Source organism: Flavobacterium algoris (assembly GCF_048158525.1).
In the GTDB taxonomy this organism is placed as follows: domain Bacteria; phylum Bacteroidota; class Bacteroidia; order Flavobacteriales; family Flavobacteriaceae; genus Flavobacterium; species Flavobacterium algoris.
In genome coordinates, this window is sequence record NZ_JBLNKT010000013.1 from 1 (window position 1) to 57,671 (window position 57,671).

Annotated in this window: 52 protein-coding genes (1 of these 52 running past the window's edge); 20 read left to right on the plus strand and 32 right to left on the minus strand. The window is 33.1% G+C overall.

From position 1 onward, the window contains the following. Positions 1–182: 182 nt before the first annotated feature. The gene (gene bcp, locus ACM55I_RS08580) at positions 183–635 is read right to left on the minus strand and encodes a thioredoxin-dependent thiol peroxidase (RefSeq protein WP_416846355.1); all 453 of its coding nucleotides are present in this window, start codon (positions 633–635) and stop codon (positions 183–185) included. 89 nt (positions 636–724) lie between these two features. Here bcp and ACM55I_RS08585 point away from each other — a divergent pair, with 89 nt between their 5' ends. Then, positions 725–1,390: an endonuclease III domain-containing protein gene (locus tag ACM55I_RS08585; RefSeq protein WP_416846356.1), complete on the plus strand. Its 666-nt coding sequence runs from the start codon at positions 725–727 to the stop codon at positions 1,388–1,390. 110 nt (positions 1,391–1,500) lie between these two features. Here ACM55I_RS08585 and ACM55I_RS08590 read toward each other — a convergent pair whose 3' ends face one another. Beyond that, on the minus strand, positions 1,501–1,644 hold the full coding sequence (locus ACM55I_RS08590) for a hypothetical protein (RefSeq protein ID WP_416846357.1): 144 nt from the start codon (positions 1,642–1,644) through the stop codon (positions 1,501–1,503). Between the two features lie 51 nt (positions 1,645–1,695). Next, positions 1,696–2,280, minus strand: a complete 585-nt coding sequence (locus tag ACM55I_RS08595; RefSeq protein WP_039107547.1) for an RNA polymerase sigma factor — start codon at positions 2,278–2,280, stop codon at positions 1,696–1,698. Between the two features lie 430 nt (positions 2,281–2,710). Between ACM55I_RS08595 and uvrA the strand changes: the two genes are divergently transcribed. Continuing rightward, complete coding sequence (gene uvrA, locus ACM55I_RS08600) at positions 2,711–5,509, plus strand: excinuclease ABC subunit UvrA (protein ID WP_416846358.1); 2,799 nt, start codon at positions 2,711–2,713, stop codon at positions 5,507–5,509. 4 nt (positions 5,510–5,513) lie between these two features. Here uvrA and ACM55I_RS08605 read toward each other — a convergent pair whose 3' ends face one another. From ACM55I_RS08605 to ACM55I_RS08635, 7 genes are all read right to left on the minus strand, one after another. Beyond that, positions 5,514–5,813 (minus strand): hypothetical protein, encoded by a 300-nt coding sequence (locus ACM55I_RS08605; RefSeq protein WP_039107543.1) that lies wholly within the window; start codon positions 5,811–5,813, stop codon positions 5,514–5,516. Between the two features lie 493 nt (positions 5,814–6,306). Next, positions 6,307–7,776 (minus strand): lipopolysaccharide biosynthesis protein, encoded by a 1,470-nt coding sequence (locus tag ACM55I_RS08610; protein ID WP_416846359.1) that lies wholly within the window; start codon positions 7,774–7,776, stop codon positions 6,307–6,309. 42 nt (positions 7,777–7,818) lie between these two features. After that, a complete protein-coding gene (locus ACM55I_RS08615; RefSeq protein WP_416846360.1) occupies positions 7,819–9,102 on the minus strand; it encodes a glycosyltransferase family 4 protein in 1,284 nt (427 codons plus the stop codon). A gap of 76 nt (positions 9,103–9,178) precedes the next feature. Further along, entirely contained in the window at positions 9,179–9,643 is a 465-nt protein-coding gene (locus ACM55I_RS08620) for a hypothetical protein (RefSeq protein ID WP_416846361.1), read from the minus strand. Beyond that, positions 9,643–9,801 (minus strand): hypothetical protein, encoded by a 159-nt coding sequence (locus tag ACM55I_RS08625; protein ID WP_416846362.1) that lies wholly within the window; start codon positions 9,799–9,801, stop codon positions 9,643–9,645. The genes ACM55I_RS08620 and ACM55I_RS08625 overlap by 1 nt, the downstream gene beginning before the upstream one ends. A 52-nt stretch (positions 9,802–9,853) precedes the next feature. Then, complete coding sequence (locus tag ACM55I_RS08630) at positions 9,854–12,271, minus strand: YfhO family protein (RefSeq protein ID WP_416846363.1); 2,418 nt, start codon at positions 12,269–12,271, stop codon at positions 9,854–9,856. A 49-nt stretch (positions 12,272–12,320) separates the two neighbouring features. Continuing rightward, the gene (locus ACM55I_RS08635; RefSeq protein ID WP_035670903.1) at positions 12,321–12,602 is read right to left on the minus strand and encodes a DUF4834 family protein; all 282 of its coding nucleotides are present in this window, start codon (positions 12,600–12,602) and stop codon (positions 12,321–12,323) included. Positions 12,603–12,724: 122 nt separating this feature from the next. On the opposite strand from ACM55I_RS08635, the gene ACM55I_RS08640 reads away from it, so the two are divergent. Next, entirely contained in the window at positions 12,725–13,690 is a 966-nt protein-coding gene (locus ACM55I_RS08640; RefSeq protein ID WP_416846364.1) for a transporter, read from the plus strand. A gap of 8 nt (positions 13,691–13,698) precedes the next feature. Next, complete coding sequence (locus ACM55I_RS08645; RefSeq protein ID WP_416846365.1) at positions 13,699–14,817, plus strand: GTP cyclohydrolase; 1,119 nt, start codon at positions 13,699–13,701, stop codon at positions 14,815–14,817. Positions 14,818–14,907: 90 nt separating this feature from the next. Here ACM55I_RS08645 and ACM55I_RS08650 read toward each other — a convergent pair whose 3' ends face one another. Beyond that, positions 14,908–15,381 carry a hypothetical protein gene (locus ACM55I_RS08650; protein ID WP_416846366.1) on the minus strand — a complete coding sequence of 158 codons (474 nt, stop codon included), beginning with the start codon at positions 15,379–15,381 and terminating at the stop codon, positions 14,908–14,910. A gap of 120 nt (positions 15,382–15,501) precedes the next feature. Next, positions 15,502–16,764 carry an aminotransferase class I/II-fold pyridoxal phosphate-dependent enzyme gene (locus tag ACM55I_RS08655; RefSeq protein WP_416846367.1) on the minus strand — a complete coding sequence of 421 codons (1,263 nt, stop codon included), beginning with the start codon at positions 16,762–16,764 and terminating at the stop codon, positions 15,502–15,504. Between the two features lie 229 nt (positions 16,765–16,993). Between ACM55I_RS08655 and ACM55I_RS08660 the strand changes: the two genes are divergently transcribed. Beyond that, positions 16,994–17,779 (plus strand): NYN domain-containing protein, encoded by a 786-nt coding sequence (locus ACM55I_RS08660; RefSeq protein ID WP_039107524.1) that lies wholly within the window; start codon positions 16,994–16,996, stop codon positions 17,777–17,779. Here ACM55I_RS08660 and ACM55I_RS08665 read toward each other — a convergent pair. Next, positions 17,776–20,157: a hybrid sensor histidine kinase/response regulator gene (locus tag ACM55I_RS08665; RefSeq protein WP_416846368.1), complete on the minus strand. Its 2,382-nt coding sequence runs from the start codon at positions 20,155–20,157 to the stop codon at positions 17,776–17,778. The two genes, ACM55I_RS08660 and ACM55I_RS08665, sit on opposite strands and share 4 nt — an antisense overlap. Positions 20,158–20,341: 184 nt before the next feature. Here ACM55I_RS08665 and ACM55I_RS08670 point away from each other — a divergent pair, with 184 nt between their 5' ends. The 5 genes from ACM55I_RS08670 (at position 20,342) to ACM55I_RS08690 (ending at position 26,930) form a co-directional block, all read left to right on the plus strand. Then, entirely contained in the window at positions 20,342–21,850 is a 1,509-nt protein-coding gene (locus tag ACM55I_RS08670) for an FMN-binding glutamate synthase family protein (RefSeq protein ID WP_416846369.1), read from the plus strand. Between the two features lie 1,044 nt (positions 21,851–22,894). Further along, positions 22,895–23,473 carry a non-canonical purine NTP diphosphatase gene (locus ACM55I_RS08675; RefSeq protein ID WP_416846370.1) on the plus strand — a complete coding sequence of 193 codons (579 nt, stop codon included), beginning with the start codon at positions 22,895–22,897 and terminating at the stop codon, positions 23,471–23,473. A gap of 204 nt (positions 23,474–23,677) precedes the next feature. After that, positions 23,678–25,609 (plus strand): DEAD/DEAH box helicase, encoded by a 1,932-nt coding sequence (locus ACM55I_RS08680; RefSeq protein ID WP_416846371.1) that lies wholly within the window; start codon positions 23,678–23,680, stop codon positions 25,607–25,609. Positions 25,610–25,697: 88 nt separating this feature from the next. Then, positions 25,698–26,465: a carboxypeptidase-like regulatory domain-containing protein gene (locus tag ACM55I_RS08685; RefSeq protein WP_039107515.1), complete on the plus strand. Its 768-nt coding sequence runs from the start codon at positions 25,698–25,700 to the stop codon at positions 26,463–26,465. 126 nt (positions 26,466–26,591) lie between these two features. Further along, positions 26,592–26,930 carry a DHCW motif cupin fold protein gene (locus ACM55I_RS08690; protein WP_416846372.1) on the plus strand — a complete coding sequence of 113 codons (339 nt, stop codon included), beginning with the start codon at positions 26,592–26,594 and terminating at the stop codon, positions 26,928–26,930. 273 nt (positions 26,931–27,203) lie between these two features. Here ACM55I_RS08690 and ACM55I_RS08695 read toward each other — a convergent pair whose 3' ends face one another. Further along, on the minus strand, positions 27,204–28,664 hold the full coding sequence (locus ACM55I_RS08695; protein ID WP_416846373.1) for an aminoacyl-histidine dipeptidase: 1,461 nt from the start codon (positions 28,662–28,664) through the stop codon (positions 27,204–27,206). A 110-nt stretch (positions 28,665–28,774) separates the two neighbouring features. Between ACM55I_RS08695 and ACM55I_RS08700 the strand changes: the two genes are divergently transcribed. After that, positions 28,775–29,839 carry a DUF3810 domain-containing protein gene (locus ACM55I_RS08700; RefSeq protein WP_416846374.1) on the plus strand — a complete coding sequence of 355 codons (1,065 nt, stop codon included), beginning with the start codon at positions 28,775–28,777 and terminating at the stop codon, positions 29,837–29,839. Between the two features lie 44 nt (positions 29,840–29,883). On the opposite strand, the gene ACM55I_RS08705 is transcribed toward ACM55I_RS08700, so the two are convergent. From ACM55I_RS08705 to ACM55I_RS08715, 3 genes are all read right to left on the minus strand, one after another. Further along, positions 29,884–31,098, minus strand: coding sequence for a 3-oxoacyl-[acyl-carrier-protein] synthase III C-terminal domain-containing protein (locus ACM55I_RS08705; RefSeq protein WP_416846375.1), 1,215 nt, complete (start codon positions 31,096–31,098; stop codon positions 29,884–29,886). A gap of 405 nt (positions 31,099–31,503) precedes the next feature. Then, positions 31,504–32,631, minus strand: coding sequence for a lactonase family protein (locus ACM55I_RS08710; protein ID WP_416846376.1), 1,128 nt, complete (start codon positions 32,629–32,631; stop codon positions 31,504–31,506). A gap of 51 nt (positions 32,632–32,682) precedes the next feature. Continuing rightward, a complete protein-coding gene (locus ACM55I_RS08715; protein ID WP_416846377.1) occupies positions 32,683–33,987 on the minus strand; it encodes an NAD(P)/FAD-dependent oxidoreductase in 1,305 nt (434 codons plus the stop codon). Positions 33,988–34,274: 287 nt separating this feature from the next. Here ACM55I_RS08715 and ACM55I_RS08720 point away from each other — a divergent pair, with 287 nt between their 5' ends. Together ACM55I_RS08720 and ACM55I_RS08725 are read left to right on the plus strand one after the other, a co-directional pair. After that, a complete protein-coding gene (locus ACM55I_RS08720; protein WP_416846378.1) occupies positions 34,275–34,778 on the plus strand; it encodes an RNA polymerase sigma factor in 504 nt (167 codons plus the stop codon). Continuing rightward, positions 34,775–35,407 (plus strand): hypothetical protein, encoded by a 633-nt coding sequence (locus ACM55I_RS08725; RefSeq protein WP_416846379.1) that lies wholly within the window; start codon positions 34,775–34,777, stop codon positions 35,405–35,407. Before ACM55I_RS08720 ends, ACM55I_RS08725 begins: the two co-directional genes overlap by 4 nt. 8 nt (positions 35,408–35,415) lie before the next feature. Here ACM55I_RS08725 and ACM55I_RS08730 read toward each other — a convergent pair whose 3' ends face one another. Then, positions 35,416–36,225 (minus strand): lysophospholipid acyltransferase family protein, encoded by an 810-nt coding sequence (locus ACM55I_RS08730; RefSeq protein WP_416846380.1) that lies wholly within the window; start codon positions 36,223–36,225, stop codon positions 35,416–35,418. A 136-nt stretch (positions 36,226–36,361) separates the two neighbouring features. Then, on the minus strand, positions 36,362–37,003 hold the full coding sequence (locus ACM55I_RS08735; RefSeq protein WP_416846381.1) for an NUDIX hydrolase: 642 nt from the start codon (positions 37,001–37,003) through the stop codon (positions 36,362–36,364). 99 nt (positions 37,004–37,102) lie between these two features. Between ACM55I_RS08735 and ACM55I_RS08740 the strand changes: the two genes are divergently transcribed. Then, positions 37,103–37,537 (plus strand): DUF4268 domain-containing protein, encoded by a 435-nt coding sequence (locus tag ACM55I_RS08740; RefSeq protein WP_416846382.1) that lies wholly within the window; start codon positions 37,103–37,105, stop codon positions 37,535–37,537. A 98-nt stretch (positions 37,538–37,635) separates the two neighbouring features. Here ACM55I_RS08740 and ACM55I_RS08745 read toward each other — a convergent pair whose 3' ends face one another. The 11 genes from ACM55I_RS08745 to guaA all read right to left on the minus strand — a co-directional run bounded on the left by ACM55I_RS08745 (position 37,636) and on the right by guaA (position 50,961). Beyond that, on the minus strand, positions 37,636–38,046 hold the full coding sequence (locus ACM55I_RS08745) for a hypothetical protein (RefSeq protein ID WP_416846383.1): 411 nt from the start codon (positions 38,044–38,046) through the stop codon (positions 37,636–37,638). 9 nt (positions 38,047–38,055) lie between these two features. Then, a complete protein-coding gene (locus ACM55I_RS08750) occupies positions 38,056–39,000 on the minus strand; it encodes an NAD(P)H-dependent flavin oxidoreductase (protein WP_416846384.1) in 945 nt (314 codons plus the stop codon). A 15-nt stretch (positions 39,001–39,015) separates the two neighbouring features. Next, positions 39,016–40,629, minus strand: coding sequence for a S8 family peptidase (locus ACM55I_RS08755; protein ID WP_416846385.1), 1,614 nt, complete (start codon positions 40,627–40,629; stop codon positions 39,016–39,018). Positions 40,630–40,760: 131 nt separating this feature from the next. Further along, positions 40,761–41,948, minus strand: coding sequence for a tRNA 2-thiouridine(34) synthase MnmA (gene mnmA / locus ACM55I_RS08760; protein ID WP_416846386.1), 1,188 nt, complete (start codon positions 41,946–41,948; stop codon positions 40,761–40,763). Between the two features lie 77 nt (positions 41,949–42,025). After that, positions 42,026–42,736, minus strand: coding sequence for a toxin-antitoxin system YwqK family antitoxin (locus tag ACM55I_RS08765; protein WP_416846387.1), 711 nt, complete (start codon positions 42,734–42,736; stop codon positions 42,026–42,028). A gap of 91 nt (positions 42,737–42,827) precedes the next feature. Beyond that, positions 42,828–44,732 (minus strand): membrane protein insertase YidC, encoded by a 1,905-nt coding sequence (gene yidC, locus ACM55I_RS08770; RefSeq protein WP_416846388.1) that lies wholly within the window; start codon positions 44,730–44,732, stop codon positions 42,828–42,830. A gap of 65 nt (positions 44,733–44,797) precedes the next feature. Then, the gene (locus ACM55I_RS08775; RefSeq protein ID WP_416846389.1) at positions 44,798–46,411 is read right to left on the minus strand and encodes a CTP synthase; all 1,614 of its coding nucleotides are present in this window, start codon (positions 46,409–46,411) and stop codon (positions 44,798–44,800) included. Between the two features lie 161 nt (positions 46,412–46,572). Continuing rightward, the gene (locus ACM55I_RS08780; protein WP_132112187.1) at positions 46,573–46,803 is read right to left on the minus strand and encodes a DUF3820 family protein; all 231 of its coding nucleotides are present in this window, start codon (positions 46,801–46,803) and stop codon (positions 46,573–46,575) included. 86 nt (positions 46,804–46,889) lie between these two features. Beyond that, positions 46,890–47,291 (minus strand): OsmC family protein, encoded by a 402-nt coding sequence (locus tag ACM55I_RS08785; protein WP_416846390.1) that lies wholly within the window; start codon positions 47,289–47,291, stop codon positions 46,890–46,892. Positions 47,292–47,345: 54 nt separating this feature from the next. After that, positions 47,346–49,304 (minus strand): amino acid ABC transporter substrate-binding protein, encoded by a 1,959-nt coding sequence (locus ACM55I_RS08790; RefSeq protein WP_416846391.1) that lies wholly within the window; start codon positions 49,302–49,304, stop codon positions 47,346–47,348. 127 nt (positions 49,305–49,431) lie between these two features. Continuing rightward, positions 49,432–50,961 (minus strand): glutamine-hydrolyzing GMP synthase, encoded by a 1,530-nt coding sequence (gene guaA / locus ACM55I_RS08795; protein WP_416846392.1) that lies wholly within the window; start codon positions 50,959–50,961, stop codon positions 49,432–49,434. 228 nt (positions 50,962–51,189) lie between these two features. Between guaA and ACM55I_RS08800 the strand changes: the two genes are divergently transcribed. Continuing rightward, a complete protein-coding gene (locus tag ACM55I_RS08800; protein WP_416846393.1) occupies positions 51,190–51,717 on the plus strand; it encodes a hypothetical protein in 528 nt (175 codons plus the stop codon). A gap of 25 nt (positions 51,718–51,742) precedes the next feature. Here ACM55I_RS08800 and ACM55I_RS08805 read toward each other — a convergent pair whose 3' ends face one another. Then, on the minus strand, positions 51,743–52,462 hold the full coding sequence (locus tag ACM55I_RS08805) for a hypothetical protein (protein ID WP_416846394.1): 720 nt from the start codon (positions 52,460–52,462) through the stop codon (positions 51,743–51,745). 95 nt (positions 52,463–52,557) lie between these two features. Continuing rightward, positions 52,558–53,163 carry a hypothetical protein gene (locus tag ACM55I_RS08810; protein WP_416846395.1) on the minus strand — a complete coding sequence of 202 codons (606 nt, stop codon included), beginning with the start codon at positions 53,161–53,163 and terminating at the stop codon, positions 52,558–52,560. A 264-nt stretch (positions 53,164–53,427) separates the two neighbouring features. Between ACM55I_RS08810 and ACM55I_RS08815 the strand changes: the two genes are divergently transcribed. From ACM55I_RS08815 to ACM55I_RS08835, 5 genes are all read left to right on the plus strand, one after another. Beyond that, positions 53,428–53,838 (plus strand): RidA family protein, encoded by a 411-nt coding sequence (locus ACM55I_RS08815; protein ID WP_416846396.1) that lies wholly within the window; start codon positions 53,428–53,430, stop codon positions 53,836–53,838. A gap of 31 nt (positions 53,839–53,869) precedes the next feature. Beyond that, a complete protein-coding gene (locus ACM55I_RS08820; protein WP_416846397.1) occupies positions 53,870–55,126 on the plus strand; it encodes a voltage-gated chloride channel family protein in 1,257 nt (418 codons plus the stop codon). 69 nt (positions 55,127–55,195) lie between these two features. Further along, positions 55,196–56,200, plus strand: a complete 1,005-nt coding sequence (locus ACM55I_RS08825) for a DHH family phosphoesterase (RefSeq protein ID WP_416846398.1) — start codon at positions 55,196–55,198, stop codon at positions 56,198–56,200. A 3-nt stretch (positions 56,201–56,203) separates the two neighbouring features. Further along, positions 56,204–56,851 (plus strand): gliding motility-associated peptidyl-prolyl isomerase GldI, encoded by a 648-nt coding sequence (gldI, locus tag ACM55I_RS08830; RefSeq protein WP_416846399.1) that lies wholly within the window; start codon positions 56,204–56,206, stop codon positions 56,849–56,851. 84 nt (positions 56,852–56,935) lie between these two features. Further along, positions 56,936–57,671, plus strand: the 5' portion of a protein-coding gene (locus ACM55I_RS08835) for a peptidylprolyl isomerase (protein ID WP_416846400.1). Its footprint extends 380 nt past the window's final position; only the first 736 of its 1,116 coding nucleotides appear in the window; it begins with the start codon at positions 56,936–56,938; the stop codon falls past the right edge of the window.

Here is a 57,671-nt window from a genome sequence, read left to right on the forward strand (position 1 = left end):
TCTCTAACAATTTGAAGCTTTAAAGACATACTGTAATCGCGTTGGGTGCGTTTTACATAATTTATGTTTTCTTCCATAACGATCTTTTTTGTGTATCGCTATTTCAGGACGGGACATCTTAATAAATAAAAAAGCCGAGGAAGTATTAAACTTCCTCGGCTTTTTTTATGAAATATGAAAGCTTATTTTAATATCTGAGCAGCATGTGCTTTGGTTTTAACATCAGAGATTACCTCATCGATAATGCCGTTTTCATCAATGACAAAAGTTGTTCTATGAATTCCGTCATATTCTTTTCCCATGAATTTTTTAGGTCCCCAAACTCCAAACGCCTGAATTACAGATTTATTTTCATCCGCCAATAATGGAAAAGGGAAATCATATTTCTCCTTGAACTTTGCTTGAGCTTTTTGCGGATCAGCACTTACGCCAAGTAGTTCATAATTATTCGCTTTGAAACGTTCAAAATTATCTCTTAAATCACAGGCTTCAGCGGTGCATCCTGGTGTATTCGCTTTTGGATAAAAGAAAACAACTAGTTTTTTCCCTTTATAATCAGCTAATTGATGTGATTTTCCATCTTGATCAAGAGCAGAAAAATCAGGTGCTTTATCTCCTTTTTTTAATGTAGTCATTATTTATATTTTTTATTTGTTTGAATTGAAATTGAATTTTGTTATTAAGATTGAAATTGTTTTTCTTTACAAATCAAATTTAATGAATAATGAATAAACAAGAACGTGTAACGTTTGTTATAAATACGTTAAAAGAATTATATCCAACGATTCCTATTCCGTTAGACCATAAGGATCCTTATACTTTACTGATTGCTGTTTTACTTTCGGCACAATGTACTGATGTTCGCGTGAATCAAATTACGCCTTTGCTTTTTGCGAAAGCTGATAATCCGTATGATATGATTAAAATGTCAGTGGAAGAAATTAAGGAAATCATACGACCTTGTGGCTTGTCACCAATGAAATCAAAGGGAATTCATGGTTTATCTCATATTTTAATTGACAAACACGGCGGGAAAGTACCTCAAAGTTTTGAATTTTTAGAAGAATTACCGGCTGTGGGACATAAAACGGCAAGTGTAGTCATGTCTCAGGCTTTTGGTGTTCCAGCTTTTCCTGTAGACACCCATATTCATCGATTAATGTATCGATGGAATTTGACTAATGGAAAAAATGTGGTTCAAACAGAAAAAGATGCTAAACGTATTTTTCCAGAGGAATTATGGAATGATCTGCATTTAGAAATCATTTGGTATGGTCGGGAATATTCGCCAGCACGAGGTTGGGATTTAGATAAAGATATTATCACCAAAACGATTGGAAGAAAATCAGTTTTAGATGATTATTATAAAAAGCATCCCGTTTCTAAATAAAAAATTGCACTAATTTTAAATAAAATTAGTGCAATTTAATAATTCAAGTACTAAAATTGTAGCTTAAATTTTTTCAATACAATAACATCCAATACCTAAATTGACTGTTTTTAATTCGCTATAATTTCGAAATTTTTATCTTCTATTTTTATTATGCTTAACGCTTTTGAATAATTCAATAAAAAAGAAACGATTTCTTTCTCGGGCTTCATCTTCTTAGTAACTAATGATTTTTTAGAGTAAATTTTTGCCATATTGTAATAAGTTTGTTTTTATATTACAACGGAGCAAGTTTCAATTTATTGTTAATTAGTCAAAACAATTTGATGTTTATCAATAACTTTCCTCATATTCATTAATGCATAACGCATTCTGCCCAAAGCAGTATTTATACTTACACCTGTTACCTCAGAAATTTCTTTAAAACTCATATCCTGATACATTCGCATGACCAAGACTTCTTTTTGGTCAATTGGAAGTTCTTCGATAAGTTTCTTCAAATCCATTTCGACTTGCTCTGCGATTAGCTTATTTTCTATTGTAAGAGAATCATCAGACATTATTGAAAAAATAGAAAATTCCTCTGTTTCTCTGAACATGGGCATTTTTTTTGTTTTTCGATAATGATCTACAATAAGATTATGAGAAATTCTCATTACCCACGGTAAAAACTTTCCTTCTTCATTATAAGAATTTGATTTTAAGGTTCTTATTACCTTAATAAAGGTATCTTGAAAAATATCATTCGAAATATCTCTATCGGAGATTTTTGAATATATAAAACCATAAATTTTTGATTCGTGTCTTTTGATTAATGAAGCTAAGGCATCTTCATTACCTGCAACATAATCCTGCACCAATAATGCGTCTGGAAGTTGTGTATTAGCCATAGTTATACTTTTTAGTTTTTAATTAAAATGGAGATTTTTCTCTAAAAAGTAGTTTTGTAGTATAGGCTAATGCTTAATTAGGGTTATTATATTCTTCAAATTTAGCAAATAATTATTTTAACAAGCAAATTAAATTAAGAAAAATTAACATCTCAAAAATAAAAATGTTAAAATATATATGCAGTTTTTACGTTGAAGGGGTAAAAGCAATGGTATTATCAGATAAAAGCTTGTTCTAATTAAAAAAATGCTATTTGAAAAATTAAAAAAATACAACTGAAAAAAATATTTAACAAGAAATTTAATAAATACAAAATGTCCTGAGAACAGCATTTCTTATTTCCCTCCATTAATAATCCTAAATTTGTGATTTGTTCAACCTCTTTTCTCCGATGAAAATTGATTACTTTTGTAAAAATTAATTGTTTTTATGCAAGTTGACCTTTCTAAATTAGATCCTAAGAAAAATATTATTATAAAAGGCGCACAAGTACATAACTTAAAAAATGTAGATGTTGCGATTCCTCGAAATAAATTAGTTGTTATAACAGGACTTTCCGGATCAGGGAAATCAAGTCTGGCATTTGATACTTTATATGCCGAAGGACAACGCCGTTATGTAGAAAGTTTATCATCATATGCTCGACAATTTCTTGGTCGGTTAGACAAACCAAAAGTGGAATACATCAAAGGAATTGCTCCTGCAATTGCTATTGAACAAAAAGTAAACACAACAAATGCACGTTCTACAGTAGGAACTTCAACAGAAATTTACGATTATATAAAATTATTATTTGCTAGAATTGGGCGCACTTATTCTCCAGTTTCTGGTCGAGAAGTGAAGAAAAATACGGTAACCGATGTGGTAAACGATGTGAAAAAATTTGACATTGACAGCAAATGGTTACTACTTGCTCCTATCCATCTGGAAGAAGGCCGAAAACTGGAAGACAAACTAAAAGTGCTTTTACAACAAGGTTTTGCCAGGATTCAAGTTAATAATGAAATGGTCCGTTTAGATGAAATCGACCAACATTCTTTAGACAATAAAGACATAAAGCTCATTATTGATCGAATTGTTGTCAATCCCGAAACTTCGGGAGAAGAAGAATTCTACAATCGATTGGCTGACGCTGTTCAAACCGCTTTTTTTGAAGGAAAAGGAATTTGTTATTTGCAAGAATTAAATTCGGATAAAAGGTTTTCTTATTCTAATAATTTCGAATTGGACGGAATTACTTTCTTAGAACCTAATGTACATTTATTCAGTTTTAACAATCCTTATGGTGCTTGTCCTGTATGTGAAGGATACGGAAATATAATAGGAATTGATGCCGAATTAGTAGTGCCAAATACGACTTTATCCATATTTGAGAATGCTATTTTCCCATGGAGAGGCGAAAGTATGAGCTGGTTTAGAGATGAATTAGTAAACAACGCTTACAAATTTGACTTTCCTATTCACAAACCTTTTTATCAATTATCCGAAGATCAAAAAGAATTGATTTGGAATGGAAATACCTATTTTCAAGGCCTGAATGATTTCTTTAAGGAATTGGAAGAAAAAAATTATAAGATTCAAAACCGTGTGATGCTTTCTCGTTACCGTGGAAAAACCAAATGCCATTCCTGCAAAGGAAAACGCTTGCGAATAGAAGCTTCTTACGTGAAAATTAATGATAAAACTGTTTCTGATTTAGTTGATTTACCTATTAAGCATTTGGTTGCTTTTTTTGAAAGTATTGCTTTAGATGTTTACGAAAAGCAAATTGCAAAACGACTATTATTGGAAATTAATAATAGATTATCATTTTTAACCGAAGTTGGTTTAGATTATCTTACCTTAAATAGAAATTCAGCAACACTTTCCGGTGGAGAATCTCAACGTATCAATTTAGCAACCTCATTAGGAAGCAGCTTGGTTGGATCCATGTATATACTGGACGAACCCAGCATTGGTTTACACCCAAAAGACACAGAACGTCTCATAAAAGTATTAGTATCATTACGCGATTTAGGTAATACTGTTATTGTAGTAGAACATGACGAAGATATCATGAAAGCAGCCGATATGATTATCGATATTGGTCCTGAAGCGGGGACTTTAGGTGGAAATTTAGTTGCTCAGGGTACTTATGATGAAATCCTAAAATCAACTTCACTTACAGCAAAATATCTGAATGGCGATTTAGAAATTACTGTTCCAAAAAAACGAAGACCTTTCAAGAATTTTATAGAAATAAAAGGCGCCAGAGAAAACAATCTGCAAAATATTGATGTTACTTTTCCTTTGGACGTATTGACAGTTATTACAGGAGTTTCTGGAAGTGGAAAAAGCACGCTTGTAAAGAAAATTTTGTTTCCTGCTATGCAAAAAAAACTGGAAAATACAGGCGAAAAAGCGGGTCAATTTACGGAAATGACAGGTTCATTTTCACAAATCAAACATATTGAATACGTAGACCAAAACCCAATTGGAAGAAGTTCTCGTTCTAATCCGGTGACTTATATCAAAGCTTATGATGACATCAGAGAATTGTACGCTAAGGAAAAATTATCCAAAATAAGGGGATATCAGGCCAAACATTTTTCTTTTAATGTTGATGGTGGAAGATGTGAAACCTGCAAAGGAGAAGGTTCTATAAATGTTGAAATGGTTTTCATGGCTGATGTTCAATTACCTTGTGAAACCTGTAATGGAAAACGCTTTAAGAAAGAAGTCTTAGAAGTAGCTTTTGAAGGCAAAAATATAAACGATATTCTTACTATGACTATAGATGATGCAATAGCATTTTTTATCGCCAATAAGCAAGCCAAAATCACTCAAAAGCTACAACCGTTGCAAGATGTTGGATTGGGATATGTACAACTAGGACAATCTTCTTCTACATTATCAGGTGGTGAGGCACAACGAATAAAACTGGCTTCATTCCTAGTAAAAGGAGCTACAAAAGACAAGGCGCTTTTTGTATTTGACGAACCTACGACAGGATTGCATTTTCATGACATCAAGAAACTATTGGCTTCATTTGATGCTTTAATAGACAAAGGACATTCGATAATTGTGATTGAGCACAACCTTGACCTTATAAAATGTGCAGACTGGATTATTGATTTAGGTCCCGAAGGAGGAGAAAATGGAGGCAAATTATTAGCAGTGGGAACTCCTGAAGAAATTGTAAAAATAAAAAAATCAATTACTGGAAAATACCTAAAGGATAAATTATAAAAATCTATTCTGAATAGCATTTTTCTTCAAAGGTATTTCCATCCTCATCGATGGCAATCAATATCTTTTTTTCTTTAGAAGCTACATAGGTTAAATAAACCCAAGCTACAGACCATAATCCTAATGTCAGACAAAAAAGTAAAAAATTGAAAGTATGATCTACTTCTTTTCCTCCTTTTGATAAAATCGCAAAAGGTAATTTATCATTTCTTTCTGTAATAATAAATCCATTATGAATTTTATTAGCAATGATATTTGAAAATTTTTGTAAATTTTCTTCGTTAGTCATGTGGTTAATTTTCATAATTTCTGTTTTTATTCTTAGCCAATTAATCCTAATTTACTCCAATTAATTAAATTCAAAATTAGGAGTTCAATCTAATTTGCACAATACCCACTTTTGGTGATATTTGCCCAAAACTAGACACTTAAAATCTCATACTCTAACTATCAAAATACACTACAAATGTATTTTTAAAAAAGTGCTAAAACATTACAAAATAATTGGATAAACTTATAAAATTTACAGTATTAAAACCAAAACCTTTTCTAAACTAGAAGATTAGAAACATGACTGTATTATAGGAAATGGAAAATTTGCAATAAATGGATTAAAAAGGAGAAAATATAATTGAAGCATAAATTAGGTTATACTTGAAAAAAAAAAATTCCTTTTAGTATTCAAACAATTACTTCAGTAAAAGTACCTTTCTTTTACTTTGTTTATTTATTACAAACGGAGTAGTATTTCAGGGATCGAATCGTTCATTTTAGAGCAAAAAGAACTCTTAATCTTATTATATATTTATTTTCAACTTTTTCAAAACAGTATCAAGAACTTGATTTATTTCAGTTGAAACAACAAATTTATAATTAAGATATACGTATAAAATAGTTACCAAAATAGATTTTAATCCAATAGCAATTATTGGATTTAAAGGAAATTCCCAAAAATAAAACAACAAGAACAAAACAAAAGTAATTGCCATAGAATGTAATGTTTGGTCTGTGAAAGGAAACAGATCCAAACGTTTGACTACAAAAAGCAATTTGGCTAAACTGTACAAAGTGATTGACAATAAAGTGGCAAAAGCCGATCCGATAATTCCATATATTGGAATAAAAATCATGTTCAATCCTATTGTCAAAATCACTAAAAAAACTCCTAAAAATAGGACTGCCCTATAGTATTTGGTATTAAATATTATTGCATTATTATTGCCCAACATCAAATCAAAATATTTAGAAATTCCAATCATAAAAACGACCAAAATACCGCCACTATATTCTTTTGGCACCATTTCATACAATTGATTGATATTTACAAAAATGCATAACATTACAAAACCACCCACAATTTGCAAATTGATTGATGTTTTTTTATATAAGCTATTTAGTTCGTCGTGTTTATTCTCGTGCATTAACTTTGCAGTAATGGGATAAACAATTTGATGCATGGCACGACTTGGAACTGATATAACCAAAGCTATATAAGTAGCAACCGAATAATAAGCAATATTCTCGATCTTCATGTATTGGTTCAAAATAATTTTATCGCCATCCAAAAGTAAATTGGCAACACTTCCGGATAAAATAATATAAAAAGTGTACTCCATTATCCCTTTTACATTGTGTGGAATCGAGAATTGAAAAACAGGCTTCTTTATATAAAATGCATATAGCATTGTAATAATAAAAGCTAAGAAATAAAGACCGGCAGTAATATATACAAAGTCAACAACCGTTATCCAATGAAAGTAAACTCCAATCAATATAAATAAAGAAAATAAACGCAGACCAACTTCCTTGATAAAATTCCCAAAAACAGAAAACATATGCACTCTTGCCCAAGCATAAAATATTTCAAAATAAGCCATGCACAATCCTGTAAACGGAATAAGCCAAATAAAATCTTTCACGACAGCATTTTTCTTAGAAATAAAAAATGAAATCTCATCAAAGAAAAAGAATCCAATTATTCCTAAAGGAATACACATTAATAATGGGAATAATATTGTAAAAGACAGAAACTGTGATCGCTCCTCTTCGGTTTCGTATTGCGCATAAAATTTCACAAGAGTGTTTTGCATACCAATCGCAAATAAAGGCATAATAACATTTGCAGCCGAAAGAACATAATTCGTCAACGCATAATAGGTTGCTCCAAGAAAAACAGGATATAAATAAAGTGTATTTATTGCCCCAATTCCAAAACCAATATAAGTTATTATTGTATTCTTTAAGGACTGATTTAATACTATTCCCATTTTAGGAGTTTAAGATTTAAAGTTGCAAAAAAGACTGCTCTTTTAATTAATCAATTGTGCTAATTCTTTGGTAAGATTCTTTCTGGAATATTTTTGTAAACCCACTCCATTCGATTGTAATTTTCCTGCCAAAAACTGATTATAAAAGTCCAAAATTACACTTTTTAGCTTCACTTTCTCAGAATAATCAAAAAACACACCTGTATTGGTTTCAGTTATGATTTCGGCAAAATCAGAACCGCTGGGACCAATCGCAATAATTGGTCTTCCAGAAACCATATATTCGAATAATTTTCCCGGTATAATGCTTTTCGTATCTTCAGAATCAATTTCAATAAGCAATAAAACCTGTGATTTTCTTTGATGTGCAATCGCATCCGCATGGGAAACGTAGCCTAAATTATTCAAATACGCATTTAATCCAAATTGTGAAAGGGTTTCTAATACTTCCTGACTTACTGCTCCAATTAATTTTATTTCTAAATGGGATTTAAAATCTGGAATTTCATCGAGCAATTCAACCAAACAATCCCATAGGATCAAAGGATTTCTTTCGGAAAGGAATGAACCAATATGCGCCAAACTAAATTTAGAATCTAAAGTTTGTTTTTCAACATTCTCCGCATCATAACCATTGGTTATAACAGTAATTGGTTTCGTTGTAATGGCTTCAAATTCAGTTTTGGTAGTTTTACTGGTTACTATAATCGTATCAGCAGCATTCAAAACCTGATGTTCTAATGTTTTGTGCTTTTTGGCTGCGTAATTAGACAATCGCAACGATTTATGGTACCCAATAGTGGTCCACGGATCCCTGAAATCAGCAAACCATTTTAGTTTTAATTTTTGTTTTAATTCTAATCCAATAAGATGCAAACTGTGCGGTGGTCCCGAAGTAACAATCATATCAATATTATTCTCCACAATATACTTCTCTAAATAAGCAACTGATGGTTTTACCCAAAAAACGCGGGCATCCGGAATAAAAAGATTCCCTCGTATCCAAAGAAAGGTTTTGTCAAGAAAACTTTGTTTCTTCTTATTGGGAATAATTCCCGAACTAATTTTTTTGGTTTTGTTTTTCGAAAGAAACGAAGCCAATTGATACGGTTCAAAAATGTTTTTTTTCAGAATAATCGCTTTATACGAAACTTCTTTTACTAAATTTTCATCGACGATTGGATACGTAGGATTCTCAGGAATATATACAATAGGTTGAATTCCAAAATCAGGTAGATATTTTACAAACTTAAGCCAACGTTGAACGCCTGGTCCTCCAGCCGGTGGCCAATAGTAGGTAATTATTAGGAGTTTCTTTTGTTCCAAGTTTAAGGTTTAGAAGTTTAGGGTTTAGAAGTTTAACTTAAAACTTCTGAAGTCGAAAATCGTCAATCAACAATCTTCAATCATTTTTTTTATTCAGTTTTTCCAACTCTTCAATATCTAAAATATCTTTAGGTCTGTTTGTAGCTTTTTTAGCTTTTATCAAATTATCATAATCTAAAAAATACACAGGAATTTCTTTCAAGATAACAATAGTTGAATTTTGAAGCAAACTATCAAATTTTTCATTTTCTAACCCCTTTATAGAAGTCATCACATCTAATCTCAAGCCATAAGAAATAGTGAAATCTGTAAATCCAGCAACAAATTGCATGGTTTCAAATGATGCAAAATCTCCAATTCCAATTGCTGCAAAAGCAAGACGAAGATTTTTTCTGTTTTCAATCGTATCGTCAATCAATATATCAATATCCCCAGTATTTCTGGTATAACCATAAATATTTACTGCCAATCCACCAATGGTTAGATAACGAACATTATTTTCGTTGAGTTTTTCCCAAATATCTAAAATTTCTTGAAGCATTATTTTTTCTGAATAATTCTTGGCGCAGTTTTTAAGGCATACGAAATCTCAACCAAAGCCATAAATCTTTCTATTCTATCAGAGTACAACTTTTGTAAATCAGAAGTTTCAATTTCTTTTTGTATCAATCTATTTTCCTTTTTATATAAAGATTTCATATTCAAATGTACAATTTTAGAAAAACATTTCGACTAATTCTTATATTCTATTCTAATTTGCTTGCTTTCTTCTTTCGAAATAAATTCCACCAATTAAAAGTAACAGCATTCCTATTGAGCTAAAAAGTGCAATTGTACTTCCTGTTTTTATAACTTGTGGTTCAAACTTGAATTCAACAGAATGCTTTCCTGCAGGAATAACAAGTGCTCGTAAGGTATAATCAGCTCGTATATGAGGAGTTACTTTACCATCGATATATGCATTCCAACCTTTTTCATAATAAATTTCAGAGAAAACGGCTAAGCCTCCATTTCCATTATTCGAAGTATATTTTAAATCATTGGGTTTGTATGAATCCAAAGTTATTGTAGCTAAACTGTCTTTGGCGAAAGCCTTATTTTTAATTTCAAATTCTTTTTGATTGACCACTGCCACATTTTTAGAATCTAATTTATCCAATGCTTTCATTTCTTCATCAGTAGAAGGGACTAATTTTACCTGACTTACAAACCAAGCGTTTCCATTAGTATTTGGATTTTGAGTTGGGATAGAATTGCCTGTGGTATCTTTTTGAATTACATACTTAACATTAAGCATATTAAGAATTTCCATATTGTTTTTTGCAATTTGGTAATCAATTAATTGCTGCATTCTTTGAGGCCTTACGGCACTATAACCGCCTATTGACTTATGGAAATAAGAAGTTCGAGCACCTAATAAATCACCTACTTCAAAAACTCTGTAATTAGTAGTATCTTTTAGAATTTGGGCATCAGCAGGTGTTTCCTGAAAAGGTACTTCTACTTCTCTTCCGTTGACAAAATCTTTACCTGAAACATATTTTTTATCGACAAAGAATAAATCGAAAATCATTAGAAGTCCTACCAAAATTATAGCCGTATTCTGAGCGAATCTATTTTTTATAAACAACCATAAAACACCTGCTGATAGCAAAATAAAGAAACCAGAACGCAATAAATCTGCTGAATATAAACTCTTCCGATCTTCTTTAAGTGCGTTAATAAAATCTGGCCCATAATTTTGTAAATAATACTCGTCACTACCACCTGAAAAACTAAACAGGCTTTTACACAAGAACAAGATCAAAATCACTCCCAAACTAAAAACGCCAGTTTCTAATAATGCTTTTTCCTGCTGTTTTGGAATCGTTTTATCTAATTTGAAAAAAGATTGTAATCCCATAATAGCAAGAACCGGAAAGCACAACTCTAAAACTACTTGTATCGAGGAAACTGCTCTAAACTTATCATACATGGGAACATGATCAATAAAAAAGTCCGTCAAAGCAGGAAAATTTTTACCCCAAGAAAGCACTAATGCCACAAGTGCTCCCGAAAGAAATACATATTTAATTCTTCGTTTGTCTATAAACAAAGCTAAGATTCCTAAAAAGAATACTACAGCTCCAATATATGCAGGCGCAGCAACAATAGGTTGATCACCCCAATAGGTTGGCATTCCTGAAACAAAATCGTTCGCCTGTGCTTCGGGTACACCTTTACCGATCATGAAGTTATACATTTCGCTATCTTGGCCTAACGCTTCATGATTTGACCCCCCAAAAAGTCTTGGAGCAATCAGATTGAAACTTTCGGCTATCCCATAACTGTATTCTGTGATATAATCATGCGTCATCGCACTATTGCTGGTCGTTTTTGACCCGTCAGGATTAAAGGTTAATTCGCTTTTACCTCGAATACTAAAATTAGTATACTCGGCTGTAGCCAATAAATTAGTCGCATTGGCACCCAAAGCAAAAATTCCGGCAACCGCCAAAACACCAAAAGAATACAACAGTGATTTATATTCCTTCTCTTTTATTGCCTGATAAATAAAATAACCTGAAAGGATTAATAAGAAAATCAACAAATAATACGTCATTTGAAAGTGGTTGGCATTAATTTCTAATGCCACAGCAAACATGGTCAGCAAACCTCCTGAAATGTATTTTTTTCGAAAAACTAAAATAAAACCGGCAATAACGAGCGGCATATAAGCAATAGCATGCGCTTTCGCATTATGCCCAACACCAAGTATAATGATCAAATAAGTAGAAAAACCAAAAGCCAATGCACCGAAAAAAGCTTTCAAAGGGTCAATTTTTAGCACTAACATTAACCCATAAAAACCAAGAAAGTAAAGGAATAAATAATCAGCAGGACGAGGTAAAAGTCGTAAGGCATCATCAATTTTCCCAATATAATCATGAGGATAATTAGCACCAAGCTGATAGGTTGGCATTCCTCCAAAAGCTGAATTTGTCCAATAAGGTTCCACATGATCTGAGGCTCTAAAATCGTTTTGCTCCTTTGCCATTCCGGTGTATTGAGCAATATCCGATTGGGAAATTTGTTTTCCTTGCAATACAGGATAAAAATAGATTAGAGATGTGAGCACAAAGCCAAATATGGCCAACGCATGCGGATAGAACTTATTTATTATTTTCAATTTTTGAAAGTTTGGTTTAAAGTATTGAGATCTTAGTTTTACGGCAAATTTAATCTATTTCTTCGTAATCGACATAATCTCCTACTTTTTTGGTTTCACGAGGATTTTTGGCATTCGCAGCATTGTAAATCACTTCGTCTTTACTTTGCGTAGTTTTCCAAGAATTATCCTGTGAATATTGTTGTTGCTGTTGAAAATTTTGTCCCGCTTTCTCCACTACTTTCTTAACTAATAAAGGCAAGAATAACTTTGCCAAAAATTTAAAAATGTAATAGAAAGCCAGAATATAAAATATCGTTTCTATAAAACCTGTAAAAGAAGCTGTTTGCATAATCAAATATTTTTTGCAAAATTAACAAATCCACCATTCAAAATTAAAATATCATTCTTAAATAAATAATAAAATATAGTACATTTGAAAAGCGTTATTACTTTTTAACTCAAAAAAATAATATGTTCAAAATCAAAATCTTATTTTTAGCTGCCCTTTTTATGATTCCGAGTATTCATTATGGACAACATACGGATCAAATCAACTCTAACAGACCTGGCGAAACCATGTCCGCTTTTGCAGTTGGAAAATCAGTAATCCAAATAGAAACAGGCATTTATGGAATCAAAGAAAAACATAATTTATTGAATTATGACGCCAACGGTTTTGGGATTGATGCGACAATACGGTATGGATTGTTCATGGAAAAATTAGAATTGATCGCTGATTTACAATATCAAAACGAGAAATTTACCACGTTATTCAATAACTCCAATCGATCAGCGCTAAAGCAAACCGTTTTAGGAGCCAAATATCTAATTTACGATCCATTTAAAAATTACGAAAAAAAGATAAATATTTACAGTTGGAAAGCCAATCGCGCTTTCAATTGGCATCAATTAATTCCTGCTGTTTCCGTATTTGCGGGAGCAAATTTTACCATGGCAGACAATCCCTATTATTTTTCTCCAAAATCCAGTATATCCCCAAAAATCATGTTGATTACACAAAACCATTTGGGAGACGGAAAATGGGTTTTTGTAACCAATATCATAGCCGATTACATTTCGACTGATTATCCCAGTTATGGCTACGTATTAACCTTAACAAGAGGATTCAATGACAAATGGTCCGGTTTTGTAGAAAATCAAGGCTTCAAAAGTGATTTTTACAGCGATGCCATTGTTCGCGGAGGCGCTGCTTATTTACTCAACAAAGACATGCAAATCGATGCTTCAATAAGTACAAATTTCAAAGAGACTCCTTCTATTCTTTATGGTGGAGTTGGTTTTTCCTGGCGCTATGATGCTAATTATCAAGAAGTACGAATGAGCATTGACAGTGGAGACAATAAAAAATCAAAAGCAGTAAAAAAAGCAGAAAAGAAAAATAAAAAACGCAAAGACGAAATAGAAAACACGCAATAAAAAGAATAATGATTACAATACAAGAAGCTAAAACAAAAAAGGAGTTAACGGATTATATCAAATTCCCTTTTTCCCTATACAAAAACAATAAATACTGGGTCCCACCAATCATTGCTGATGAATTGGAATCTTTTGACAAAACTAAAAATCCTGCTTTCGAAAATGCCGAAGCCTACTTTTATATCGCCTACAAAGACAACGAAATTGTAGGCCGAATTGCGGCTATAATCAATTGGAGTGAAGTGAATGATCAGCACAAAAAGAAAGTCCGTTTTGGTTGGTTTGATGTCATTGATGATATTGAAGTGACGAAAGCGCTTTTAGAAAAGGTATCTGAATTAGGTCGAAAAAATAATCTAGAACATGTTGAAGGTCCTATGGGATTCTCAAATTTAGATAAAGTTGGCGTTTTGACGGACGGTTTTGACGAAATAGGAACCATGATTACCTGGTACAACCATCCGTATTATGCCAGTCATTTTGAGCAATTGGGGTATCGTGTAGAAAAAGAATATTTAGAAAGTAAATTTCCTTTCGAAAACGTAAAACCAGAGTTTTTTGAAAAGGCAAATGATTTGGTAAAAAGAAGGTACCAATTAAGTCCGCTTAATTTCAAAACTACCAAAGAAGTAATGCCTCATGTAGATAAAATGTTTGACTTATTCAACGAATCCTACGCTTCTTTATCGTCTTTTGTAGCCATTTCAGACACCCAAAAAGAGTATTTCAAGAAAAAATACATCAGTTTCATCAATCCCGAATTCATCAAATTTGTGGAAGACAAAGACCATAATATTGTTGCTTTTAGCATTGTGATGCCTTCTTTTTCGGAAGCATTGCAAAAATCAAAAGGGAAATTATTCCCATTTGGATTTCTGCATTTGCTGAAAGCTAAAAAACAAAGTAAAGATGTGCTTTTCTATCTTATTGGTGTTCTCCCGGAATACCAAAACAAGGCAGTTACAGCAATAATTTTTAAAGAATATTATGAAACCTTCAAAGAAAAAGGCATTCTTAATTGCTTCAGAACTCCTGAATTAGCTGACAATCTGGCTATTCACAACCTATGGAAACATTTTAATCCTGAAGTTCATAAACGAAGATGTACTTTTCTAAAGAATTTGTAGTATTTTAGATACTGTACTAAAACTAAAAAAATCCATTAGCTTAGGTTATGGATTTTTTTAGTTTTAAATAGTTTTGCTTTAAAAGATACGCTACATTTTACAATCTACTTTTGACAAAACGATGTTCCCTTCAAATTTTAATTGTTTCGCATCTTTAAAAGTTACTTTTCCCTTATTATCATCTACAACATCACCAAAGCCTTCAACATAAGTATTCCCTTTTTTCAAGAAAACAACTTGACGAACTGTGGCAAGACCTTCGGACATAAAAGCATAGTCAGCAAAAAGCGTATCCCCTTTTATTTTCCCAACTAATGTTCCAAAGCTTTTATCTTTCTCATAGAAATTATAACTCAATTTCCCTGAAGTCAATTGACCTCCCTTTATATTCAAAGTCATTGTAATTGTATCCTTTTTTATAATTGCGCTGTAACATTCTTCCGAAACAAGCTCTTCTACAACTATTTCTTCTGGTGCAATTGGCGTTTCTTCTATTTTATTTTCTTTCTTACAAGAGATAAAAACACTCATAAAAACGACACCTAATACAATTACTTTTTTCATAAACTTTAAATTTTAAGTTGCATAAATATACTCTTTATTGGTCAGATAGATTTAAAAAAAAATCCATCAACAAAAGCTGATGGATTTTTTATAAACTAAAAATTGCAATAATTTTAAAAACTAAGCATCTAAATCAACTGTAGTTCGTGCTGCAATTTCTTTATAAGTTCCGTTTACTAATTTCTCACGAATCGCTTCAAAAGCCGTTAGTGTTTCGTCAATATCTGACAAAGTGTGAGGTGCAGTAGGAATAACACGCAATAAAATCATGCCTTTTGGAATTACCGGATAAATTACTATTGACAAGAAAATACCATAATTCTCTCTTAAGTCATTCACCATCACCATCGCTTCTGGCACACTTCCTTCCAAGTAAACTGGTGTAACACAAGTATTCGTATCACCAATATTAAATCCTTTACTTCTCAAACCACCTTGCAAAGCATTTACATTTTCCCATAATTTGTCTTTCAATCCTGGGTTGTCACGCAACAATTGCAAACGTTTCAAAGAACCAATAGTTTGAATCATTGGCAATGCTTTCGCAAACATTTGAGAACGCAAATTGTATTTTAAATAATCGATAATATCTTTATCGGCAGCTACAAAAGCACCAATATTCGCCATTGATTTGGCAAAAGTTGAGAAATAAACATCAATTCCATCCTGACAACCTTGCTCCTCGCCTGCTCCAGCACCTGTTTTACCAAGTGTACCAAAACCGTGAGCATCATCGACTAAAAGACGGAAATTGTATTTCTTTTTCATTTCTACAATCTCTTTCAACTTTCCTTGTTGCCCACGCATCCCAAAAACACCTTCAGTAATAAAAAGGATTCCTCCCCCTTGTTCAGTAGCTAATTTTGTGGCACGTTGCAGGTTTTTCTCCATACTTTCAATGTCGTTGTGCTTGTAAGTAAAACGTTTTCCGCTATGCAAACGAACACCGTCAATAATACAAGCGTGTCCATCTACATCATACACAATAACGTCATTTCTAGTCACCAAAGCATCAATGATAGAAACCATTCCTTGGTAACCAAAATTCAATAAATAAGCCGATTCTTTCATTACAAAAGCAGCCAATTCATTCTCTAATTGTTCGTGATATTTAGTGTGACCTGACATCATACGAGCACCCATTGGAGCAGCTGCACCATATTCTAACGCTGCATCCGCATCTGCTTTACGCACTTCAGGGTGATTTGCAAGACCTAAATAGTCATTCAAACTCCAGTTCAAAACCTCTTTCCCTTGAAATTTCATTCTTGGTCCTAAATCTCCTTCTAATTTTGGAAATACAAAATATCCTTCTGCTTGTGAAGCCCATTTCCCTAATGGTCCTTTATTGTTTTGAATCCTTTCGAATAAATCTTTTACCATAATATATTAAGTAATAATTTTAATTTTAAGAAGTTGCAAAAATAATTATTTAAATTTTATAATGGTATTGAAAGTAAATTTATTTTTCAAGAGCTATTTCCTGCTCTACACTGTATCTTTTGTGCCGAAGAAAAATCGGCACAAAAGGATGCCGTTTCGATCAGGGCTAAAAAGCGTATTCATCAATAAACTTTGTATATTTGAATAAATATTTCAACATTAGAAATTTATGTCCCAAGATACAAAAGAATTAAAACTAGCCGTTCTCATTGATGCTGACAACGTTCCATACAGTAATGTAAAAGGAATGATGGAAGAAATAGCCAAATTTGGAACACCAACCACCAAACGTATTTATGCTGATTGGACCAAACCAAATGCAGGAGGCTGGAAAAGTGTTTTATTGGAACATGCTATCACACCTATCCAACAATACAGTTACACGGTAGGTAAAAATTCTTCGGATTCAGCGATGATTATTGACGCTATGGATTTGTTATATTCGGATAAAGTAGATGGCTTTTGTATTGTTTCCAGTGATTCTGACTTTACACGTTTAGCTATTAGGCTCCGGGAATCTGGGATGAAAGTTATTGGAATTGGGGAACAAAAAACACCCAATTCATTTATTGTAGCCTGTGATCGATTTATTTACATTGAAGTATTGGATGGCGCCATCAAGAAAAAAGCAAAAAAACGTTCGGCTGACACTAAAAAACCTGTGGAGAAACCCGTAGAGAAGCCTGTTGAGAAATCATTAAACAAAATAGATGTAGACACGATAGAACTTATCGAAACTACAATAGAAGATATTTGTGATGATGACGGTTGGGCTTTTCTTGGAGATGTAGGTAATCTTATTGTAAAAAGAAAACCTGAATTTGACCCACGAAATTACGGCTTTGCAAAACTGACACCCATGCTAAAATCCCTTACCGATATTCTTGAAATCGACGAAAGAGAATCCGACAAAAAAGGAATCAAACACGTTTATGTGCGATTGCGTTTCAGTTAAACTAAGTTTTTCACAACCTGAAACAAAACTTCTTTCTTAATTGGTTTCGATAAATAATCATTAATTCCAATTTCCTTAACGCGCTGTTTTGTGGTTTCCATCACATCGGCGGTTACTGCAATAATTGGTATATTACTATTATGTGCTCCGGCTTCACCATTCCTAATGGCAATCGTAGCTTCATAACCATCCATTATTGGCATTTGAAGATCCATTAATATAATATCAAACTGGTTTGTTTTGAAAGCATCCATACATTCCTGTCCATTATTTGCATAAACTACAGTCGTATTCAACCATTTTTTTGTAATCATTTTAATAACCATTTGATTAATGGGATTATCTTCAACCACTAAGATTGATTTACCTCCTAAATCATAAATAATTGGCTCAATTACCACTTCTTTTACTTTTTGTTGTTCAGCCACATCAAAGTCAATTGTAATTTTACAAGTTGTACCCTCATTAACTTTACTATCCATTAAAATAGTTCCGTTTTGCATATCTACAAGAGTTTTTACGATATAAAGCCCTAATCCAAGTCCGCCAAATTTTCGCTTATTATCGATATTATTTTGAGAGAAAGAATCAAAAATACTGTTCATTTTATCTTTGGAAATTCCCACACCAGAATCTGAAACAGTCATTATCAAACTGGCTTTATTGTTTGGTCTCAATTCAGCATCAATACTGAATTTCACAAATCCAGTAGCCGTAAATTTAATGGCATTATTCAAAACATTATTAACCACCTGTACCAATCGGGTCACATCTCCAATTAAAAAATCAGGAATAGTGTCCGATTTTGAAAATTGAAATTCTAACCCTTTATCTTTAGCGATATTAATGGCATTATTCTTTAAATGTTCTAAAACCTGAACTGGATCAAATTGATTATTTTCCAATCTTAATTCCCTTTTTTCAATTTTAGAAAAGTCCAAAATATCATTGACGGAACTCAATAAACTATGGGATGAATACTTTATAATCTGACAATTTTTTCTAATTTTATCATCTTGAACTTCACTAGAAATAGAATCTATTAAATTCATAATGGCATTCAACGGAGTTCGCAATTCATGACTGATATTTGACAAGAAATACGATTTCAAATCATTCATTTCTTCGGAACGAACCAAAGCAAGACGATTGAGTTCATTTTTTTCATTTTTAAGATTTCGGATTAAATTTGACATCGAAAGAGAAAGAAAAATAATCTCTAAACCAGTACCTAATTTAGAACTGTTTTGAGTTAAAAAAGTATTAGGAACCTGACCGAAGTTGTTTAGAATAAACACGCCAAATCCTAGAATTAAAAAGAAAATTCCAATCGTAAATAAAGAGTCTATGGGCTTTTTTTTATAATAAAGATATCCAATGGAACAAATAATTAAAATCAAAAATATTAACGCTAATACATTCACCAACATATAGCAATACAACAATGTAATAGGAAGTAAGATCGCGCAAAACAATAAAACAAATAGTAATGCATAACTAACATTAAACAAGGTATAAAAAGTTTTACTGTGTTGCTTTATTTTTAGAAAAACTTCACTGTATTTACCAGACAAAAAAGCTGCAATTATTGCAAAAAACAACACTGCATGATTTGAAAACCAGCCACCAGAAGGCGTAACAATCTGAAAGAAAAAACCATCTAACGAAAATTGCAACAAACCAACAAAAACAACATACAAACTGTAGTACAAAAATGTTTTTTCTCGTAAGGCAAAAAAGAAAAAGAAGTAAATAATCGCTACAATAACCAAAATCCCATAGAAAATCCCAAATATCAATTGCTCCTTTGAAAGCATTTTGATAAAACTTTCAGAGGAATACAGTTTTATTGGCATTTTTATTACTTCACCATCACTCTTTAGATGTAAAAACAATTTTAAATTGGATTTTGGTGCTATTTCAATTTTAAAAATGGTTTTACGATTATCAAAACTTCGTTTGGAATAAGGAATATTATCGCCACTTATTGATTTAGTTATTTTTCCAGAAACGCCATTAACAGCATACAACTCAACCAAATCAGTTATGGGGCGAGCTGTTTCTAAATAATAGTTTAAAGATAAATTTGTAGGGTTCTCCAGTTCCGTTTTTGACCAAAAATTATTTTTCGTAAAGCCTAAATCATCACTTTCAGTTTTTAACTTTTTAACATTCAGCGAATTGTAATTATTAATCACAAAATGAATATCTAAATTTCTTTGACCGACATCCGTAATTGTAGTAAAATCATATAGGGAAATCTCTTTAGGAATTGCATCATTCCTAAAAACATATTGTGAATAAGTACTTGTAAAAAAAAACAAGAAAAACAATAATTTCAAAGTAATCGAAAATTCAATGCATTTTTTATGACCCATGTTTAATAAATTACAATTAGACAAAAACACTTACGTAAAAAAGAGCTTTTAAGTTTTTTTAACTACTCTTTTTTAATTGTGCTTTTCTATTTTGTGAAATAAAACAATTCCTTTCAAATAATAGTTACAAAAGCACAAAATCTTTAATATTCTTACTAATTTAGTCGTTGAAATAACTTTCATTATGAGACAAAAATTTTTCGTTTTAGGAATTGCTGCATTTATAATTACTTTGGGCATTTACTTATATTTTAAAGTAGGTCTTTTTTTATTGGCCTTTTTATTGATTCTATTGTTGATTGGATTTGCAAACAGCATCCAAACCAAACACGCCATTTTAAGAAATTTTCCTGTTTTAGGTTATTTTAGGTATTTATTTGAAACGATAGCACCCGAAATTCAGCAATATTTTATCGAGCGTTCCACAGATGGAAAACCATTTACAAGAAATCAGCGAACGCTAGCTTATCAAAGAGCCAAAAACATTGATGCAACGACCCCTTTTGGAACACAATTAAATTTAAATCAATCGAGTTATGAGGGAATTAAACATTCAATTTTTCCTGCAAAAGTCAATGAAGAATTACCCCGAGTTCTAGTTGGCGGACCTGATTGTACGCAACCCTATTCGGCTTCGTTATTAAACATTTCGGCTATGAGTTTTGGTTCCTTGAGTCAAAATGCTATTATGGCTTTGAACAAAGGAGCCCTCAAAGGCAAATTCTATCACAATACAGGCGAAGGTGGTTTAACTGAGTTTCATCAACAAGGTGGAGATATCACTTGGCAAATAGGAACAGGATATTTTGGTTGTCGCGATGACAGAGGTGGTTTTGACGGAGGCAAATTTGCTGAAAAAGCAAATTTGCCTGAAGTAAAAATGATTGAAATTAAATTATCACAAGGAGCAAAACCTGGACATGGCGGTGTTTTGCCAGCTGCAAAAAACACAGTAGAAATAGCTAAAATCAGAGGGGTACAACCACATACAACAATACTTTCTCCACCTGGGCATGCTGCATTTTCAGATACAAAAGGGCTAATAGAATTTATTGCAAAATTACGTTTACTCTCTAATGGAAAACCAATTGGTTTTAAATTATGCATTGGCGAAACCAGCGAATTTGAAATGATTTGCCAAGAAATGATTACTCAAAATTGTTTTCCTGATTTCATCACCGTTGATGGTGCCGAAGGTGGAACTGGCGCTGCGCCACTTGAATTTGCGGATGGCGTAGGAATGCCATTTGAACCGGCGCTTATTTTTGTAAATAAAACATTAGTGCGTTTTGGTATTAGAGACAAGATACGCATCATTTGCAGTGGTAAAATAATTTCAGGCTATTCAATTCTAAGAGCTGTTGCGCTTGGTGCTGATATGTGCAATAGTGCACGTGGATTCATGTTTTCTTTGGGATGCATTCAAGCGTTGCGATGCAACAATAACACATGTCCTACAGGAGTTGCAACACAAGACAAAATGTTAATCAAAGGATTGGTTGTAACTGATAAATCAGAACGGGTTTTCCATTTTCATAAAAACACGCTACATGCTGCTAATGAACTCCTAGCTGCTGCTGGCAAAAAAAGTTTTGCCGATGTTGATATCAATATTTTTATGCGTGGCGATGAATTTGCTCATTTATCTGATTTGTATTTTCCAGATAATTTAAAGAATGTAACAAGACACTAAAAAATAATAAACAAAAAAGGAGGGCGTTTATAGCCCTCCAATTGTTGATTCTGATTTACCAATATCTAACTTATACTTTAACTCGTATAGCTGACTATTGAATTATCATATCTTATTACAAGATTGATATACTCAAGTAATTAATCAAAATCACACTCAAAGATACAATTTAATTCAACCATATAATCTACAAATCAGACTTTTAACTAATCGTTAACGTATCAATTTCAATACTAAATTCATAATTCTTAACACATTATTACAGTTAAAATTAGTTTAGTAAATTTTAATAAAAATTGTTTCTGATAAAATTAGATTAGAAAAATAGAAAATTACTATTTTTAGTATTTAGGCATAAAAAAGGAGATCTTATACAGACCTCCTAGTTTAGATTTTGGTTTGTTGTTATCTACTGATACCTTTCGGTAATCGTGACTATCAAATACGCTTCTCTTTGCAGATGGGTATATTTAAAAACAAATCAAAATCATATTCAAAGATAAGGCGAATTTCATTTCAAACAATTCTAAAAAAGTAATTTAACCAATAATTAACGTATTGATTTTTAAAACTTTAAATAACATTCTATTTAGCTCTTTCCTGATAAATAAAAAATATAAAATTCCTAAAAAAATTGGATAAATCCTTAGAAAATTTAATCCCAATACTTCATTGATAGCCACAAAAAAAGGAGGTCTTTTTAAAGGGCCTCCGATTGTAGATTTTGATTTACCATTTATCAACTCATACCGTTCAGCATGAAAAGACTATTTGAATAAGCTTCTCTTTTCAGATGGTTTTACCCAAGTGATTAATCAAAATCACCCTCAAACATACGACTTATGTTAGTTCAAATAATTTAAAAACAACACTTTAACCATTAATTAACGTGTTGTTTTTTAGCCGTTTAATCCATAATATATTTTTTAAATTCCAAATAAAATAGAGATTCCTATGATCCATAAACATTTCGAACTGTTTTGACGGTATTCCAATCAAATAGTTAAAAAAATGTATCTTTGAAGCCTAATTAAAATCAATAAAATGCAACTCGTTTTCGCTTCCAATAACAAAAATAAAATTCTGGAAATACAAAGTATGCTTCCTGATACAATCCAAATTCTGAGTTTAGAAAGCATCGGTTGTCATGAAGAAATTCCTGAAACAGCAGATACTATAGAAGGAAATGCCATTTTAAAAGCTAATTATGTAACCCGCAACTATGGTTATGATTGCTTTGCTGATGATACTGGACTTGAAGTGGATTCTTTAAATGGAGAACCTGGAGTTTTTTCTGCGCGATATGCTGGGGAACAGCGCAATGCTGATCAAAACATGAACAAAGTATTAGAATGTTTATCAGGTAAAAATAATAGAAAGGCGCAATTTAAAACAATCATTGCATTAAATTTAAATGGGAAACAGCATCTTTTTACAGGAATTGCAAGAGGTGAAATTACTTTAGAAAAATCAGGTAATCAAGGATTTGGCTACGATCCTATTTTCAAACCAGAAGAATATCAGGAAACTTTCGCCCAATTATCATTAGACATTAAAAACAAAATTAGTCACAGAGGAAAAGCGACACTCCAGCTAATAGACTTCCTTAAAGCAAATAAATAAACTTTTACAATACAACATTTTTATAACAATATATCCGATTTTGAGTCGTAATTTCACATTGAATTACGAAAGCAAAAACTATAATTTGCAAATTAAAAACATAACTTTCTGATAATCAAATTACAATAAATCATTAAATCTTAAAATAGCATTAGTTTATATGAATTATAAACAGTAATTTTGCACCCTATTTTAAAAATACATATGAATAAATTTGAACAATTAGGATTGAGTGAATCGTTACTGAAGGCGATTTTAGATCTAGGATTTGAAAATCCGACCGAAGTACAGGAGAAAGCGATTCCCCTATTATTGGAAAAAGACACAGATATGGTTGCGTTGGCTCAGACAGGGACAGGGAAAACGGCAGCTTTTGGTTTTCCAGTTATTCAGAAAATTGATGCCAACAACAGAAACACACAAGCATTAATTTTATCTCCAACACGCGAACTTTGTTTGCAGATTACCAACGAAATTAAAAACTACTCTAAATACGAAAAAGGTATTAATGTGGTAGCAGTTTACGGTGGAGCTAGCATTACAGAACAAGCGAGAGACATAAAGAGAGGCGCACAAATTATTGTGGCAACTCCAGGAAGAATGCAAGACATGATTAATAGAGGTTTGGTAAACATATCTCAAATCAACTATTGTATTCTTGACGAAGCTGACGAAATGTTGAACATGGGTTTCTATGAAGATATCGTAAACATTCTTTCTACTACCCCAGACGAAAAAAACACATGGTTATTCTCTGCAACAATGCCTGCTGAAGTAGCACGTATTGGAAAACAATTCATGACGGATCCAATTGAAATTACAGTTGGAGCTAAAAACTCAGGTTCTGCTACAGTTTCTCACGAATTTTACCTTGTAAATGCGCGTGATCGTTACGAAGCTTTGAAACGTTTAGCTGATGCTAATCCAGATATTTTCTCAGTAGTTTTTTGTCGTACCAAAAGAGATACACAAGCCGTTGCTGAAAAATTGGTTGAAGACGGATACAGCGCTGCTGCATTGCACGGAGATTTATCTCAAGCGCAACGTGATGGTGTAATGAAATCTTTTAGAGGAAGACAAATCCAAATGCTTGTAGCTACTGATGTTGCTGCTCGTGGAATTGACGTTGATAGCATTACCCACGTAGTGAATTATCAATTACCTGACGAAATCGAAACGTACAATCACCGTTCAGGTCGTACGGGTCGTGCTGGAAAATTAGGGACCTCTATTGTAATCGTAACTAAAAGCGAATTGCGTAAGATTTCTTCAATTGAAAGAATCATCAAACAAAAATTCGAAGAAAAAACGATTCCTTCTGGAATTGAAATCTGCGAAATCCAATTGTTACACTTAGCTAATAAAATTAAAGATACAGAAGTTGATCATGAAATTGACAACTATCTTCCTGCAATTAACAGCGTACTTGAAGGTTTATCGAAAGAGGAATTAATCAAGAAAATGGTATCGGTTGAATTTAACCGTTTTATCAATTATTACAAGAAAACTAGAGATATTTCTAATCAAGCTTCAGGTTCTGAAAGACGTGAGCGTGATGATAGAGATGGTGCTCCAAGAGAAAATAACAATGGTGGTGCAACAAGATATTTTGTGAACATTGGTTCTAGAGATAACTTTGATTGGATGTCATTGAAAGATTACTTAAAAGAAACATTAGACTTAGGTCGTGATGACGTTTTCAAAGTAGATGTAAAAGAAGGTTTCTCTTTCTTTAACACGGATCCGGAACATACTGATAAAGTAATGGAAGTATTGAACAACGTACAATTAGAAGGACGTAGAATCAATGTTGAAATTTCTAAAAATGATGGTGGCGGAAGACGTGACCATAACGGAAGAAGTTCTGGTGGTGGTTTTGGCGGAGGTCGATCAGGCGAAAGAAGTTCAGCCCCAAGAAGAGAAGGTTCAGGCGGTGGCGGATTTAGAAGTGATAGAAATTCAGCTCCAAGAGAAGGTGGATTTGGCGGAAGAAGCGATTCTAGAAGCGCTGCTCCAAGAAGAGAAGGTGGTTTTTCATCTGACAGACCTAGAACTGAAGGTTCATCTGACAGAGCACCTAGACGTTCAGAAAGCTTTGGTGATTCACCAAGACCAAGAAGACCAAGAAGAGACTAACATCTATTGTTAATTTTCTTATAATTATATACTGGAACTACAAAATATTTAATCCTCTTTTACTACTTTTAAAGTTTTAAATCAGTTTATGAAATATTTTGTAGTTTTCTTTTTTTTAGTACTATCTGCAACCGCTGTCGCACAAGTAACAGAACTCTCCCAAAAAGTCAATGGTATTATTATCAACAACAGCACTAAACAGCCATTGTCTAATGTAAACATCATCAATATCAACAAAGTACGCGGAGCAACTACCGATTCAAGAGGATATTTTGAAATTGATGTACAACCAAACGATACTTTACACTTTACCAGTTTAGGATTTCAATCTTTAAGAGTCCGAGTTACTAATGACTGGATAAAAAATAAAAGCACAAAAATTCAACTTACCGAAAAAGCAATTGCACTAGAGGAAGTAATCATCAGACCTTTTAATTTAACGGGATATCTCGAAGTTGATTCTAAATTAATTCCAACAAAAGAAAACTACCGTTACAGCATTTCAGGATTAACACAAGGGTACGAAGCAGGTGAATATTCTCCAAATGCCTTCGGAAGAGTGCTTGGCTCTATCTTTAATCCAGCGGATATGCTTTATAATTTCTTTGGTAAAAACCCAAAGGAACTCAAAAAGCTAAAAGAAATGAAAAAGGATGACACGGTTCGGAATCTACTCGAATCTAAATTCGACAGAGAAACGATATCGGTACTTCTTGGTGTGGATAAAAATGAATTAGCCGAAATTTTACAACGTTGCAATTACTCCGACGCTTTTATACAAACAGCAAATGATTTACAAATTATGGATGCCATAAGTGGCTGCTATGAAGAATATAAGATTCTGAAGAAAAAATAATATGACGCTTATAGGTTTTTAATCTAAAGATAATTTCAATCCTCAATTACAAAAGTAGTTGGGGATTTTTATTTTAAAATACTTAAATTCGAGTTTTAGCTAAAATTAATTCAATAAACAAAATCTATGTCTAACATACCTTTCCAAGCCATCAATTGGGACAAAATAGAAAGAACAGAACATAAAGGCGAAACAGGAACAGCCTATTGGCAAACCATACAATTAGGAGGGTTACGAATTCGGAAAGTAATTTATTCTGACGGTTATTTAGCCGATCATTGGTGCCAAAAAGGACATATTGTACATTGCCTCAAAGGTAATTTTATTAGCGAAATGGAGAACGGAGAACAGACAAATCTGTCTAAAGGAATGACTTATGTAGTTTCTGATGATTTAAGCTCGCATCGCTCTATTGCCACTAATGGAGTTGAATTATTAATCATCGACGGGGATTTTTTGAAATAATATTTAAAACAAATCAAAAATATTATATACATTTACTTACATCAAAATTAAAAACAAAATTTAAATACCTATAACATGGCAAAAAGTCAAGACGCAAAGAAAACTTTGAAAAAAGAACCTCTCAAAACTGCAAAAGAAAAGAAAGAAGAAAAAAGAGATAAGAAGAACAGTCCTAAAAGAGACTAATTTTTAAAAATTTTCAGTCGCAGTCTCAGTTTTCAGCTACCCTTAATATCATAACTAGGACTGAAAACTGCGACTGAAAACTGAATACTATTTCACCGGAATATTGGCTAAAATTTCCAAAACAAATTTCCAAAATTTCTGAGAAGAGGAAATACTGGCTCTTTCATCCGGAGAATGCGCACCTTGAATCGTAGGTCCAAAAGAAATCATATCCATTTCAGGATAATTAGTTCCCAGAATTCCACATTCTAATCCTGCGTGACAAGCCACAACTTTTGGTTTCTCGTAATTTTGTTTTTCGTAAATAGCAACTAGGACGTCTAGAATTTCCGAGTTTACATTTGGAGTCCAACCCGGATAAGAACCTGAAAGCTCCACTTCACAACCTACTAATTCGAAAGCTGAACGCAAAGAATTAGCCAAATCATATTTAGATGTTTCTACAGAAGAACGAGTCAAACATCCTATTGAAATTTCACCATCTTTTACTATTACTCTGGCAATATTATTAGAAGTTTCTACCAGATTCTCCATATCGGCACTCATGCGATACACGCCGTTGTGCGCTGCGTAAATTGCTCTGATAATTCCTTCCTGAACACCTAAATCCATTACTTTTTTTGGCAAATCGCATTTCACGATTTCGATCGTTAAGTTTGGTTCAGTAGTTTTAAATTCATTTTTGATATCATTGATGATTTCTTGCATATCAAAAATATAAGCTTCATCAAACATTTCGGAAATAATCACTTTAGCAATACTTTCTCTAGGAATAGCGTTACGCAAACTACCACCGTTTATTTCCACCACTTGCAAACCGAAATTTTCAAAAGCATCAAATAACAAGCGGTTCATTATTTTATTGGCATTACCCAAACCTTTATGAATATCCATTCCAGAATGACCGCCATTCAATCCTTTTACGGTAATAATATGCCCTACAGAACCCTCAGGAACTTCTTCTTCGTGGTAACTTCTTGTAGCCGTTACATCGATTCCTCCGGCACAACCAATGTCAACTTCATCGTCTTCTTCTGTGTCCATATTCAAAAGAATCTGACCTTGCAAAATCCCTCCTTTTAAGTTCAAAGCTCCAGTCATTCCAGTTTCTTCGTCAATGGTAAACAAAGCTTCAATAGCAGGATGCGGAATGTCTTTGCTTTCCAGAATTGCCATAATGGCGGCAACACCAAGACCGTTATCAGCACCAAGAGTTGTTCCTCTGGCACGAACCCAGTCTCCATCCACATACATGTCTATCCCTTGTGTATCAAAATCAAAAACGGTATCCGCATTTTTTTGATGCACCATATCCAAATGACCTTGAAGCACAATCGCTTTACGATTTTCCATTCCTGGAGTAGCCGGCTTACGAATAATTACATTCCTGATATCATCTTCAAAAGTTTCCAATCCCAGACTGTTTCCGAAATTTTTCATAAACTCAATCACACGCTCTTCTTTTTTAGAAGGACGAGGTACTGCGTTCAAATCGGCAAACTTATTCCAAAGTGCTTTGGGTTCCAGATTTCTTATTTCTTGGCTCATTTATTTTTGTTTGAAGTTTAACATTTACAAGCCCCAAAGTTACAAAGTTTAAATTCTTTTTCGATACTAATTGATATTGTAATTATCTTTACATCTTCAAAATTCATCCAGTGAAACCAAAATATTTTCTTTCATCCTTTCTTTTAGTCCAAATACTATTTTTGCAGATTATTCCTTTTTTTCCAGAACGGGTGGAGCAATTTTATAGCAATGGTCTGTATCCAATGATTGCTAAATTTTCCAGAATAGTTTTTGGTACAATTCCTTTTTCTGTGGGTGATTTTATTTATTTTATTGTGATTTTCCTTATTTTGATATGGTTTTGGAACAATCGAAAATCCTGGAAACAAGCCTGGAAAAACAACATTTTGTCTATTTTAAGTTTTGTATCCGTTTTTTATTTTTTGTTTCATATTCTTTGGGCATTCAATTATTACCGTCAACCACTTTTTGAGAAAATGACCATAAAAAAAGAGTATTCTGATGCTGATTTATTGACTTTCACCAAGAAACTAATCACGAAAACTAACGAAGTTCAAGCTCAGATCACAAAAAATAATAGTTTAAAAGTGGTATTTCCTTACTCGCAAGAACAGGTTTTTGAAATGAATTTAAATGGTTATAAAAACCTATCCAACCAATACCCCTATTTTACTTATAGTCATTTGAGTACTAAAAAATCGATTCTCAGTCTGCCTTTGGCTTATATGGGTTTTGGTGGCTATTTGAATCCGTTTACTAATGAAGCTCAAGTAAATGACCTTGGACCGATGTATAGTTTTCCTATGACAACCAATCATGAAATGGCACATCAAATGGGTTATGCCAGCGAAAGTGAATGTAATTTTATTGGATTTTTAGCTTCAGTAAAAAATGACAATTTATACTTTCAATATTCTGGATACAGCATGGCTTTGCGCTATTGTTTAAGCAATTGGCAAGTTCGAAATGAAAAAGTATTCAAACAATTGCTTAAAACTGTTCATACGGGAATTTTGAAAAACTATAAAGAAAGTGATACCTTCTGGAAGCAATATGAAACCCCAATTGAAACGGGCTTTCATGCTTTTTATGACAATTTCCTGAAATTAAACCAACAAAAAGACGGTATAGAAGGATACAGTAAATTTGTAAATTTAATGGTGAATTATTATAAAAACGACAATAGGCTATAAACACAAACCGCTTATAGCCTATTTTTTTTAAAATCTTACCTGAATTATATTTTTTCAAGCAACAATCCTGTAGCTGTTAGTCCTGGACCAAATGCCATTGCAACAACTTTTGTTCCTGATTTTATATTTGGATCATTTACAATTTCGTTAAAAATATGTGGTATCGTTGCTGATGACATATTTCCAAGACGACGTAATATTTCATAAGACCAACTAGCCTGATCTTTAGACAATCCAATTGCATCTATAACATAATCAATAATTTTTGGTCCACCAGGATGTATTGCAAAATGCATTTTGGATTTCTCTTTATCTAAGTCAATATCAACTTTCTTGCAAAGTGTCGTTAAAAACGGTTTGATGTTTTTACGAATAAAAACGGGAACGCGTTTAGAGAGTGTCATTAAAAAATTATATTCCCCTAAATCCCAAGACATATCCTCTAATGAATCTGGAATAATTACCTCATGAGAAGCTAAAATTCGCAATCCTTTTTTCTCCGGAAAGGAATCATCCTCCATAAACGATTCTTCATCAAATAAAGAATATCCTATGAATCCATCTGCAAAAAGAGAGCAAATCATGGTATTTGAATTGGAAAATTCAACTAAATTTAAATGAGCCGACAATAATTCAGTGTGAACTACATCAACTCTACCTTTAGTTTCACTAGAGCTTAGCAAACTTCTGCCGGTACGAATTGCTGGAAAAGCACCATAACATCCCATATGGTAGGAATGGGTAACTTGAACCGTTTCCCAATCTCTTTCTATTACGGCTTCTTGCGCAACACTGGGAGAGGAATAACCGGAACAAGTAACATGAATTAGATTTTCCGGGCTTGAAATTGTATTTGAGTAAAATTCATCAAAAACATATCCCATTTTTCTTTTAAACCATTCCATTCGGACCTCGATTTTAGGGCCATAAAGATTTCCTGGCTTCACTTCAAAACCAACAGGAAAATGGTATTCAGAAGGCAAAGTAATATCCATTTCATTTTCAATAAAATTCTCAACCTCTTCAAAAATTAAAATTTGTCTGCTATTTATGCTTTCTGAAGAAACGGAATATTTATCTACATGATCTGATATAGACTCAAAACTTACCGGCTCGACACCATCACTTCCTGAAACATCCGATTGTGGGAGATTTTGAAAATGATAATAGAGAAATTTTGTGTACTGATTGAGCTTTGTTTGGTCTATTAATTTTCCCACCAAAATGGGATGAAAATTGGAAAGGATAACTCTTTTCATTAATTACAACTTTGTTTAAAAACAAAATTAATCCAAATCTCATTCCAAAAATAGTCTCTTAAACACTCCTGATTCTTAATATTTACAAATGACTGACAATCAATTAATTACAAATATTATAATTTTGTTAAAATACTGAAAATCAAATCATTGTAAGAATGACTTTACGTCTAAAAAAAATTGATTATCAGACCTGTAAGAATGATATCACAACTTTAATTTATTGGTTTTAAAGTTTTTATTGTTTATCCCGAAGATCGTATTTTCAAGTTAATTCAAACGTCAATAAAAATTGACATCGTAAATATTCTTGCTTTCAAAATACTATTAAAGCAGATAAAACTGAAGCTACTCATTTAAAGATAAAGGCTTGTATTAAGTATTCTTGACTTGTTGCTATGCTTACTATAAATATTGCTTAATTTGTACACAAGAAGCATTTTCTACTTTTATTTCAGTTCCCGATTTTTTTAACAAACCCGTAACTGAATTACGTTTAAAAACTATTACATTACCACTTGTTTGATTGGCTACTATTAAGAACTTACCTGTGGAGTCAATAGTAAATATTCGTGGTGTTTTTCCAAAAGTAGCTTGATAGCCCACTGTTTTTAATGTACCATTACTTTCTATAGAAAATATGGCAATATTATTTTCTTCCCCACGATTCGAAGCATAAAGAAAACGTCCATCAGGTGAAATGTGAATATCCCCACTGTTAAAATCGTCTTTGAATGCATCAGTATGGGCATTAATTCTTTGAATCGAATCTAATTTACCAGTCACATATTTATAAACACTTATTGTCCCTGTAAGTTCCTCAACACAATACGCAAATTTCCCATTTGGATGAAATGTAAAATGTCTTGGTCCACTTCCTAATGTGGCTGACGTAAAAGGATATTGATTTTCTGAAAGTGGTTGCTTTTTAGCAGCATCAAATCGATAACTCCTAATTTTATCGGCACCTAAATCAGGCAAAAATACAAAATCATAATCTGGAGAAAATACCGCCGAATGAACATGGGAACGCTCTTGTCTTTCTTTGTTGATACTGCCTTCTGAATAGGAAAAATTTTGAACAATTGGATTTATTTTACCCCCTGCAGTTATTGGATAAACTGAAACACTTCCCTGAGTATAATTCGCATTTATAAGCCATTTTCCACTTTTATGTACCGAAAGATACACTGGATTTTCACCACCACTTTTTTGGCTGTTAATAAATGTTAGCGTCTTATTTTGAGGTTTAAATTCAAAACTACTGACACTTCCTGCATTTGGTGTTTTTGTTTCTGTACACGCAAAAATATATTTTCCATTTGGAGATACCGTTAAATAGGAAGGGTTTAGTATATTTTTGACAGATGTAATTTTCTTTAAATCACCTGTCAAAGTATCCAATTGAAATACATATATTCCTTCTTTATTTTTATCCGAATTATAAGAGCCAACAAATACATAACTATTCTGCGAATAGAAATTAAAACTAATAAAGAAAGTAAATAAGAAAATTGCAATAGTTTTAGTCATTTTTAATTTGATATATTAAGAATTTAGAATTAACTCAAAAACCGAATTTATTTATACTTCATCACTCGTAAATGTCGTGAAGCTTTTCTTTTTATATGGTCGAATAATCAATCGTCCTTCTCGGTCAAAACGAATGTAGTTGTACACCCAATTCAAGAAAACTACCGCTTTGTTTTTGAATCCAATTAAGGAGAATAAATGCACAAACATCCAGACAAACCAAGCAAAAACCCCGCTGAAATGGTATTTTGGCAAATCGACAACGGCTTTATTTCTTCCTATGGTTGCCATTGCACCTTTGTCATTGTATTCAAAAGCTTCCATGGGTTGTTTTCTAATTAATTTAATTATGTTTTCTCCCAACAGTTTTCCCTGTTGCATAGCGGGTTGTGCCATCATAGGATGTCCTTGCGGATACGCTTCGGTTTCCATTGATGCAATATCACCTATGGCAAAAATAGTGTCATAACCTACTACTTGGTTGAATTCGTTTACTCGAATGCGTTCTACTTTTTCAACAAGCGAATCACCATCTAGCCCAGCCACAACAGCTCCTTGTACGCCAGCCGTCCATATTACAGTAGCAGTTTCAAAAGTCAAATCAGAATTAGTAATTATGGTACGGCCATCATAATTGGTAACACGCACGTTTTTCCAGATTTTGACCCCCAAACTTGTGAGAAATTTTTCGGCGGCTTGTGAGGAATCTTCACTCATGGTATTTAGAATTCTGTCGCCACTTTGTATCAGATTAATCTCCATTTTGGCTATATCAAGATCGGGATAATCTTTTTGCAAGATGGCTTTTTTCATTTCGGCCAAAGCTCCTGCCAGTTCTACTCCTGTTGGACCGCCACCCACGAGTACAAAATTAATCAGGCTATTTCGTTCGGCACTATCGGTGGTTAAAACTGCTTGTTCGAAATTTTCGAGGATAAGACTGCGAATATTGAGCGATTGCGGTATGGTTTTCATGGACATACTATTGCGCTCTATTTCTTTGTTACCAAAATAATTGGTTTTGGAACCCGTCGCTATAACGAGATAATCATAACTGAGTTCCCCGATTTCAGCAATTACTTTTTGGTTTTTAGTATCAATTTCTGTTACCGTAGTCAATCTGAAATAGACATCATCGTATTCCTGAATTACTTTCCGGATAGGATACGCGATGGAACCCGCTTCGAGTCCGCCAGTGGCCACTTGGTACAACAAGGGTTGAAAAGTATGGTAGTTGTGTTTGTCTAAAAGTACCACTTGGACGTCTTTATTTTTTAGTTTTCTGGCCAGCGCAAGTCCTGCAAAGCCTCCACCGATGATGACTATTCTGGGTAAAGCTGAAGTAGGGATGTTCATGTTTAAAAAGTTCTGAAAGGTTGATACTCAAAGATACAATGTTTTACAAGCTTGAATTCTATCAATTATTATCAAAATTTTTGTTTTTTGGAAAAAGTTCTTAAGAAATCTAAACGTGTAATTAGCCCCGATGGCAATGAAAATCCTTTCTAGTACTGACTTTTTCAGGACTAGAAAGATTGTAATGTACAGCGGGACGAATGCTTATTGTAAATTGAAAAGTTTGTGCTACCAGAAAAAATGTGCTACTTTGTAACAAAATCTATTTTTGGATTACTAACGTATATATGAGTGATAATCTAGAGCATTCTTTTGTAAAGCAATTGCAGGCAAATCAGAATATAATCCACAAAATTTGTAGGTTGTATACTAATGGCGATGATGCACACAAGGATTTGTTTCAGGAAATCACGATTCAGTTATGGAAAGCTTTTCCAAAATTCAGAGGCGACAGCAAATTTTCTACTTGGGCATATCGAGTCGCTTTGAATACAGCCATTACTTTGTATCGAAAGACAAAACGATCGATAAGCACCATTGAATTTGAGGGAAGACAGCATTTTACTCATGATATTGAGTATAATTATGAGGAAGAAGAACAGATAAAACTCATGTATAAAGCGGTATATCAATTGAATGATATTGAAAAAGCACTGGTTTTTATGTATCTGGAAGATAAAGATTATACTGAAATAGCGGAAACATTAGGAATTAGTGAAGTAAATGCAAGGGTAAAAATGAACAGAATAAAAGGGAAATTAAAAAAAATATTAAATCCATTAGGGATATGAAAGAGCTGGATTTATTAAAAAAAGATTGGCAGAAGAATGACAGTTCTTTTACGCCTGTTTCAGAAATTGAGATTTACAAAATGATTCATAAAAAATCATCTTCGATAGTGAGATGGATTTTGATTATCAGTATTTTGGAAATTTTACTATGGACATCGATTAGCTTATTTTTTAATTCGGATGATTATTTAAAAAAGATCAAACACGATGAGCTAATAAAATATTTTGAAGCATTAACCATTTTTAATTATGGCGTGATATTGGTTTTTATTTATTTATTTTATAAAAACTACATCCTGATTTCGACAACTGTTTCTACCAAACAATTGATGAAAGACATCCTAAAAACTAGAAAAACAGTCCAATGTTATGTTTGGTATAATCTTGGAATGATTGTTTTTAGCTTAATTATAGGTTTTGTAATTGCTTTTACTTACAATCCTGATGTGGCAATTTTAAGAGACAAAATTGCCAATGACGGAAAAATCATGGCTATAACAATAGGCATTCTCCTTCTGACAATTGCTGTATTTTTTGGATTATTCTGGTTGTTTTACAGGTTATTGTATGGAATCTTATTGAGAAGATTGTATGCTAATTACAAGGAATTGAAAAAGATAGACCTTTAAGTCCAAAGTTAATATTCCCATTGTCTTAAACGGTTCAATTCTTCCTGCGCTTTTAATTCTTCAGCTGGGATTACTTTTAAAAACGAAGGGTGTTGTTCTATAGCATATTCTACTTTTTCGACAATTTCATCGATTGTATCATTATCGTAATCAATATCTAACGGTTCTTTGATGATAAACGACTGTAGGATTCCTTTCTTTTTCATGCGCAATCCCTTTTTATCAAACGAACGACGAAAACCATCAATTACGATTGGGACAACTATAGGTCTGTGTTGTTTGATGATATGAGCCGTTCCTTTACGGACGGGTTTGAACGATTTTGTAGTTCCTTGCGGAAAAGTGATTACCCAGCCGTCTTTTAACGCTATTTTGATGTTTTCGGCATCATCTGGATTTACATCTTTCTTTTCCTGAACATCGACTCCTTTAGCTCGCCAGGTTCTCTCTACCGAAATTGCTCCCGCATACGCCATAATTCTTGGCAGTAAACCGGCTTGCATCGTTTCTTTGGCGGCTACATAATAAATATTCATTTTAGGCTGCCATAAGTAACATACATTTTTAATAGTATCTTCCCGACCGCTTAAACTTGCATTAAAGACATGAAACATCGCTACGACATCAGCAAAATAGGTTTGATGATTCGATATGAAAAGGACATTGGTATCCGGTAAATTCCTGATAATTTCAGAACCTTCAATTTGTAATTCATTAAATCCTCTATAACGTCTATGCGTAATACCCCCGAAGATTCGGATTAACCATTTTTTTATAAATAATATATGTCCAAAAGGATTTCTCTTAAACAATCCCATAAAATTGTGTATTTTTTTGTGAATTTTGATTACAAACGTACGAAAATTATATTTGTCGCTAGCAGTAGTTTTTATGTGAACTAAATTAAAAATAATTCAATTAAATTGACTTTTTTTTAACTTCTAAAAAAGATTCCTAACCTAGAACTTCTTTCAAGACCTCCTTTAACTCACTCATCATCATTGCGGTAGCACCCCAAACAACATGTTCCTCTATTTTGAAAGCCGGAACAGTAATTTTACCGGCATAGGAAGTAACCATTTCAGCACTGATAATTATTTCATCACTCAAAAAAACGGATAACGGTAATTCGATAATAGCTGCCACTTCATTGGGGTCAGGAATAAAACAAATCTCCTCTCTGCTAATCCCTAAAAAAGGGTGCACCATAAAATTGCTTGGTGGAATATACATTTGTGTAAAAGGCTTGATAATTTCAATATCCCTAGGCAAAACGCCTATTTCCTCATGAGTTTCCCGTAAAGCAGTATTTGCAAAAACTTCATCTTCGGTTTCAAACTTACCGCCAGGGAATGCGATTTGGGAAGAATGAACTCCTTCATAGGAATTCCGAACAATAAGTACCAAGTGTGTCTTTCCATTTTTAGGATAAAACAACATCATCACAGCGGCTTTTCTAGTTTTTTTATCATCAAAAACACCACTTTTCAAAGCATCAATTCTTTCTAATGGCGCCATTTTCAGATGTGCTTCAGCTGCAGGAAGTTTTACTTCTACTAAATTAGGAACATATTTTAAAAAATCTTGAAAATCCATAATCAAAGTCTATTTTTGCATCTCAAAAAAGATCTTATAAATATAGTTTAGAAAATAATGCTTCGCAAATTTTCTAAAATCAAATTCAAATAAATAAAAATGTACAGCAAAGAAGAAACTCAAAAATTAAAACGAGAATTCTGGGTCACATTCGCAGAAAAATACCCCCGTAAATGGGTATTATACGACACTAAAATTAAGGATTTCTCTTTCAAATTCTATGTAGACAATAAAAAAGCCCAAGTTTTAATAGATATTGAGCATCGCAACGATGAAAAACGAATTGCCTATTTTGAAAAAATAGAAGCATTAAAAAACATTCTGGAAGACGAATTCATTAAAGATTTGGTTTTCGAAAAAGACTATACGCTAGAAAACGGTAAAACCATCAGTCGCATTTGGGTTGAAAAACTAGGAGTTGGCGTAAGCAATCGCAACTATTGGGATGAAATATTTGACTTCTATAATGAGAAAATGAATGCTCTGGAATTATTCTATATGGAGTATGATGAATTCATTAAAGATATAGAATAATTTTACTGGTTTTATTTTTACTACAATAAAAACAGTAAAATATTAAATGAACTTAAATTACAGTTAGCTACTGTAGTAATTTTTAAGATTAAAAAGTATTACATATTGAAGATATTATAAACTACAATTCTATCGTCATAATTGATGTACAATTGCTTCCTATTATCTTGTTTTTTTCGGGTGATGATGGAGAGCGTACAATTATCTCCATTATTGTCTTTACAAGTAAATGAATAAACAATATCAGTATCATTTTCTTCAGTGGCTTGATAATCGATAATTTCAAACAGTTGAATAACTTGGGAATAAATTACAATTCTGTTTTTATTAGTGTCTAATGTGACTAAAATATTGACCAAATCCAAATCAGACCATTTCCCCCACTTTCCATTTTCCTTTTTTTCTAAAACACTAAAACCAGAAGTCTTAAACTTATAGTTTTGGCTATAAGAATATTGCAGTCCTAAGACCATAAAAAGCAATATGGCATATATTTTTGTTTTAGTCATATTTATAAATTAAAAATCAAAATTCATTACTTCTCTTATTGCAGTTTCAAAATCTGACATCATTTCTTCAACAATAACCGAAACTGGTTTTATCTCATGAATCAACCCTGCAACTTGACCTATTTCTAATTCCCCTTCAATTAAATCCCCTTCAAACATCCCACGCTTTGCTCTGGCTCTCCCTAATAAACCAATTAAATCTTCTTTTGTTGCGCATTGTTGATACAAATGCTGAACATCTTGATAAAATTTATTTTTAATTAATCGAACTGGAGCCAGTTCTTTCAATGTCAATTGCGTATCGCCTTCCTTTATATTTACTATTGTTTCCTTGAAGTTTTCATGTGCGGATGATTCCACAGAAGCAGCAAATCTGCTACCTACTTGAGCTCCATCTGCTCCCAGCACCATTACCGCAAGCATGCCACGACCAGTTGCGATACCTCCAGCAGCTATTAACGGGATCTTGATTTTTTCTTTCACCATTGGAATTAGTGTAAGCGTCGTGGTTTCTTCTCTGCCATTATGCCCTCCGGCTTCAAATCCTTCGGCAACAACAGCATCAACGCCCGCATCTTGTGCTTTTAATGCAAATACAGAACTACTGACCACATGCACTACTGTTATCCCGTTTTCTTTCAAATACGAAGTCCACGTTTTTGGATTTCCAGCCGATGTAAAAACGATTTTCACGCCTTCGTCAACAATGATTTTCATTATTTCTTCGATGTTGGGATACAACATCGGAACATTTACCCCAAAAGGTTTTGAAGTGGCTTTTTTACATTTTTGAATGTGTTCCCGTAAAACTTCAGGATACATGGAACCCGCACCTATCAACCCTAAACCTCCAGCATTACTAACTGCGCTTGCTAATTTATAACCGCTATTCCAAATCATTCCTCCCTGAATAATTGGGTATTTAATCTTGAAAAGTGCTGTGATTTTATTCATGTCGTATTGATGCCGTTAACGTTTTATTATTTTTCCGCGTTTGAAAAAAGAATTTGATTCCACTTTATACACATACATTCCTTTACTCAATGCTTTCAAAGAAATACTCGGCGATTCAATTGTAATTTCTTTGTCCAATACTTTTTGACCTGAAATAGAATAGATACTAACCATCGCGCTATCTAATCCTACCGGTAGTGAAATTGTAATAAAATCTATTGCCGGATTTGGATAGATTATAAAATCATCTTTCGAAAAAGTGTTCAACGATAATCCGTTATTCACCGCTAAATTAAAATCTGGGATTCCATAACCATATTGATTGTCGGGCGTTGTAAATCGATCTGCTGATTTTAATAGCAACTGTCTTATTTCGACATTGGTTTTACTTGGATTTGCTTGCCACAAACAAGCAACCATTCCTGCCATAATGGGGCTGGAAAAAGAAGTCCCATTTGCAACTATAATATTCCCAAATTCATCGGACAAAACATCGGATTGCCCTTGTGCCACAACATCCGGTTTTATCCTAATGTCAGATGAAGGACCAACTGAACTGAACGAAGTCAGTACTTTTGAAGAATTTACTGCCCCTACAGCAATTACAGATACTGCATCGGCTGGAACACCAATATAGGGATCAGCTGTTCCTCCTGAATTACCGGCTGACGCCAATACAATCATACCTCTGCTAAATGCAATTTCAGCCCCACGAGATATAAAGGCGGTAGTTCCGTTCATTTCACTATAAGTATGACTATACGCTGGATTATCATATTCAAAATAACCCAAAGAGGTATTTATAATATCAACGCCCAAACTATCTGCTTTTTCGGCAGCTTCAACCCAAAGCGATTCTTCAACAGGATTTTCAGAAGTATCATCTTCAGTGATAAATAAATAATAGGAAGCGTCTGGTGCTGTTCCCACTAACGAATTTTCTTTGTAACCACCCATTGTCGAAAGTACCGATGTTCCGTGTGAAACTCCAGTATAAAAATCTGGATTTCTTAATACAAAATTATAACCTCCTAAAATTTGGTTATTATCTCTTAATCTTTGAAACGGCAATGCTGTATTAACCCCCGGAAATCCAGCATCTAAAACGGCTATTATTTTCCCTGCACCAGTATAATTCTGTTGATGCAATAATTGCCCATTAAGCATCTGTATTTGATTTGCTGATGTCCCGTAAGCGTAATTAATTTTGGTTTTCTTACTTTTATTTACCTTTTTTATTTTGGATAACTTTGCAATCTTTGCTGTTTGATTGAGTAATTTATTTGCAAAATCAACTTTACTGACAAAAGGAAACGCTGTCAATGAATTTACAATTGCTTGGGTTCCCCTAACATGGATAGCATTCAACCATTTGGATTTTGCCATAAAAGTAATTCCTGCAACGGCTTTTATTTGATTGATATAAGATACGTCTATTGGAATATCTTTAGAATCCAATACTATATTTTGAATCATTCTTCTATCCAAAGCTCTTTGGGAAAGCATTTTCAAAGGCGAATCAAAATAAGGCTGAGAACTGGGTTTGGCGTTGAAATATACCCAAGCATCTTCTTGAGAAAAACCAACAGAAGTAATCAACAAAAAAAGAAATAAATAGAATTTTCTCATAGTTAACTTTATTTTTTAGGTCTGAAAATTCCAACCAAAGTTAGGATTTAATCCCCTTTATAGCTGTTTGAAGACATTCTTAATTCAGGGAAAATATATGTTTTAGACCTTTTTATAAATAAAGCACTAAACTAAGAAATTACTCCCGAACCAACTAATTCATCAGCTAAATACCAAGCAACAAATTGTCCTTCGGTTATTGCAGATTGAGGTTCTTCAAAGGATATATACATTCCATTTTCAAATTGATGTAAGGTGGCGTTTTGCAAAGGTTGTCTGTAACGAATTCTCGCCATAACTTCCATGGTTTCACCATTGGCCAAAGCCATATCTTTACGAATCCAATGGACTTCAGATTTTTCAACAAGTAATGCTTTCTTAAACAATCCAGGATGTTGACTGGTTAATCCAGTATAAATAGTATTGGTTTCCACATTAGTGGCTATAATAAATAATGGATCAGTTGTTCCACCTACATTGAGTCCTTTTCGTTGACCCGTAGTAAAATAATGAGCACCTTGGTGTTTCCCTACTTTTTTACCCATTTCAGGAGTGTATGGAATTTTTCTTGCATCGAATGCCAAATCTTCTTCAAGAGTTAAGCCTTCTTCTTTTTCAGAATTGTAAACAGAATCGTTTTTATCTATTTGAATAATAAGGCCGTCTTTAGGTTGCAATTTTTGCTGCAAAAACTCTGGCAAACGTACTTTCCCTATGAAACACAAACCTTGAGAATCTTTCTTTTCAGCAGTAATCAAATCCATTTGAGCCGCAATTTCCCGAACTTCAGGTTTGGTCAATTCGCCTATAGGGAATAATGATTTTGCCAATTGCTCTTGTGACAACTGACAAAGAAAATACGATTGATCTTTATTAGTATCGGCACCAGCTCGCAATTGATAAACTATTTCGCCGTTAACTTCGATTTCGCTTTTTTGACAGTAATGTCCTGTTGCTACATAATCGGCACCAAGACTCAAAGCGATTTTCATAAAAACATCAAATTTTATTTCGCGGTTACAAAGCACATCGGGGTTTGGAGTACGCCCTTTTTCATATTCGTTGAACATATAATCAACGATTTTCTCTTTGTATTGTTCACTTAAATCTACCGTTTGAAATGGAATTCCTAATTTTTCAGCAACGAGTAATGCATCATTACTATCTTCCAGCCATGGGCATTCGTTAGAAATAGTAACTGAATCATCATGCCAATTTTTCATAAAAAGACCTATGACTTCATACCCTTCTTGTTGCAATAAATAAGCAGCAACACTAGAATCTACACCTCCCGAAAGTCCTACAACAACACGCTTCATCTTCAAAAAATTAAAATTTTATAAGGGTGCAAAGTTACGAAAGATTTACCATAGTAGTTATGTAACAACAAACTTAATTAAAGCTTGGATTTTGTTGCATTTTCAGGAATACTCATATTCACTTCTTTGACTTTTTTTCCTTTTTCGAAAAATTGCCAAGACCCTGATTTTTTTCCATTTACAAACTGTCCTTTAGAAACCACATTCCCATCCGTATCCTTGAAAATGGCCAAACCATTGTATTCATTATTCTTAAAAATAGATTCTTCAAGTACAATTCCTTTTTCGGTGTATTTTTTATAAACGCCATCTTTCAGATTATTTTTATAACTGATTTCTTCGGCTATTTTACCGCTAGGATAAAAAACACTGCGCAAGCCTTCTAGTTTTCCATTTGTATAATTTTCAATAGTCATAATAGTTTTTGAAGCTTGATGGTAATACTTCCATTGCCCTTCAAATACTTTATTTACTACTTTTCCCTCGCTTACTTTATTCTTATCTTGATCGTAAAATATAGTATAGGCAGAATTGTCTTTAGGATTGAATTCCCTCGTAGCAATTACCGATTTTGCTTTTGTATCGTCATAAAAATTAAAAACTCCTGTTTCTTTCCCATGAACAAAAGTTCCTTCATAACGCGGTCTTTTTGATTCCTCAAAAAAACCTTTCCATAAACCATGCTTTTTTTCTTTTTCATCTAATTTATTAAAATCTGTTTGTGCGTGAAGACAAAACACATTCAAAAAAACCAAAATACATATTCCTTTTTTATAAAATGCTTTCATAATAAATACCCTTTTTATAGTAACGACTTCTGATGGCTTAAATTATCTGTAAACAAAAAAATCTCGAAATATATCGAGATTTTTTTAACTTTTATTTCTTTTTGTCTTTCGCTTTTTGAGCTTCGGCTTGTTCCATAACTTCTTGAAGTTTTTTCTGGAATTTACCTTGTTTCTTCGGCTCTTTCAATTTATTCTCTTGTATTTGAGCGTGAATTTTATCACTGTCAACAATGTAATTTTTAATGACAAACATAATTCCGATAGTAATCAAGTTCGAAATAAAGTTATACAAACTCAATCCGGCACCATAACTGTTGAAGAAAATCAACATCATAATTGGTGAGATATAAATCATATACTTCATCATTTTTGCCATATCAGGCATTCCTTCCTGTTGTGGAGCAGCCATTTGTTGATCTCCTGAAGTCATTTTCATATAGAAGAAAATCGCTATTGCAGCCAATATTGGAAACAAACTAATATGATCGCCATACATAGGAACATGAAAAGGTAATTTTACAACTTGGTCAAAAGAAGATAAATCGTCTGCCCAAAGGAAACTTTTTTGTCTTAACTCAAAAGCCGAAGGGAAAAACTGAAACGAGGCATACATAAAAGGAAGCTGAATCAAGGCTGGAATACATCCTGCCATTGGGTTCACCCCGGCTTTATTGTACAACTTCATTGTTTCCTGTTGTTTCTTCATGGGGTCTTTTTTGAATTTTTCACCCAATTCAGTAATTTCAGGTCGCAATACTTTCATTTTCGCCTGAGACAAAAATGATTTATAGGTAATAGGTGACATGGCAATTTTGATAATAATAGTAAAGATAATTATCGCAATTCCATAAGTGATGTAAGAACTTAAAAATCCAAATAATGGAATAAATACAAATTTGTTAATCCATCCAAAAATACCCCAACCTAAAGGAATAATTTTTTCTAAATTTTTATCGTAAGCTTTTAATGTTTTATAATCTGATGGTCCAAAATACCAGTTCATTTTATAAGCTACTTCACCATTAGTAAAAGCTAAAGGAACATTAGCATTAAATTGTTTGATGTATGTTGTATCCACTTTTTCATCTACAACTAATTTATGCGACTTTAATGTTGTTTTAGCAAACGGAGTATCAGTCAATAAAATAGTACTAAAAAAATGCTGTTTAAAAGCAATAAACTTAACATTTTCAGGCGTTTCTTCTTGAACATCCTTTCCAGTCCCAGAAACATTATTAAATTTATCATCACCATACTCATAATTCAATAAAGTATAACGGTCTTCATAAGCGATACTTTTTTCTGTTCTGAAAGTTTTCAAATTCCATTGTAAATCCAACGGTTTAGCAGTATTCAAAACTTTATTCAATCCTTGCGAACGAATATCAAAACCAACCATGTAATCATTAGGTTTCAATATATACTTGTATTCCAGAAACTCATTTGCACCAGCTTTCAATTTCATGGACACTATTTGATCAGCTCCAACTTTTGTTAATGTTGGTTCAAAAAATAAGTCTTTTGTATTTAAAGTACGGTTATCGCTAGTAAGCAATTGAATATTTAAATCCGAATTGTTATCTTTAATCAATTCAACTAATTGACCTGAGCCTTTTTTAAATTTTTCGAAATTTTTCAAAGTAGCTTCTACAATATAACCTCCTTTATTTGCGATTTTTAATTTTACAAATTCATTTTCAACTGTAGTAAAACTTTCTTTTGCAGAAGGAAGTGACGCTGAATAAGCAAAATTTCCCAAAGTTTTTTGCAATTGTGCCATTTGAGTTGAATCGCCAGGTACAATAGCTGCTGCAGTAGCAACTGTTTTAGTTGCAGCTGCTTTTGCTAAAGCTTCCTTAACCACTAACTCTTTTTTAGCTTTATCAGCAGCAATAGTTGCTTCCGAAGGTTTATTTTGAAACATGATCCAAAACAAAATACCAACTATCAATATAAAACCTATAATCGAATTAAGGTCTAATTTTTTTTCTTCCATTATTTTATTTAAAAAAGTTTACTGTATAAGTATAAAGTTTGATGAATTGTTTCAAAAAACAAAAATTATTTTTTCTTTGCTTGAACTGCTGCTGCCACAAAATTCACAAAAATAGGGTGTGGATTTGCCACGGTACTTTTGTATTCTGGATGGTATTGAACCCCAATAAAAAATGGGTGATCCTCCAACTCTATAATCTCAACCAAACCTGTATCCGGATTTACTCCCGAAGCAATCAAACCTGCATTTTGCAATTGTGCAACATAGTTACTGTTGTACTCATAACGATGACGGTGACGCTCAGAAATAGTTTCTTTTCCGTAGATTTTATATGCCAATGAATCTTGTTTTAAATCACATTTCCATGCTCCAAGACGCATTGTTCCTCCTTTATCGGTAATCGTTTTTTGCTCTTCCATCAAGTTGACAACAGGATGTGAAGTTTGATCATTCATTTCAGTCGAATTAGCATCAGGATAACCTACAATATTTCTTGCATATTCGATAATTGCCATTTGCATACCCAAACAAATTCCGAAAAATGGAACTTTATTTTCTCTTGCATAACGAACTGCTTCTATTTTCCCTTCAATTCCTCTTTCTCCAAAACCTGGAGCTACAAGAATTGCATCTAAACCTGATAATTTTTCTTCAATATTTGTTGCATCAATATGCTCAGAGTGAATAGAAATCACGTTAACTTTGGTTTCATTTGCAGCACCTGCATGAATAAAAGCTTCCAAAATAGATTTGTAACAATCTTGCATTTCTACATATTTCCCAATCAAACCGATATTTACGACATGCTTAGGATGTTTTAATCTGCGTAAAAAAGTATTCCAGTTTTTTAAATCCGGAGCTGCTTTTTTAGGCAAATCCAGTTTCTTTAAAGCAACTATATCAAGACCTTCTTCTAGCATTAAATTAGGCACTTCATAAATCGTTGAAGCATCAATAGATTGTATAACGGCCTCTCTTTTTACATTACAAAACAAAGCTAATTTATTGCGAATTTCATCAGAAATTTCATGCTCTGTTCTACAAACTAAAATATCAGCTTTGATACCACTCTCCATCAATGTTTTAACAGAATGCTGCGTTGGTTTTGTTTTTAATTCTCCGGCTGCAGCCAAATAAGGAACTAAAGTCAAATGAATTACTAAACCGTTATGCTCTCCTAATTCCCATACTAATTGACGAACCGATTCTATGTAAGGTAAAGATTCAATATCCCCTACTGTTCCACCAATCTCAGTAATAACAATGTCAAAATCACCTGACTTACCTAGCAATTGCATTCTATCCTTAATTTCATTGGTAATATGAGGTACAACTTGTACTGTTTTACCAAGAAATTCTCCTCTTCTTTCTTTTTCAATAACCGAAAGATAAATTCTTCCTGTAGTAACATTGTTCGCTTGAGAGGTAGGAACATTCAAGAAACGCTCATAATGTCCTAAATCTAAATCAGTTTCCGCACCATCATCAGTCACATAACATTCTCCATGCTCGTATGGATTTAAAGTACCTGGATCGACATTAATATAAGGGTCAAACTTTTGGATGGTTGTACGATATCCCCTAGCTTGTAACAATTTTGCCAAAGATGCCGCAATAATTCCTTTTCCTAAAGAAGAAGTCACACCGCCTGTAACAAAAATATATTTCGTTTGATTCATTCTGTTGTTGTTTGTATTGTAGTTATGTAAAAAACTTGGCAAAAGTACAAATTTAATTGGACTATTAGAATTTTAGACTGTTAGATTTTCAGACTCTTTTTAGGTTAAAAAAAAGTAAAATCTAATTCTCTAAAAATCTAAGGAGTCTAAGAAAGCCTATCCTATGGTTTTGGATAGCGTTTTTTTATATTTCGAATTAACTCTTCCAATCCGTTCAATTTTAATTCGTAAATCAATTTCAATTGTTCCCCTAATTCTCCTTTTGGAAATCCTTTATTACTGTACCAAACCACATAATATTCAGGCAAATCGATAAGAAATTTACCTTCATATTTACCAAAAGGCATTTTGGTATGCGCCAGTTTAATCAGTTGTTGTTGGTTTTTATCCATTTTTTTAATAAAAAAGAAGCAAGAGACAAAAAATCAAGATGTATTAATCCTTCTTGATTTTTTGTCTCTTGCTTCTCGACTCTATTTTATTTCCAGTTGAAAGTAATTCTTTTTTCGATTTCGGTATTTAAACTCAAGAAAACAGGACAGGTCATGGCAGTTCGCTCCAGAATCGTTTTATTCTTTTGGTCGTCAATCCCTGACATATCAAAAGCAATTTCTATTGTTCCTATTCGTCTTGGCTCTGCATTCATAATTTTCGTTACTTCAGCAGTAGATCCTTTCAAATCTAGATTCATATCGCGGGCTTTTATTCCCATTACAGTCATCATACAACTTGCCAAAGCATTCGCAACCGTATCAGTTGGTGAGAAAGCCTCGCCTTTTCCATTATTGTCTAATGGCGCATCTGATATGATTTCATTTCCGGATTGCAAATGTATTGATGATGTTCTTAAATCGCCTAAGTACGTTACTTTTGATGTCATAATTTTATTATTATTTTATTCTACAGCCACTGAACACTGATTACTCAACACTTTTTAATTAGCTTCTTTTATTGTTAAATCGGTGTCATAATATAAGATGTAAACACCTTTATTAGTATATCCACCATTTTCTTTTTTATAGTATTCAAATTTATTATCTACCTGTTCAGTAGCGATAGTATCTACCGTTTCCTGATACGTTTTATCTTGTGACAAACGCATCATTGTATCGAATGTAATATCAAAACCACGAGTTGCGAAAGCGCTAGGGAAAATTTTATTTTTCTTTTTATATTCTTTTTCAAAAATTAAAGCTTCTGGAGATTCATTTTCACGGGTTACTGAAGGATACATTAATTTCAATTTTGTCAAATTCACAAAATTAATTTCATCGGTATCAAGTGTTTCATTAGGTTCTAAAATAACCAACTGTACTTTATACGTTGCCATAGCACTCAACATAGTAGCCATTGTTGATTTAATCATTCCTGTATTTCCGGTTTCCATTACCACATAGTTCATTTTGTCTTTCACAAATAAACTTTTCAAATTTTCTGGAGCTAAAGCCCCGTTTGCAGCAAGGGCTGAAAATTTTACATCTTTATGATTCTCTTTTATAAATTGAATCATTGATTCCTTTTTCTTATCGACTACTGCTATAATATTACCGCCTTTTGCTCTCATATAATCAAACATAGCATTTTTAACTGCGGTAGCCGTTGGAATGGTTTGGTACAAATTACTGAATGAGTTTCCAATATCTTTTGATAAAGGAGAAATCACAGGAACTTGATTCAGAGTCAATAATTCAGCTGTTTTCTCGACGTTAGTCAGATAGAAAGGTCCAACAACGGCATCTGAATTTTCTAGATTATTTTCTTTAATTATAGAAGCGACATTAGACGTATTTTTAGTTTCTTGCGAATCATAAATCTTAACATCGATAGAAAGTCCTTTTTGTTTTGCAGAATCAATCGCCATCAACGCTCCCGAATAAAAATCTAAAGTCATGTTCAAAAACTTGTCTTTTTTAAGACGCATTGCAGTGGTATTGATAGTGTCACCTTCAATATTTGGCATATTAAACGGCAAAAGCAATACTAACTTTTTTCTGTTGTTACTTTTCTTTGATAATCCAGCGTATTCTTTTTTAGTTTCCTGCGGAATAGCAATCGTTCCCGGGACCTTCAAAATCATTCCTTCCACGACACCTTGAGACAAAGCAGGGTTTAGAGTGATTAATTCTTCCTGAGTCATCCCAAACATCTTTGACAAACTATAAAGTGTTTCTTTCGGCTTCACTTCATAATTTAAATAATTAATAGCTGCCGCAACCTTTACAGGATTCGGTTTTGCAATTTCCTTTTTGGATTCAACAACTGGAATAGTTTTCTCTACTTTTGGCCCCGAAGTTCCGGGATTACCCTTGATAATTAATTTATAACCAATAGGTAAATTAGAAACAATTTCAGGATTTTTTTTCTCTAATTCTTGAATGGTAATTCCATATTGTTTAGAGATAGAATATTTAGTTTCCTTTGGAAGTACCTCGTGATAAACCACTTTTTCTTGAATTACAGTAGCGGTAGCTGTCTTCGGGCTGTTTTTAGAGGGAATAACAAGGATTTGTCCAATTTTTAATCCCTCTTTTTCAAGACTTGGATTAGCTTTCTTCAAATCTTCATCTGAAACACCGTATTTTTTTTCAATCCCGTACAGCGTTTCTTTCGGTGCTACTTCATGAGTAGTAGTATTCACTATTGGCTTAGATTGCACAATAGTTTTTTGTTTCACTCCACTTTTTGGAATTAACAAAACACTATTAGGCTTTAATCCGCTTTGTGCATCCGGGTTTAATTGATAAATATCATACGGAGTAACATTATATTTTATTGCAATCTGACTTATCGTTTCTCCTTTCTCCACTTTATGGGTACTATTTTTTTCTTGCGAAAAAACATTGTAGTTAAAAAACAAAGCACTAATACAAATTGCAAAAAAATATTTCATCATTTTTATTTATAAAATTATTCAATCATTAATAACGGAACGGTATCAAATTTTGTTCCAAAACTTGATACCGTTTATATAAAGAACATTAAAAACAATGATGTTCAAAGAAGAAATTAGCAGGGATATATTATTCCCACTCAATAGTTGCTGGCGGTTTTGAACTAATATCATACACCACCCTATTTACTCCTTTTACTTTATTAATAATATCATTAGATATTTTCATTAAGAAATCATAAGGTAAATGTACCCAATCAGCAGTCATACCATCCGTAGATTCAACGGCACGTAATGCAATTACTTTTTCATAGGTACGCTCATCACCCATTACCCCTACACTATTTACAGGAAGTAAAATAGCTCCGGCTTGCCAAACTTTGTCGTATAATCCCCAAGATTTCAATCCTTCGATAAAAACAAAATCTACTTCTTGCAAGATTCTAACTTTCTCTGGTGTGATATCGCCTAAAATTCTTATGGATAATCCTGGTCCTGGGAAAGGATGTCTTCCTAACAATTCTGGGTCAATCCCTAATGAAGCCCCTACTCTACGCACTTCATCTTTGAAAAGCATGCGAAGCGGCTCCACAATTTTTAATTTCATGTAATCCGGTAAACCACCTACATTATGGTGTGATTTAATAGTAGCCGAAGGTCCTTTTACTGAAACTGATTCAATAACATCAGGATAAATTGTTCCTTGCGCCAACCATTTTACATCTTCTATAAGGTGTGATTCATCATCAAAAACTTCGATAAATACACGTCCAATAATTTTACGTTTGGTTTCCGGGTCACTTACACCTGCTAATTCAGATAAGAAACGATCTCCAGAATCGACTCCTTTGACGTTCAAACCCATTCCTTTGTACTGGTCTAATACATTTTGGAATTCGTTTTTGCGAAGCAAGCCATTATTTACAAAAATACAATATAAGTTTTTTCCAATAGCTTGGTGCAATAAAACTGCCGCTACCGTAGAATCTACTCCTCCTGAAAGACCAAGAACTACTTTGTCGTCTTGTAATTTCTCTTTCAACTCTGCTACCATTTCGCTGACAAAAGCCTTTGGTGTAAAGTTTTGAGGAACTTCAGCAATTTTCACTAAAAAATTTTCCAGCATTTTTGATCCATCCGTAGAGTGAAAAACCTCTGGATGGTATTGAATAGCGTATGTTGTTTCGCCTTCAATTTTATAAGCCGCAAATTCTACATCGTGAGTACTTGCCAATTTCACCCCGTTTGTTGGTAAAGCTTTAATACTATCGCTATGACTCATCCAAACCTGGCTATTTTCAGAAACTCCTTCAAAGAAAATTTCATTCTCTTTTATATAAGACAAGTTGGCTCTACCATATTCTCTAGTGTTTGAAGCAGCAACTTCACCCCCACTAAAATGGGATAAATATTGCGCACCGTAACAAACAGCCAGCATAGGAAGTTTTCCTCTAATTTGAGATAAATCAGGATGTGGCGCGTCTTCTCCTCTAACAGAAAAAGGGCTTCCTCCAAGAATTACTGCTTTATAAGATGATAAATCACTCGGAAAATGATTGTAAGGGAAGATTTCGCAGAATATATTTAATTCGCGAACTCTACGCGCAATAAGTTGAGTATATTGCGATCCGAAATCTAAAATAAGTACGTTGTGTTGCATGCGCAAAAATACTTTTTATATTTTGAATTGAAAAATTGAATTTTGAAAAATATTTATTTTTTTTTCAATAGGCTATTTATCCTATTTATTTATGCTTCAGAAAACGTCTTTTTTTGACAAAACGAATGATTTTTAAAATAAGAACAAAGAATCATTTAAGTACACATGAAATATACAGTCCCATTTTGAGTTAACCTTATATAATGAATACATAAAAATTAAAAAACAATGAAAATTAAAACATACGCAATACTTTCACTTTTCGCTCTTTTTATAGTTTCCTGTAGTGTTGTCGATAAATTATTGACTTTTACAGTATCCAACCAAACTAGTTTTAAAATAGCCAGTGGATTTCCCCTTAACCTCGCCACTGAAATAATCTCACCAGATGTCACTACGAATTCAAGTGCTGAGTTTCAAAATAACAATACAAAAGCTGATTTAGTAAAAGATGTAAAATTGACTGAATTAAAATTGACGATAACTGACCCAACGGACAAAACATTCAGTTTCTTAAAATCAATTCATTTGTACATTTCAACAGATGCTAATAATGAAATCGAATTAGCGTATTTAGATGATATTAATTCCACCGTAAATACTTTAAATCTAATTTGTACTTCCCAAAAATTAGACAAATACATTAAAGCTTCTTCTTACAAAATAAGAGCAAAAGCGGTTATCAAAGAATCCGTAACAAAAGATATAACTGTAAAATCTGAAATGAAATTTAAAGTTACTGCTGATCCGTTTTAACAAATCAGCAGTTTTCAATTGCGCTTTATTCTTTAATAATTACAAACTTCCCTTTTACTCCTGCATCCCAATTTTCCCAATAATCAGACTTAACGAGTTGTCCTTTGTCATCATAAATTTGAAATTCAGCGGTATTTCCGCCTAGCGCCCCTCTATTTAAAGCTTCTATTTCGAATGTATTTATTCCTTCTATAAGGAATATTTTAAATTCTTGATAATTTGCTTTCATTAATAATCTTTCTTGAACGACAGCTGCATTCATAGTAGCTTTGGCTAAATCCCCATCAATCTGTCCAAAATCACGATATTTAATTAAAAAGAATTTCGATTTCGTTCTAATCTCACCAAAATTGACATCAATTTTAACTAAAAGTCTTGAATCTTCTTTTAATCCCTCTTTGACTAATGTTTTCCCTAAATCCTTTTCCATTTTATCCATATAAACATCTCCTGGATTAGCAAAATCATTTTTTGGAGTCATGTTTATAGTGCTTGTTGCTCCAATTTTCAATACTGAACTAGGGGTTTTAATTTCAGGGCTTTTAAAAACATTTGGAGTATAAGTTGGTGGTATATCAGTTTCAGGAGGGATTGTTTTTTTAAACTTCGGACTTTTATTTATAGGTGGAATTGCTTTAAACTTTTTACTAAATTCAACCTGACTATAGCTTTTTGAAGAAATACCAATACTTATTATTATAAAAAAAAGAATCTGTTTCATATAAAGTGAATATTGATAAATCAATATTTATTAAAAATTTAAAACTAAAAACATAGTGTAAACAACAAAAATAGTATAAATTAATTTTATTTATTTATCGAATTGAAAAAAGAACATTCCTATTCTTTCATTAAAATTAATGTTGCTTTATAATCTATCCCAAGATTCCATTGACTGGCAGAAATAATTTTTCCTTTATCATCATACACTTCAAATTCTGCTGTATTAGGAGGTGCAAAACCTTCGTTCAACGCCTCAAAATCAATCTTATTAATCCCTTTTTCTAATTTTATCTCGAAACCTTTAAAATCGCCATCCAAAACAACCTCGTAAGCTATTACCTTATCATTCAAATACACTCTAATCTTATCTCCATCAACATAAGCGGCATCGCGATATCTTACTTTAGCAGTAAGAGAACCCGTTTTAAAAGTTCCTAAATTTTGATTTTTCTTATATGTAACAACTTCTAAATTTTCTGCTTTTTTAGTAATTTTCTCCGGATTCACAAAATTGACTTTTGGAACATCTAGAGGAACATCTAGTTTTTTTATCACTTTTGGAGCTGTAATTTTTGGTAAATCTACCTTTGGAGGAATTACTTTTTTTATTTTCGGTTTTATATTTTTTGGCGGAATTGCTTTAAATTTAGAGCTAAATTCATTCTGTGCATATCCGCTTAGGGACATACCTATAACAATAATTAAAAATAGAATTCTTTTCATAACTTTTTATATTAACTTATCAGTGCTTGTAAAACCAATGGTAACTAAACGCAAAATGGCGTAATTTCACTTTCTTTAATAACATTCAATTTCCAATTTTATTACATTTTAAATCATAAGATTTTCCAAAATTGATTTCTTGAAATTGAACTTTTTAATTAAAAATCAGTGCTTTTTATTTCTCATTTTTTTCTAAATTGCAAAAAATATACCAAAATTTAAATTAGGTTCTAATATTTTAAAAATCAGTTAAAAACAAACAAAATGAAAAGAGAAAACATATTGACAGGCTCACCATGGGAAGATAAAATGGGATATTGTCGTGCGGTACGTATTGGAAACATCATTGAAGTATCAGGAACAGTCGCTATAATTGATGGTGAAAAAGTAAAAGCAGACGATGCACATGCGCAAACGCTGAATATTTTGGAGCGCGTAGAAAAAGTGCTGGAAGACTTGAATGTAAGTATGAAAGATGTCATTCGTACCCGAATTTTCACTACTGATGTAGCTACATTTGAAGCGGTTGCTAAGGCTCACGCCAAATTTTTTAAAGACATTAAACCGACAACTGGTTTTTACGGAATAAATCAATTAGTTGCTCCCGAATATTTGGTTGAAATAGAATTTACAGCCATTGCTCCCGAAAAACCATTAGTTCAGGAAGGATTGTAATACTTTAGCAAAAAAATCCGACAGTTCGATAATGAATCTAGAAAACGCTAAAAAAATAATGCTTGTCACAGTCAAATGGATTTTCATTTGTGCTTTGACAGGCATTATTTCTGGATCAGCTTCCGCATTTTTTTTAGTGGCACTAGAATGGGTTTCACACTATAGAGAACACAACAACTGGCTCATTTGGCTCTTGCCAATAGGTGGTCTTATTATTGGCTTGTGCTATCATTATTACGGAAAGGATGTTGTAAAAGGCAACAATTTATTGCTGGAAGAATACGAAAATCCCCAGAAAATAATTCCGTTAAAAATGGCGCCGCTGGTACTTATTGGCACCTTAATCACGCATCTTTTTGGAGGTTCTGCAGGTCGCGAAGGCACGGCAGTACAAATGGGAGGTGCTATTGCCGATCAATTTACAAAACTTTTCAAACTTGATAATTCGGATAGAAAGACACTAATTATAATGGGAATCAGCGCTGGTTTTGCATCGGTTTTTGGAACACCACTAGCTGGAGCACTTTTTGCTTTGGAACTTTTATATTTCAGTAAAATCAGTTTCAAAAGCATTCCGTTGTCTTTTATAACCGCTTACGTCGCTTATTTCACCGTTGAATTCTGGGAAGTAAAACACACCCATTACAGTATTCCTATTATTCCCGAAATGAATTTAACCCACTTATTTTGGGTGATTCTTACTGGCCTATTATTTGGTTTAGCTGCTATGTTATTCTCCCGAAGCACACACTTTTGGGGTGCTTTATTTTCGAAAACTATATCCTTTCCTCCGCTTCGTCCATTTATAGGAGGAATAATTCTTACTTTAGCGATCTATTTTATTGGAACCACAAAATATATTGGATTAGGAATTCCTATGATTGTTGATGCCTTTTCGAACCCAAATACTCCCTACGATTTTCTTCTAAAAATACTGTTCACAGGATTTACACTCGGCGCAGGATTCAAAGGTGGCGAAGTAACACCGTTATTTTTTATTGGCGCCACATTAGGAAGTGCTTTATCGCTACTGGTTCCTTTGCCCATCGCACTTTTGGCAGGAATGGGATTCGTTGCGGTTTTCTCGGGAGCAACCCACACGCCTATTGCCTGTACGGTTATGGGAATGGAACTTTTTGGGATAGAAAGTGGTGTTTTCATTGGTATTGCTTGTATTGTCGCTTACTTTAGTTCCGGTTCCGTTGGGATTTACAAAGCCCAAATCGTAAAAGGTGCAAAATACCATTTGTACCAAAAAGTAAAAAGTACTGCCATGGAACTTTTATAACATTGTAAAAGTTTGTTAATTGTAGAAATGATTTCAACATTACATTAAAAAAATGTAATTTCGCAAACTATGAAAATACAAGACATTCAAGCGATACAGTTGTTATTATCAACTCCAAAAAAAATTGCAATTATCCCACACCGAGGTCCTGATGGCGATGCTATGGGCTCTACGTTAGGATTATATCATTTTCTATTAAAAAGCAACCATCATCCTGTTGTGGTTTCTCCAAATGAATTTCCTGATTTTTTAGCTTGGATGCCCGGATCAGAAACGGTAAAAATATACGAGAAAGACAAAGCCAACTGCACCAAAATTCTGGAAGAAGCGGAACTAATCTTCACATTAGATTTTAATGCTTTGCACCGCACAGGCGAAATGGAAACTGTTTTAGCTACCCTGAAAGCTCCATTTATAATGATTGATCACCATCAAAAACCGGATGATTACGCTACCTATACCTATTCAGATACTTCTTTTGGTTCCACTTGCGAAATGCTATACAACTTCATTTGTTTCCTTGGAAAAAAAGAGGCTATCGACAAAACTATAGGGACTTGCATTTACACCGGAATTCTAACGGATTCAGGTTCGTTTCGTTTTCCAAAAACAACCGGAGATACCCATAGAATTGTCGCTGAATTAATTGATTTAGGCGTCGAAAACACGGAAATTCCAAACTTATTATTTGACAACAGTTCTTTTGGACGTTTGCAATTATTGGGAAGAGCGCTTCAAAACATGAAAGTGTTAACGGAGCATAAAACAGCCTATACCACACTTACACAAGACGAATTAAACTCTTTTGATTACGTAAAAGGGGACACAGAAGGCATCGTAAATTACGGATTAAGCATTAAAGGAATTCTTTTTACGGCAATTTTCATCGAAAATAAAGAAGAAAAAATCATCAAGATTTCATTCCGTTCCCAAGGTGATTTTGATGTCAATCAATTTGCAAGAGATTATTTTCAGGGTGGTGGGCATCGCAATGCCGCTGGTGGAAAATCAGAAGTATCGATGGAAGAAACCATAAATAAATTTGAGGATTTAGTAAAAAAAATAACCATATAGTACATGAAAAACAGCAAATTAATCGCAGTTGTATTCTTTTTGTTCGTATTAGTTTCCAGTTGCAAACAACATCAGGAAGCCCGAAGACCTATTTCTCAAGCTTCCGGAACTTTCATGAAGAAATCTATAGTACGAAATAAAAAATTAATTGCCGGTGAGGAAGGGCAAATTAATGCTGTAATCAAAAGAAATCCTAAAGCTAAATTTATTGCTTCATCCAAAGGATATTGGTATTCGTATTCAATAAAAAATACGCTGGATACGCTAACACCTAAAAAAGGAAATGTCGCATTCTTTGATTATGAAATAAAAGATTTGAAGGGCAATATAATTTATTCCGAAATCGAATTAAGACCACAAGTGTATTATGTTGACAAACAAAATATCATGATGGGATTGAGAGACGGTATCAAATTAATGCACAAAAAAGAAAAAGTAAACTTCCTTTTCAACTCACATATGGGCTACGGTTATCATGGCGACAATAAAAAAATAGGTGCTAATCAGCCCTTACTTTGCATCGTGACTTTACATGATTTCATACCGGAAGCTGCATATAAAAAACAAAATGCAGTACAACCAGTAACACCTCCGGTTGTTAAACCCGAAGTTGCCACAGAAACCAAATCAAAAGATACTATAACACAATAAATTCAGCAATGAAATCGCTATGATTCAAAAACAATAATGAAGACTAGCGATACCAACCTTTAAAAAAACAAATATTAACTTCATATGAAAAAAAGCTTCCTATTCGTATTACTAGTACTAACCACATTGTATTCTTGCAAAGAAGAACACAACAATCTTCCTGATGGTTTATATGCTAAAATTGAAACCAATAAAGGAGAAATCATAGTACAATTAGATTTTGAAAAAGCACCAATAACAGTAGCCAATTATGTTACTTTGGCCGAAGGAAAAAACGAATTTGTCACCAATGAAAACCTTAAAAACAGACCTTTTTTCGACGGTTTGAAATTTCATAGAGTAATCAAAGAATTTATGATACAAACGGGAGATCCATTAGGAACTGGATCTGGAGATACCGGTTATAAATTCAAAGACGAGTTTACGGACTTAAAATTTAACAAAGGCGGTGTTTTGGCTATGGCCAATAACGGTCCGGCAACTAACAGCAGCCAGTTTTTTATTACGCACCTTGCAACACCTTGGTTAGACGGAAAGCACACCATTTTTGGACATGTTGTAGAAAAAGGTATGGATGTAGTCAACAAGATTGAGCAAAACGACTTCATTAACAAAGTGACTATCATCCGAAATGGTGAAGCAGCCAAAAAATTTGATGCCGTAAAAATATTCAATGATTATTTCTCTGTAGAATCTCAAAATCAAAAGAAAAAAGCAGCTCTCGATGCTGAAAATAAAAAAGTATACGACGAGAAATACAAAGCAGTTAGAGACCAAAAAGTAGCTTATTTTGCAGCTTTAAAAACCAAAGCAACAAAAA

Bases quoted from the DNA above. Each gene is read 5' to 3' on its own strand.
- ACM55I_RS08690 (WP_416846372.1), top strand. From the start codon at position 26,592: ATGTCTAACATACCTTTCCAAGCCATCAATTGGGACAAAATAGAAAGA.
- ACM55I_RS08820 (WP_416846397.1), top strand. From the start codon at position 53,870: ATGAATCTAGAAAACGCTAAAAAAATAATGCTTGTCACAGTCAAATGG.
- yidC (WP_416846388.1), bottom strand. From the start codon at position 44,732: ATGGAAGAAAAAAAATTAGACCTTAATTCGATTATAGGTTTTATATTG.
- ACM55I_RS08710 (WP_416846376.1), bottom strand. From the start codon at position 32,631: ATGACTAAAACTATTGCAATTTTCTTATTTACTTTCTTTATTAGTTTT.
- mnmA (WP_416846386.1), bottom strand. From the start codon at position 41,948: ATGAAGCGTGTTGTTGTAGGACTTTCGGGAGGTGTAGATTCTAGTGTT.
- ACM55I_RS08585 (WP_416846356.1), top strand. From the start codon at position 725: ATGAATAAACAAGAACGTGTAACGTTTGTTATAAATACGTTAAAAGAA.
- uvrA (WP_416846358.1), top strand. From the start codon at position 2,711: ATGCAAGTTGACCTTTCTAAATTAGATCCTAAGAAAAATATTATTATA.
- guaA (WP_416846392.1), bottom strand. From the start codon at position 50,961: ATGCAACACAACGTACTTATTTTAGATTTCGGATCGCAATATACTCAA.
- ACM55I_RS08790 (WP_416846391.1), bottom strand. From the start codon at position 49,304: ATGATGAAATATTTTTTTGCAATTTGTATTAGTGCTTTGTTTTTTAAC.
- ACM55I_RS08715 (WP_416846377.1), bottom strand. From the start codon at position 33,987: ATGAACATCCCTACTTCAGCTTTACCCAGAATAGTCATCATCGGTGGA.
- ACM55I_RS08685 (WP_039107515.1), top strand. From the start codon at position 25,698: ATGAAATATTTTGTAGTTTTCTTTTTTTTAGTACTATCTGCAACCGCT.
- ACM55I_RS08780 (WP_132112187.1), bottom strand. From the start codon at position 46,803: ATGGATAAAAACCAACAACAACTGATTAAACTGGCGCATACCAAAATG.
- ACM55I_RS08675 (WP_416846370.1), top strand. From the start codon at position 22,895: ATGCAACTCGTTTTCGCTTCCAATAACAAAAATAAAATTCTGGAAATA.
- ACM55I_RS08590 (WP_416846357.1), bottom strand. From the start codon at position 1,644: ATGGCAAAAATTTACTCTAAAAAATCATTAGTTACTAAGAAGATGAAG.
- ACM55I_RS08735 (WP_416846381.1), bottom strand. From the start codon at position 37,003: ATGGATTTTCAAGATTTTTTAAAATATGTTCCTAATTTAGTAGAAGTA.
- ACM55I_RS08720 (WP_416846378.1), top strand. From the start codon at position 34,275: ATGAGTGATAATCTAGAGCATTCTTTTGTAAAGCAATTGCAGGCAAAT.
- ACM55I_RS08765 (WP_416846387.1), bottom strand. From the start codon at position 42,736: ATGAAAGCATTTTATAAAAAAGGAATATGTATTTTGGTTTTTTTGAAT.
- ACM55I_RS08810 (WP_416846395.1), bottom strand. From the start codon at position 53,163: ATGAAAAGAATTCTATTTTTAATTATTGTTATAGGTATGTCCCTAAGC.
- ACM55I_RS08730 (WP_416846380.1), bottom strand. From the start codon at position 36,225: ATGGGATTGTTTAAGAGAAATCCTTTTGGACATATATTATTTATAAAA.
- ACM55I_RS08605 (WP_039107543.1), bottom strand. From the start codon at position 5,813: ATGAAAATTAACCACATGACTAACGAAGAAAATTTACAAAAATTTTCA.
- ACM55I_RS08740 (WP_416846382.1), top strand. From the start codon at position 37,103: ATGTACAGCAAAGAAGAAACTCAAAAATTAAAACGAGAATTCTGGGTC.
- gldI (WP_416846399.1), top strand. From the start codon at position 56,204: ATGAAAAACAGCAAATTAATCGCAGTTGTATTCTTTTTGTTCGTATTA.
- ACM55I_RS08825 (WP_416846398.1), top strand. From the start codon at position 55,196: ATGAAAATACAAGACATTCAAGCGATACAGTTGTTATTATCAACTCCA.
- ACM55I_RS08620 (WP_416846361.1), bottom strand. From the start codon at position 9,643: ATGCTTCAAGAAATTTTAGATATTTGGGAAAAACTCAACGAAAATAAT.
- ACM55I_RS08660 (WP_039107524.1), top strand. From the start codon at position 16,994: ATGTCCCAAGATACAAAAGAATTAAAACTAGCCGTTCTCATTGATGCT.
- ACM55I_RS08665 (WP_416846368.1), bottom strand. From the start codon at position 20,157: ATGGGTCATAAAAAATGCATTGAATTTTCGATTACTTTGAAATTATTG.
- ACM55I_RS08680 (WP_416846371.1), top strand. From the start codon at position 23,678: ATGAATAAATTTGAACAATTAGGATTGAGTGAATCGTTACTGAAGGCG.
- ACM55I_RS08775 (WP_416846389.1), bottom strand. From the start codon at position 46,411: ATGAATCAAACGAAATATATTTTTGTTACAGGCGGTGTGACTTCTTCT.
- ACM55I_RS08635 (WP_035670903.1), bottom strand. From the start codon at position 12,602: ATGCAAACAGCTTCTTTTACAGGTTTTATAGAAACGATATTTTATATT.
- ACM55I_RS08815 (WP_416846396.1), top strand. From the start codon at position 53,428: ATGAAAAGAGAAAACATATTGACAGGCTCACCATGGGAAGATAAAATG.
- bcp (WP_416846355.1), bottom strand. From the start codon at position 635: ATGACTACATTAAAAAAAGGAGATAAAGCACCTGATTTTTCTGCTCTT.
- ACM55I_RS08650 (WP_416846366.1), bottom strand. From the start codon at position 15,381: ATGAAAAAAGTAATTGTATTAGGTGTCGTTTTTATGAGTGTTTTTATC.
- ACM55I_RS08755 (WP_416846385.1), bottom strand. From the start codon at position 40,629: ATGAGAAAATTCTATTTATTTCTTTTTTTGTTGATTACTTCTGTTGGT.
- ACM55I_RS08750 (WP_416846384.1), bottom strand. From the start codon at position 39,000: ATGAATAAAATCACAGCACTTTTCAAGATTAAATACCCAATTATTCAG.
- ACM55I_RS08645 (WP_416846365.1), top strand. From the start codon at position 13,699: ATGATTACAATACAAGAAGCTAAAACAAAAAAGGAGTTAACGGATTAT.
- ACM55I_RS08800 (WP_416846393.1), top strand. From the start codon at position 51,190: ATGAAAATTAAAACATACGCAATACTTTCACTTTTCGCTCTTTTTATA.
- ACM55I_RS08640 (WP_416846364.1), top strand. From the start codon at position 12,725: ATGTTCAAAATCAAAATCTTATTTTTAGCTGCCCTTTTTATGATTCCG.
- ACM55I_RS08695 (WP_416846373.1), bottom strand. From the start codon at position 28,664: ATGAGCCAAGAAATAAGAAATCTGGAACCCAAAGCACTTTGGAATAAG.
- ACM55I_RS08705 (WP_416846375.1), bottom strand. From the start codon at position 31,098: ATGAAAAGAGTTATCCTTTCCAATTTTCATCCCATTTTGGTGGGAAAA.
- ACM55I_RS08655 (WP_416846367.1), bottom strand. From the start codon at position 16,764: ATGGTAAAAGATTTATTCGAAAGGATTCAAAACAATAAAGGACCATTA.
- ACM55I_RS08745 (WP_416846383.1), bottom strand. From the start codon at position 38,046: ATGACTAAAACAAAAATATATGCCATATTGCTTTTTATGGTCTTAGGA.
- ACM55I_RS08725 (WP_416846379.1), top strand. From the start codon at position 34,775: ATGAAAGAGCTGGATTTATTAAAAAAAGATTGGCAGAAGAATGACAGT.
- ACM55I_RS08595 (WP_039107547.1), bottom strand. From the start codon at position 2,280: ATGGCTAATACACAACTTCCAGACGCATTATTGGTGCAGGATTATGTT.
- ACM55I_RS08670 (WP_416846369.1), top strand. From the start codon at position 20,342: ATGAGACAAAAATTTTTCGTTTTAGGAATTGCTGCATTTATAATTACT.
- ACM55I_RS08625 (WP_416846362.1), bottom strand. From the start codon at position 9,801: ATGAAATCTTTATATAAAAAGGAAAATAGATTGATACAAAAAGAAATT.
- ACM55I_RS08785 (WP_416846390.1), bottom strand. From the start codon at position 47,291: ATGACATCAAAAGTAACGTACTTAGGCGATTTAAGAACATCATCAATA.
- ACM55I_RS08610 (WP_416846359.1), bottom strand. From the start codon at position 7,776: ATGGGAATAGTATTAAATCAGTCCTTAAAGAATACAATAATAACTTAT.